Below are 57,336 nucleotides of genomic sequence, written 5' to 3'. Positions count from 1 at the left end.
CTGCCAAATGGACAGAACTGACACGCTTAACATGCCCCTCGGACGCACATGATAAAAACGAGCAAACATGCTCAATTCGTCCACGGGGGGTTTTTCCATTGGGTAAAAAAATGACGATCGCTAGCTTGATTCTTATGACAGCCGGCTTAACAGCATGCGGAGCAAACGATAATAATGCGATGAATGATACGCGCAATAACGGCAATACCCGTCCAATCGGATATTATACAAATGAAAACGATGCTGACAGACAGGGAGACGGAATCGACCACGATGGTCCTGTTTCTGAATTAATGGAGGATCAGAACGACGGTAACCGAAACACCACGAATGTAAATAACCGTGACCGTGTTACTGCCGACGATCGCGTTCCTCTGGCTACTGATGGAACATATAACAACACGAATAACCGAAACATGAATCGGAATGTGGCGTACAACGGGTATGACAACCAAGAAAACAGAAGACTGGCGGCCAAAATTGCCAACCGTGTGAAACAAGTGAAAAATGTCAATGACACACAAGTGATGGTATCGGATGACCGAGTAGTTGTCGCAGTCAGAAGCCACAGGGATTTCACAAAGTCTGACAGAGATAATGTCGCAAAAGCTGCTCGCAACTATGCGAATGGCCGTGACGTCCAAGTATCGACAGATAAAGGGCTGTTCAGAAGACTTCATAAAATGAACACCCGCTAAAGATGAAAGGCTGCCGGAAGATAGTGATATTCGGCAGCCTTTTTCTTTGCATCAGCGAACAATACCCATTAAAGTGTACATAGAAAAAGGAAAAGCAGGTGAAAACATGGCAGGCCATTCTAAGTGGAAAAACATACAAAAGAGAAAAAATGCACAGGATGCAAAGCGCGGGAAAATATTTATGAAGCTTGCGAAAGAAATCTATGTGGCAGCGAAAGAAAGCGGAGCGGATCCGGAAGCAAATTCAGCATTGCGTCTAGTTATCGAAAAAGCAAAAGGCGCCAATATGCCAAATGAAAATATAGACCGGGCCATTAAAAAAGCTGCGGGAGGCCAAGATGGAAGCAGCTATGAAGAAATCACCTACGAAGGCTACGGTCCTTCAGGGATTGCCGTCATGGTTGAATGCGTAACAGATAATAAAAACCGAACGGCGTCAAATGTGCGAACTGCCTTTAATAAAAATGGCGGAAGTCTGGGAGAGAGCGGATGTGTAGCCTTTTTATTTGAACGGAAGGGATTCATTACGATAGACCGGACTAAACAGCAAATAGAAGAAGATGAACTCATGCTTGATGTGCTGGAAGCAGGAGGAGAAGAGCTGCGGGCTGAAGAAGACTTGTATGAGGTTTTAACAGAGCCTGAGTCTTTTGAAGAGGTAAAAACAGCGCTCGAATCGAAATATCCAATTTCTTCAGCGGGGGTGTCCATGCTCCCCAAAACCTATGCAGATGCCGATGACCAGGCTGTTGAGAAACTGGAAACATTAATAGACATCCTTGAAGATGATGATGATGTTCAAGAAGTGTATACCAATTATCGCTCATAAAAAACCGGCACGATGTCATATCGGGCCGGTTTTTAGTTTGTTTAAGAGACACGTTCATTTTCGTTAGTGTATTCTTTCTCCCAGAAATCAGCGTTTTTGATACCCAGTGCTTTCGGATCAAAGACCGGGTCTAAGCCCTGCTTCTTTTGGCGTTCATAATCCTTTAAAGCGAGAAGCGCCGGTTTGGCAAGCAGCACAATGGCAATGACATTCAGCCATACCATAATGCCAAGCCCTGCATCGCCCAATGCCCAAGCAAGTGAAGCTGTTTTCACAGTCCCATAGAACGTGGCGGCTAAAATAATCAGTTTTAAGCCGAGCATTGCCCATTTGCTTTCTCTGCCCCGTGCTAAATAAGCAATATTTGTTTCTGCGATGTAGTAATACGCCATAATTGTTGTAAATGCGAAGAAGAATAAAGCGATGGCAACAAAGCCTGCACCAAATCCGGGGAGAACACTGTCAATTGCCGCTTGTGTGAAACCAGGTCCTGCTTCTACGCCTTTAAGGTGATGAACGATAAAGGAACCATTTGCAGCCTGGGTATTGTACATTCCGGTAAACAAGATCATGAAAGCTGTAGCGGAACATACAAACAAGGTGTCGATATAAACAGAAAATGCCTGAACCAGCCCCTGCTTGACCGGATGAGAAACTTCTGCAGCGGCTGCCGGATGCGGCCCTGTTCCCTGGCCGGCTTCGTTTGAGTAAATCCCACGTTTAACACCCCAGGAAATCGCCATGCCAATTAAGCCGCCAAAAGCGGAATCCAATGCAAAAGCGCTTTTGAATATCAGCGAGATCACAGCAGGCAATTCAGACACGTTCATGACAATAATAATCAAAGACAGCAGGATATATCCAAGGGCCATAAAAGGAACAATCATTTGCGCCGCATTAGCAATTCGTTTGACGCCGCCAAAAATAATAAACCCTAATAATAAAACGAGAGCACACCCTGTAATGAAAGGAGAGATGCCGAATGCATTTTTGACCCCGGCCGCAATGGAGTTGGACTGTACGCCCGGCATCAGAAGGGCCATTGCAATCAGGGCAGCAGCGGCAAATAAGACGGCAAACCACTTAATGCCTAAGCCTTTTTCTATATAATAAGCGGGGCCGCCCCGATATTGACCGTCTTGTTTCACTTTATAAATTTGGGCAAGCGTTGATTCAACAAAGGCACTCGCCGCCCCGATAAAGGCAATCGCCCACATCCAGAACACAGCGCCGGGTCCGCCAAATGCAATTGCTGTCGCCACTCCTGCGATGTTTCCTGTACCCACTCGGCCGGAAAGCGCAATTGATAATGCTTGAAAAGAAGAAACGCCAGCTTCAGAGCTCTTTCCTTTAAACATCTGAACAATCATTTCTTTCAAATGTCTGACTTGTAAAAAACGGGTCATAATTGAAAAGACCAATCCAATTCCCAATAAAATATAAATGACGGGGGTACTCCATAAGACCGCGTTTAAACTAGCAACAATATCTGCCATCAAGCTTCCTCCTCACTTCCATTTGAATACATGTATAAAAAGGATTTTGGGCTAATCGAACTATTTCTACAATCGATTTGTCACATTATATGACTGATAATTATCAATAAGAAGAGGAAGGAAAAAAGAAAAAACGCGGCGTATCGATTACGCTGCGTTTTTCTGCAGAGGCCGACTTAGGGCATTTGTTATAAAATTTTTGCAACAATTAGCCTAGTTCAGTCAATCCGTATATAAAAGAACAAGCGATCACAATTGCTTGTTCTTCTTATTCATGTATCGTCACCTCACTTGTGCCTGAGGCGGTTCTTCACGGATCCAATGATCATCTTTTCGCCAATCATACGTTTCATCAGTATCGAGGTGTAATGTCTGATTGCCGATTTTCACTGTGTTGTGATTGATCCACGTCACTGCTGGACGGCTGTCCGGATAATTCCAATAGATTGTTCTCTTAACAAGTGTTTTTTCATTTACAAGTTCACCTCTGGCCGCATCTAAGCTTAAGGTGTTTTCGGATACGTAAGTGTTTAACGTATAGCTGCCGTCAGGCGATTCAACCGATTGGACGAGGTTTCCTTTCGGAACGTTTTTTAGTGAAAATAACATCCAATAAACGGCGCCGCCGAAGAATACCAGCAGCATAAACATCAACGGGACTTTGCTGCGTGTCTTGATGTGACTCTCTCCCTTTTTTTCTCTCATTTTACCATATATCGGATTCATATGATCTTTACATTTCTTTAAAATTAACTCAATAAAGCATTGATATGATGAAATAAAACCAATCAGGGTGAGGGGAGACAGAAAATGAAGAAAACGTATTGTCATTCCGGAGAGAAGGACTCAGAAGCGGTTTACTTAACTGTGAGAGGCTATCGAATTAAGCTGTCGCCTGAACAAATGAAACTGATTTCTACCGTAAGATAGTAAACATCAGAACAAAGGCAGCCACACAAGCGGCTGCCTTTTTGATTTAAGAATACTTTCTTTTCCGCTGTGCGAAATGCCTTTGAAACCAATCTTTCTTATATAAAAATGCGATGATCTCCAGCCAAAAAACCGGAATCTTTTTGGGGAATATCGGTTTTTTGTAGAGTGAATGATATGCTGATTTTAAGTCGTCCCACTGCGTGCATGTTTTTGTCTGCTCAAATCTCGCAACATCAATCACCCGCACCGCTCTGGTTTCTGTCAAAATCAGATTCCGCAAATGAATGTCTGATGGGTTCAGTCCGGCTGCCCGGGCGTCAGAAAGTGCTTCTTCAACCTGCTGAATCATGTTATCACTGATTGCAATGCCTTTCTTCAGACAGTTATAAAAGGTTTCACCTTTAATATATTCCATGAGAATAAATGAATCGCCAGTTTCGTAAATGTCAGGATAGAATGCGGACCTGGCTAATTTTTCATAGATCGCGGCTTCTTTGACTGCTGTCGCTTGATACTCCGGAAAAAATACTTTCAGCGCCATTTTCCGGCCGCCTTCTGTTAAGGCAAACACATAGGCGCTTCTACCCTTGCCGATTAGTGTTAATTCCTCGGATTTCTCTTTGACTTTATCAAATCTGCTGTTTTTGCGGTATATGACTGAATGGGCCAGTTCCTCTGCTTTTGTCAGCATTTCATTCACCTTCTTTGCTCTATTTTATGCAGTCGTTTATAGGAAAATCATAAACTGTTCAGGAAAAAGAGCCTAATTCTAGTGTATCTGGTCTTGGAGAAGAAGGCTACTTATAAGCATAAATTGTGATAAAAGAGACATAGAGCGTTTATTTCCATTCTTGAAAAGCGCTTACAAATGGGATAGTATTAATTTTAAATAAAGCGCTTTCGTGAATATTCAAGGGGGAACATGCGATGACAAAACAGATTGTGACAGGGATTATCGGTGCAGGCCGCATCGGCAAACTTCATGTTCAAAATATAAGCCGGATTCCTCACATGAAATTAAAAGCAATCTCTGATATTCAGGCGAGCCGTATAAAAAGCTGGGCCGACAGTCATCAGATTGAATACATAACTTCTGATTATCGTGATTTATTACATGATCCTGAAATTGATGCTGTTTTTATTTGCTCACCTACAGCCGTACATGCACAGATGATCAGAGAAGCAGCCGAAGCGAAAAAGCATATTTTTTGTGAGAAGCCAGTTAGTTTCTCTCTAGATGAAACAAGAGAAGCGCTTGCGGCCGTCCGGAAACATGGAGTAACACTTCAAGTCGGTTTTAACCGCCGCTTTGATCCTCATTTTAAGAAAATCAAAACAGTTGTTGAAAATGGTGAAATCGGTACACCTCACTTATTAAAAATCACGTCTCGGGATCCAGAACCCCCGAATATAGATTATGTCCGCATGTCAGGCGGCTTGTTTATGGATATGTCAATCCATGATTTTGATATGGCCAGATATATTTTGGGAAGTGAAGTGACAGAAGTGTATGCAAAAGGGTCGGCTTTGGTGAATCCTTCTTTTGCGGAGCTTGGGGATATTGATACAGCTGTTATTACGCTGACTTTTGAAAACGGTGCCATGGCCGTGATTGATAACAGCCGCCAAGCAGTGTACGGATATGACCAGCGGGTAGAGGTTTTCGGGACGAAAGGCTCTGCAGCGGCGGACAATAGCAGGCCGACGACGGTTGAAGTGTCAACCGCTGATTTTGTGATGAAGGATAAACCGCATTTCTTTTTCCTTGAACGCTATAAGGATGCGTATGAGGAGGAGATTCTCCGTTTTGCAGAAGCGATCAGCACAAAGCAGGAGACTGCCTGCACCGGCAATGACGGTTTACAGGCCGAACGGATTGCCAGAGCAGCACAGCAATCGCTTGCTTTTGGCATGCCTGTCAGTATTGAGCACACTGAAAAAATCGCTTTTTAATCAAAAAGGATTACAATTCCGCAAGCTTGGGTATATACTCCATTGATACTTTAAGTAGGCGGTGGAGAAAATGAATACAGTACATGCTAAAGGAAATGTTTTGAACAAAATCGGAATTCCTTCTCACATGGTTTGGGGTTATATTGGCGTTGTCATCTTTATGGTTGGAGACGGCCTCGAACAAGGCTGGCTGTCTCCTTTTCTCGTGGATCATGGTCTCAGTATGCAGCAATCCGCATCGTTATTTACCATGTACGGCATTGCTGTCACCATCTCGGCTTGGCTTTCAGGAACGTTTGTGCAAACGTGGGGGCCGAGAAAAACGATGACGATCGGATTGCTTGCGTTTATCCTCGGTTCGGCCGCTTTTATCGGCTGGGCGATTCCTCATATGTATTATCCGGCTCTCTTAGGCAGCTATGCCCTTAGAGGCTTGGGATATCCGCTGTTTGCATACTCTTTTCTCGTGTGGGTATCATACAGCACCTCTCAAAAAATTCTCGGAAAAGCTGTCGGCTGGTTTTGGTTTATGTTTACGTGCGGCCTTAACGTACTCGGCCCGTTCTATTCCAGCTATGCGGTTCCTGCCTTTGGAGAAATCAATACGCTTTGGAGTGCATTGCTGTTTGTGGCGGCAGGCGGATTTCTAGCCTTATTTTTTAACAAAGATAAATTTACCCCAGCAAAAAAACAAGATCAGCCGAAATGGAAAGAACTGTCGAAGGCATTTACAATTATGTTTGAAAACCCTAAGGTCGGCATCGGCGGAGTGGTCAAAACGATTAATGCAATAGGACAATTTGGATTTGCCATCTTTCTTCCGACTTATTTAGCACATTACGGGTATTCGGTTTCGGAATGGCTGCAAATTTGGGGGACGCTGTTTTTTGTGAATATTGTGTTTAATCTTATTTTTGGCGCAGTTGGAGATAAACTTGGCTGGCGCAATACCGTCATGTGGTTTGGCGGTGTCGGATGCGGCATTTTTACGCTGGCGCTTTATTACACGCCTCAGCTGATCGGGCATCAGTATTGGGTGATGATGATGATCGCCTGCTGCTACGGCGCAGCATTAGCCGGCTACGTTCCATTAAGCGCTCTTTTGCCGACGCTTGCGTCTGATAATAAAGGCGCTGCCATGTCAGTGTTGAATTTGGGATCTGGTTTGTGTGCGTTTATCGCGCCGGGTATCGTGAGCCTTTTCATTGGACCGCTCGGTGCAGGCGGCGTAATTTGGATCTTTGCGGCATTGTATTTTTTCAGTGCTTTTCTGACGCAATTCTTGACAATTCCTGAGCAAGGAACAGAGGTGTATACGGAGGAACGGTTTATCAGGGAAAATGTGCAGACAAATTTTGATAAAACGGTTAAGCAGTAGCCTCTTTGGTCAAACTAATCATAAACGTGTGCAAAGAGGTGTAGAGGGTGAAACGATTCAGCATGGCGTATCTTTTGCTGGGCATTCTTTGCTCAGCCGCAGTATTTCAAATAGGCGCTCCTTCCCGCGCGCTTGGCGCGGAAGTGGAGCACTATGAACCGCTGCAGGTGCATGTGCAGCTTGAAAAGGTGTATTTGGATGGCGATGTCAGCATTGAGCATAAGCGTGAAAAAGTGCTTTCCATGGATGATTTTTGGGCGGCTTATGCCGGATGGACGCTTGTGGAACAAAAAAAGGGATATGTGCTCTTCCGGAAGCAAATGGACGATATTTCTCCGCTCAGCAAAGTGAACGGGTATATCGGTGTATCGGATAATGGAGTGATTTCCACTTTTCATGGGCGGCCTGAGCCAGCTTCCGAACCCATTCAGTCTTTTTTTCAAATTGATTTAGAAAGGCTGGAAAGCCACATGCAAAAAAATCTGTTGAAAGGCATTCCTTTTCGGACAAAAGCGGAGTTCGAGGATGTCATCGAACATATTAAGACATACAGCGGGTAACGTCATCTGATTGAAGACATGTATTCATGTCTTTTTTTTCGTGAAAGAATGAGAGAGAAGCGAACGTATGTTAACTTTTCTATAAGACTTTGGCTGTTTTTATGGTACAATGAAGAACAGTCAAAGAGGTGAATGTGCGTGATTGAATTTGTTAAAGGGACGATTGATTATGTATCTCCCCAATATATCGTCATAGAGAACGGAGGCATCGGCTATCAGATTTTCACGCCGAATCCGTTTATATATAAGGAGAGAAACCAAGAAACGATTTTTACATATCATCATATCAGAGAGGATGCTTTTTCGCTTTACGGTTTTTCAACGAGAGAAGAGAAGGCGCTCTTTACAAAGCTGTTAAACGTGACCGGAATTGGGCCGAAAGGAGCACTTGCCATCTTGGGCTCGGGTGATCCGGGAGCGGTCATCCAAGCAATTGAAAATGAGGATGAAGCTTTTTTGGTCAAGTTTCCTGGAGTAGGAAAGAAAACCGCACGCCAGATTATTCTAGATTTAAAAGGAAAGCTGGCAGATGTTGTGCCTGAAATGATTGAAAATCTGTTTAATCATGAAGAAAGGCTTGAAAAGCAAACAGCTGAAACGGCTCTCGAAGAAGCACTTGAAGCCCTCAGGGTTCTCGGATATGCTGAAAAAGAAATCAAAAAGGTGCTTCCTCACCTTAAAGAAGAAATTGGGCTGACAACAGACCAATATGTGAAAAAAGCATTACAAAAACTATTAAAGTAAGGTGATGTTCATGGATGAACGGCTCGTCTCAAGTGAAGCAGACAACCATGAATCAGTGATAGAGCAAAGCCTGAGGCCGCAAAATCTGGCACAGTATATCGGACAGCATAAAGTGAAAGAAAATTTACGCGTGTTTATAGATGCGGCGAAAATGAGACAGGAGACGCTGGATCATGTTCTTCTGTACGGACCGCCCGGACTTGGAAAAACAACGCTGGCTTCCATTGTTGCAAATGAAATGGGAGTGGAATTGCGGACGACATCAGGGCCTGCGATTGAAAGGCCTGGTGATTTGGCTGCTATATTAACGGCGCTTGAACCGGGAGATGTATTATTTATTGATGAAATACATAGGCTGCACAGATCGATTGAAGAGGTGCTTTATCCTGCAATGGAAGACTTTTGCCTGGATATTGTGATCGGCAAAGGCCCTTCTGCCCGCTCAGTGCGGCTTGACCTGCCGCCGTTTACGCTGGTGGGAGCTACGACGAGGGTAGGACTATTGACGGCTCCTTTAAGAGACAGATTCGGCGTCATGTCACGCCTTGAGTACTATACACAAGAAGAACTGGCCGATATTGTCACGAGAACTGCGGATGTATTTGAGGTTGAGATTGATAAACCGTCTGCTCTTGAAATTGCAAGGAGATCTAGAGGTACGCCGCGCGTGGCGAACCGCCTGCTGAGAAGGGTGCGCGATTTCGCCCAAGTCCTGGGTGACAGCCGGATTACGGAAGACATTTCTCAGGATGCGCTGGAGCGGCTTCAGGTTGACCGTCTCGGTTTGGATCATATTGATCATAAGCTGTTGATGGGCATGATCGAAAAATTTAACGGCGGGCCAGTGGGCCTTGATACGATTTCCGCTACGATCGGCGAGGAATCGCATACGATTGAAGACGTATATGAACCATATCTGCTGCAAATTGGATTTATCCAAAGAACGCCGCGTGGAAGGATCGTGACACCGGCCGTTTATCAACATTTCCAAATGGAGGCTCCCCGATATGACTGAGTTTCCTAAGATCATGATGATTCTTGGTGCTGTTTTGCTTATCATCGGAGCAGTTTTACATTTTGTCGGCAAGCTGCCGGGAGATATTTTTGTGAAAAAAGGAAATGTCACGTTTTTCTTCCCGGTTGTCACTTGTATTATCATAAGTGTGGTATTATCAATTTTGCTTAATCTTTTCGGCAGAATGAAATAACAAAAGACTAGAATAAAGGTGAAGTTATCATGAAAGTCGATTTATTTGATTTTGAACTACCGGAACGTTTAATTGCACAAGTACCGTTGGAGCAGCGCGATGCTTCAAGGCTGATGGTGCTTGATAAACATACAGGAGAGCTGACTGACAGCTCGTTTAAACACATTATCAGCTTTTTTAACGAAGGTGATTGTCTTGTGCTGAACAATACCCGTGTGCTGCCTGCGCGGTTATTCGGCACAAAAGAGGATACCGGTGCGAAAGTGGAGCTTCTTTTGTTGAAACAAGAAACCGGCGATAAATGGGAAACACTTGCGAAACCGGCGAAACGGGTGAAAAAAGGAACCGTTGTCACATTTGGAGACGGAAGATTGAAGGCAGTTTGCACGGAAGAGCTGGAGCACGGCGGCAGAAAAATGGAATTTCAATATGACGGTATTTTCTACGAGGTGCTGGAATCCCTTGGAGAGATGCCGCTTCCGCCATATATCAAAGAACAGCTTGATGACAAAGAGCGCTACCAGACCGTGTATTCAAAAGAAATCGGCTCTGCCGCTGCGCCTACAGCAGGCCTTCACTTCACGGAAGAAATTTTACAGCAGCTGAAAGATAAAGGTGTGCAAATTGAGTTCATCACACTCCACGTTGGCCTTGGAACATTTCGCCCTGTGAGTGCCGATGAAGTGGAAGAGCATAATATGCATGCAGAGTTTTATCAAATGTCGGAAGAAACGGCTGCGGCTTTAAACAAAGTAAGAGAAAATGGCGGCAGGATCATTTCTGTCGGCACGACCTCGACACGCACGCTTGAAACGATTGCTGGGGAACATGACGGGCAATTTAAAGCATCGAGCGGCTGGACATCTATTTTTATTTATCCAGGCTATGAATTTAAAGCCATTGACGGAATGATTACAAACTTCCATTTGCCGAAATCGTCATTGATTATGCTGGTCAGCGCGCTTGCTGGAAGAGAAAACATTCTGCGTGCCTATAACCATGCGGTGGAAGAGGAATACCGTTTCTTCAGCTTCGGAGACGCGATGCTGATTATCTAATTTGAGAACAGGAGGCCTCATTAAAAGTGGCTGAACAACCAATACGCTATGAATTTATAAAAGAATGCAAACAAACAGGAGCGCGGCTGGGCAAAGTGCATACGCCTCACGGCTCCTTTGAAACGCCGGTTTTTATGCCGGTCGGCACACTGGCGACAGTCAAAACAATGGCGCCTGAAGAGCTGAAAGCAATGGATGCGGGCATCATTTTAAGCAATACCTATCACCTATGGCTGCGACCGGGTCACGATATTGTCAAAGAAGCGGGCGGGCTTCATAAGTTTATGAACTGGGACCGCGCCATTTTAACAGATTCAGGCGGTTTTCAGGTCTTTTCTTTAAGCAAGTTTCGTAATATAGAGGAAGAGGGCGTCCATTTTCGCAACCACCTAAATGGGGACAAGCTGTTTTTATCTCCGGAAAAAGCGATGGAGATCCAAAACGCACTCGGCTCCGATATTATGATGGCGTTTGACGAATGCCCGCCATACCCGGCAGAGTACGATTACATGAAACGGTCAGTTGAGCGGACAAGCCGCTGGGCGGAACGCTGTCTGAATGCTCACAACCGTCAGGATGAACAAGGGCTGTTTGGTATTGTCCAAGGCGGAGAATATGAAGATCTGCGCACACAAAGTGCGAAGGACTTGATTTCCCTTGATTTTCCGGGATATGCTATAGGCGGATTGTCTGTCGGTGAACCGAAGGATGTGATGAACCGTGTACTCGAGTTTACAACACCGCTCTTGCCGAAGGATAAACCGAGATATTTGATGGGAGTCGGTTCTCCGGACGCGCTGATCGACGGAGCAATCCGCGGGGTCGATATGTTTGACTGTGTGCTGCCTACTCGGATTGCAAGAAATGGCACAGTGTTTACAGCTGAAGGACGACTCAATATGAAAAATGCGAAATTCGAAAGAGATTTCCGTCCGATTGATGAAGAGTGTGATTGCTATACATGTAAAAACTACACTCGCGCGTATATTAGGCACTTGATTCGCTGCAATGAAACATTTGGCCTTCGATTAACAACTTACCATAACCTTCATTTTCTGTTACACTTAATGGAGCAGGTAAGACAGGCCATTCGCGAGGATCGTCTGGGTGATTTCAGAGAAGAGTTCTTTGAGCGTTACGGCTATAACAAGCCAAATGCGAAAAGCTTCTAAATAAACAATAACAGGCTTACAGAAAGGGGTGAAAATGATGACTGGCACTTTAGGCACATTGGTTCCTATTATTTTAATGTTTGCGGTCCTTTACTTCTTGCTGATTCGTCCTCAGCAAAAGCAGCAAAAGGCTGTACGCCAAATGCAGGAGGAACTGAAAAAAGGCGATTCAGTAGTGACAATCGGGGGATTGCACGGTACTGTTGACTCTATCGATGAGAGCAAAGTCGTAATTAAGACTGGTGAAAACACACGTCTTACGTTCGACCGCCGCGCGATCAGAGAAGTTTCTGCTGCTGAATAACAGCAGGAGCTATACATAGCAAACAAAAAAAGAGCGGGTGAGCCCGCTCTTTTTTATGTGGAAGACCTGTTTCCCCTTATGTTTACGCCGAAAATCCCGCCCAGCATGCACACCCCTAAAAACCCCAGATGGAAGAGCAGCTGTTCTGCCGTAAATGTCTTTCCAAATCCTAAATACTGAAACAGTAAGATAATCAGAGAAAAACTTAAGGCGGTCAATGCGCCAATCATCCAGCCTCTTTCCTTGCCTTTCCCGCCTGAAATGAATCCGCCGATAAATAAAGAGAGAAATGAGATAGCGGTGATCAGCCAGTTAAATGATGACTCTTCCAGCGAGGTTGCGGTCAATAAAAGTGAAACCGCTAAACTTGTTAAGAGCATGGCTGAAAATATGGCGATTAAGCCGTAAAGAATGCCTTTTCCAACTTGTTTCGTTTCCTCCATGATTGTCTCCTCTCTGCCTGTATTAAAAGGCTTCTATTCTTTTTTTGTACAAAACCGTCAGACATGCTGATGGCTCGTCTTTGTAAAAATGTATTCCCTTAACCCTTGAATTAGACGTAAAAGCTTTATGAAATACAATCGGTTTTTCTTACATAAATTGTTCGTTTTGTTGCATCCTATGACGAGTCGGAGGTGCATGATGGAAGAGCTTCTCACTATTGCGTTTCGCACAATCGTATTGTATTTTGTGATACTGATCATTTTTCGTTTCATGGGCAAACGGGAGATCGGGGAGCTTAGCATTTTAGACCTCGTTGTCTTTGTTATGATGGCTGAAATTGCCGTTTTGGCCATAGAAAACGTAGAAGATCATTTGTTTCACACCATTTTGCCAATGCTTGTATTAATGGTTATTCAAGTGACATTCGCATACTTATCTTTAAAAAACCGAAAAGTCCGCCAGCTTCTTGACGGTAAGCCGACCATAATTATTAAATATGGGAAAATTGACGAAGACGCGATGAGATCACAGCGGTATAATTTTGATGATTTAATGGTTCAGCTCAGAGAAAATAGTATCGACAGAGTAGCTGATGTATCATTTGCGATTTTAGAACCGTCGGGCAAACTGACTATTGTAAAGAAAGAAAATAGCGGAGAGCATCGGCAGCTCGACTTGCCGCTCATCCTTGACGGCTCCATTCAAACCGAAAACCTGTCCAGAATCGGTAAAGATAAACAATGGCTGCTTGGAAATTTGCAAAAACACGGGTACACAGACCCTTTAGATATTTCATTTTGCTCGTTTACAGATGGAGAATTATTTATTGATGAAAAAGATGGGCACCGTACGTGACCATTATCGGATGATCAAACGTCCGATAATGGGAATGCGGCGAAGCTCATCTTTTTTAATTAAACGGAAAACGAGCAGGAGGGCAATGTAAATAGCGGCGCTCACCGCAATCCATCCAGCGAGATTCACAGCCTCAGATGCTCCAAAACGAATATATTGTTTGATGGCGGAGCTGATGAATCCGCTAATCACAATAACAGCGAAGCTGAGTGCGTATTCCTTAATTTTAATGCTGATCGGCAGCACTTTGCTTACGGTTGCTGCATGCAATAGCGTGACGAGCACCATGCCTGTAACAATGGCCAATGCCGCCCCCATAATGCCAAGAGACGGCCTTGTGGCTAGGACAAAAATAAGACCTGTTTTGACAAGCGCTCCGATTAAGCTGTTCATCATCGCAGCTCCTGCCAAATTAAGCGCCTGCAGCACAGCTTGAAGTGGGCCTTGGAAATAATAAAGCAGAAAAAACGGGGCCATCACTTTTATAAATACAGCTGCGCTTGAGGAACCGTACATCACTCTCATCAGCTCATCCGCAAATACAAATAAAATAACAACTGAAATGCCTCCGCTGAGTAGACAGAGACGCATCGCCTGTTCCAAGCGGTATTCCACCACCTGCAATTTTTTCTGTTCCATTCCTTCACTGATCGCAGGAACAAGCGCGGTCGACAAAGAATATGTAATAAAGCTGGGCAGAGTCAGCAGAGTCATGGCAAAGCCGGTCAGTTCACCGTATTGCTTTGTTGCGGAAATTGTCGCCACACCTGCAATGGCAAGGCTTTGAGCGACGACAATCGGCTCGAAAAACCAAGAGAGGTTTCCGATAAAGCGGCTCCCCGTAGTTGGAAGAGACACGCTCATTAATTGGGTAAAGGTTTGTTTTCCGTTTTTAATTGACTGGAAAAAATGCTTTCTGATTTTAATTGTTTTTTTATACTTAAAGCAAACGAATAAATAAAGAAGGGATGCCAGCTCACCTGCCACTGAGGATAGCATGGCCCCCGCTGCAGCATATTCAATTCCGTAAGGGAGAAAAATCGTCGTGCAGACAGCTACGAGTGAAATACGGACGACCTGTTCAAGGACTTGTGACATAGCGAGCGGGTTCATATTCTGTTTTCCTTGAAAGTACCCCCTCAGCACACTCGATATAGCAATAATCGGCACAACCGGCGTAATGGCCAGAAGCGGGTACAGTGTTCGCTTATCTGTCAGCATCGTTTCAGCCATAACCGGGGCGAAAAACAGAAACAGCGGTGTAAAGATGAGGCTGAGCACTCCCGTGATGGTCAGAGACATGACTAAAATGTTTTTCGTTTTTTGATGATCTCCGCGCGCGCTGGCTTCAGCGACAAGCTTGCTGATCGCGACCGGCAGACCGAATTGAGTTAATGTAGTGGCCAAGAAAAAGGTAGGCGCCGCCATCATGTAAAGCCCGACCCCTTCTTCACCGATAAAACGGGCGATTACCACCCGGTTGACAAACCCGAGCATTCTTGTAACCATTCCTGCTGCGATAAGAATAAGAGTGCCCTTTAAAAACGTCTGTTTCGCCATTTTTACCCCCTGCCTTCTCAAACTACCTGGAATCATATACAATAAAGATATGCGTATATATCGTCCAAGCATGACAAGTCTTCATGAAAAACAATAAAAAAGGAGCGTGGAATTCATGGAGAAGCATCCCGCCGATCTATATAAAGACCACGTCAGGCCGTTTCTTTACAGCAAACTGGAAGAGTTTAAGATTCTCGGGTATGATGATGTTGAACTTGAAAGTTTGTGGTCATACTTAACAAATAAGAAGTGGAAAAAGAAAACGGAACTGAGCATTTATGAACTGGCGAGTGATATTTTATCAGTGAAAATTGGCGAATTTATGAATTATGCAACCGTTGAGTCATTCAAAACGTCTAATTGGCTGGGCAGTGAAGAAGGACAGGAAGCATTGGAAGAACTGCTGAGATAGCAGATTGATTCGCACAGGTTTAAGGGAGGATATACATAATGAAAAAAGGACGCTTGATTGCGTTTTTCCTTTTCGTTTTATTGATCGGCACGGGCTTGGGCTACTTTACGAAGCCTGCCGCGAACAATATTACGTTAGGATTGGATTTGCAAGGCGGATTTGAGGTGCTGTATGATGTACAGCCTGTAAAAAAAGGTGACAAAATCACAAAAGACGTTCTGGTCAGCACAGTAGAGGCGTTGAACCGCCGGGCCAATGTTCTCGGTGTCAGCGAACCGAACATCCAAATTGAAGGAAATAACCGGATTCGCGTTCAGCTTGCTGGGGTGACAAACCAAAACAGAGCGCGTGAAATTCTGGCAACTGAAGCGCAGCTTTCTTTCAGAGATGCAAATGATAAGGAACTGTTAAACGGTGCTGATCTTGTTGAAAACGGAGCTAAACAAACATATGACAGCACAACAAACGAGCCGATTGTCACTATCAAACTGAAAGACGCTGATAAATTTGGTGAAGTGACCAAAAAGGTCATGAAAATGGCACCAAACAACCAGCTTGTCATTTGGCTGGATTATGATAAAGGCGATTCCTATAAGAAAGAAGTTCAAAAAGAGCATCCTAAATTTGTATCCGCTCCAAATGTAAGTCAGGAGCTAAATACAACTGATGTAAAAATTGAAGGGCATTTCACAGCTCAAGAAGCGAAAGATTTAGCCAGCATTTTAAACGCTGGTGCACTTCCTGTGAAACTGACTGAAAAGTATTCGACATCAGTAGGCGCACAATTTGGACAGCAGGCTCTCCATGATACGGTGTTTGCCGGTATTATCGGTATCGCAATTATTTTCTTATTTATGCTTTTCTATTACCGTCTGCCGGGATTTATCGCGGTGATTACGCTATCCGTTTATATCTACATTACACTCCAGGTCTTTGACTGGATGAATGCTGTACTTACGCTTCCGGGGATTGCCGCGCTCATTTTAGGGGTAGGGATGGCGGTTGACGCCAACATCATTACCTATGAGCGGATTAAAGAAGAGCTTAAGCTAGGCAAGTCAGTTCGCTCTGCCTTCCGTTCAGGAAACAGACGGTCATTTGCGACAATTTTTGACGCGAATATTACAACGATTATTGCCGCGGTTGTGCTCTTTATCTTTGGGACAAGCTCTGTTAAAGGGTTTGCGACAATGCTGATCCTATCGATTTTGACAAGCTTTATCACTGCCGTTTTCTTATCAAGATTTCTTCTCGCTCTCCTTGTGGAAAGCAGATGGCTTGATCGGAAAAAAGGCTGGTTTGGCGTTAATAAGAAGCATATTATGGATATTCAGGATACGGACGAAAATACAGAGCCGCATACGCCGTTCCAAAAATGGGATTTCACGAGCAAACGCAAATATTTCTTTATTTTCTCCAGTGCGGTCACGATTGCCGGGATTATTATCCTGCTTGTGTTCAAGCTGAATCTTGGCATTGACTTCGCAAGCGGTGCACGGATTGAAGTGCAAAGTGACCATAAGCTGACGACAGAGCAAGTTGAGAAGGATTTTGAATCTCTGGGTATGGACCCTGATACTGTTGTTCTGTCAGGCGAAAAGAGCAATGTCGGTGTTGCTCGTTTTGTTGGAGTGCCTGATAAAGAAACGATTGCCAAAGTAAAAACGTACTTTAAAGACAAATACGGGACAGAGCCGAATGTCAGCACAGTTTCACCGACAGTCGGCAAAGAGCTGGCAAGAAATGCGCTGTACGCAGTTGCTATAGCTTCTATTGGCATCATCATTTACGTTTCAATCCGATTCGAATACAAAATGGCGATTGCCGCAATCGCTTCACTGCTATATGACGCATTCTTTATCGTCACGTTCTTCAGTATTACAAGGCTGGAGGTAGATGTTACGTTCATTGCAGCCGTCTTGACGATTATCGGGTATTCGATTAACGATACAATTGTTACATTTGACAGGATTCGCGAGCATATGAAAAAGCGCAAGCCGAAAACATTTGCCGACCTGAACCATATTGTAAACCTAAGCCTGCAGCAAACCTTTACACGTTCAATCAACACGGTATTAACTGTTTTGATTGTTGTTGTGGCATTGCTGATCTTTGGAGCATCTTCTATTTCTAACTTTTCAATTGCTTTATTGATCGGGCTGTTAACAGGCGTTTATTCCTCTCTCTACATTGCCGCGCAGATTTGGCTTGTATGGAAAGGAAAAGAATTGAAAAAAGATCCGGCACAATAAAAAAACAGGCTGTCCTCTGCGGGACAGCCTGTTTTTTGAAGTTTCATTGAACTTAAAATAGACATTTGCTATAATGACATACGCTTACATTTAAACATATATATGGTGTTAAACGTGTTTGTGACTGGTTTTCAGATATGTAGGAGGGTTTATATATGAGGGTTCGCGAATCAGAGCTGCCGGGCATAGGACAAAAAGTTGAAATGGTTACTAGAAACCGTGATAAAATTTCAATTATCATTCATCATGACGGACGGAGAGAGCTTTACTATTTTGACGAAAACGACCATGAAGAATGTGTTGCCTCCATGCAGTTTGATGACGCTGAAGCAAGGCAGATTTCTGCAATTCTTGGCGGAATGGCATATAAACCGAAAGCAATAGAACAGGTTGAGTCAGCCCTTGATGATTTTATGATAGAGTGGTGTAAAGCAGAAGCGGGAGCGCCTGCCATTCATCAGACGATTGGTGATTTGGATGTGGGGCAGGAATATCATGTGACGGTCATTGCAATGATTAAGAAGAATCAGGATAAACCACTAAATCCGAGCTCTGAAACAATCATTGATGAAGGCGATACACTTGTCATGTCCGGTGAGGGAAGCGGACTGAAGAGGCTGATCCGGGAAAAATTGACCGCAAACATGGCTTAACACTAGGTTAAGCCATGTTTAAAACCAGTCTTGATAGGGAAAGTTACCTCAATAAAAAGTTTGGGGGAAAGAGAATGAATAAACAATGGACCATTATTTTCGCACTTATTTTTACCTTAATTGTCGCTATTTTTGCAGTCATTAATGTTCGATCCGTAGAAGTTGATTACCTGTTTGGCAGGTCAGAATGGCCGCTTATTCTTGTTATTTTAGGCTCGGTTTTAATGGGAGCGCTCATCGTATTTTCTGTCGGCATTTTTCAGGTAATGAAATTAAAGCGGGAAATCAAAACGCTGCGGAAAGAAAATAGAACTGCAATACATAAACAAGAGGATACCCAGCTTGCTGATCAGACCGACACACAGGATGCTTCAGCCATGATTGAGAAAAAAGACTAGTTTTCGAATATTATTTGAAACCCTTCAGCCTGCTCTAGTATAATAGGGTGGTTGAGGGGTGAATTTATGTTAGCGTCAAAAATGCGATGGGAAATCCAGCGACCAGATCAGGATAAGGTCAAATCACTCACAGAACAATTGCATATAACACCTCTTGTTGCGTCCCTGCTTGTAAAAAGAGGCTTTGATACGGCAGAAAGCGCTAGGCTGTTTTTACATACAAAGGATGCCGATTTTTATGATCCTTTTGAAATGAAAGGCATGAAAGAAGCGGCAGATCGAATAAAACAGGCGATTTCACAACAAGAACAGATTATGATATATGGCGATTATGACGCCGATGGGGTTACCAGTACGACAGTGATGCTTCACACGCTGCAAAAACTATCGGCTCAAGTTGATTTTTATATACCTGACCGTTTTAAAGAAGGATATGGACCTAATGAACAGGCGTTTCGTTCGATTAAAGAACGGGGCTTTTCCTTGATCATTACGGTTGATACAGGAATTGCCGCTGTGCATGAAGCGAAGGTGGCAAAAGAACTCGGACTGGATGTCATCATTACAGATCATCACGAACCGGGACCGGAGCTTCCGGATGTCCATGCGATCGTCCACCCGAAGCAGCCGGGCTGCTCTTACCCGTTTAAAGAGCTTGCAGGGGTCGGAGTCGCGTTTAAGCTGGCCCATGCTTTATTGGGTGAACTTCCGGATGAACTGCTTGACCTGGCGGCAATCGGCACCATTGCTGACCTTGTCCCGCTGCATGACGAAAACAGATTAATTGCAACACTAGGACTTGAAAGGCTTCGGCGGACAAACAGGCTCGGCTTAAAAGAACTGATTAAGCTGTCAGGCGGAGACATCGGAGAAGCGAACGAAGAAACTGTCGGATTTCAGCTCGCTCCAAGGCTGAATGCCGTCGGAAGAATCGAACAGGCGGACCCAGCTGTTCATTTGCTCATGTCAGAGGATTCGTTTGAAGCGGAAGAGCTTGCCGCAGAAATTGACCAGCTGAACAAAGAGCGCCAAAAAATGGTCAGCAAAATGACGGATGAAGCGATTGAAATGGTTGAACGGCAAGGGCTCGATCAAACTGCAATTGTCGTGGCAAAAGCCGGATGGAACCCGGGAGTCGTCGGGATTGTGGCCTCAAAGCTTGTGGACCGTTTCTATCGCCCTGCTATTGTGCTTGGCATTGATGAAGAAAAGGGGATCGCTAAAGGTTCGGCCCGAAGCATCAGGGGATTTAATTTATTTGAGAGCCTTTCTGAATGCAGAGATATTCTTCCTCATTTCGGCGGCCATCCAATGGCGGCGGGGATGACGCTGAAAGCCGAAGATGTGCCGGATTTGCGAAGCAGGCTGAATGAAATAGCGGACAATACGCTTACGGAAGAGGATTTTGTTCCTGTACAGGAAGTCGACCTTGTCTGCAGCGTCGAGGACATTACAGTTGAAAGCATCACTGAAATGAACATGCTTTCTCCTTTTGGCATGCTGAACCCGAAACCGCACGTTCTCGTAGAAAACGCAGTACTGGAAGATGTCCGCAAGATAGGGGCAAATAAAACTCATGTCAAAATGACGATCAAAAATGAGTCGTCTCAGCTTGATTGCGTCGGTTTTAATAAAGGTGAGCTCGAAGAAGGCATCGTACCGGGATCAAGAATTTCCATTGTCGGTGAGATGTCAATCAACGAATGGAACAATCGGAAAAAACTGCAGCTTATGATAAAGGATGCCGCTGTTTCTGAATGGCAGCTGTTTGATTTAAGGGGAAAACGGACGTGGGAAGATACAGTTTCCGCCCTTCCATCTGCTAAACGGGCCATTGTCTCTTTCAAAGAAGACTCAACAACACTTCTTCAAACTGAAGGCCTTCGTCAAGAAGTGCAGGTCATCAGCTCAGAAGATCAAGCAAAGGCGTTTGACCTCGATGGTGCATATATTGTATTGCTGGATCCGCCGCCTTCGTTGGACATGCTCGCACGTTTGCTGGAAGGAAAGGCGCCTGAGCGGATATATTTTATTTTTCTCAATCATGAGGACCACTTTTTATCGACTTTTCCCGCAAGAGACCACTTTAAATGGTATTATGCGTTCTTGCTGAAAAGAGGCGCTTTTGATGTGAAAAAACACGGTTCAGAGCTTGCAAAACATAAAGGCTGGTCCGTTGAAACAATCAATTTCATGACAAAGGTGTTTTTTGATCTCGGTTTTGTTAAAATAGAGAATGGTGTGCTGTCTGTTGTGAGCGGAGCAAAGAAACGTGACTTAACAGACTCACAAACATATCAGGCGAAACAGCAGCTGATGGAACTAGATCAAAAGCTGAATTATTCTTCTGCTGAAGAGCTGAAGGAATGGCTGAATAAGCTGATGAAACAAGATTCAGAGGCTTATGAAAGTACGAGGAGGACATAAAACAGATGGATTTAAAACAATACGTAACAATTGTACCGGATTACCCGAAAGAGGGCGTGCAATTTAAAGATATTACAACACTGATGGATAAAGGCGATGTATACCGCTATGCCACAGATCAAATTGTTGAATATGCGAAAGAAAAGCAAATCGATTTGGTCGTTGGCCCTGAAGCGCGCGGCTTTATTATCGGCTGTCCCGTTGCTTACGCGCTTGGCGTAGGTTTTGCGCCGGTCCGCAAAGAAGGCAAATTGCCTCGTGAAGTAATCAAAGTGGATTATGGCTTGGAATACGGAAAAGACGTATTAACGATCCACAAAGATGCGATTAAGCCTGGTCAGCGTGTGCTTATTACAGATGACCTGCTTGCGACAGGCGGCACAATTGAAGCGACAATCAAACTTGTTGAAGAACTTGGCGGCGTTGTTGCTGGTATCGCTTTCTTAATCGAGCTTTCTTACCTTGACGGCAGAGATAAGCTGGAAGATTATGATATCTTAACATTAATGAAATACTAAGGATAATCGCATAACGAAAAAAGCACTCCATGTCAGGGTGCTTTTTTCCTATTGTTTTGCATTTATTTTATATAATATTTGGCTATTTGAACTTCTGCTCTTTACATCTTTCGTTTTTTTCTTGATAATAAACTACAATACAGTTTACATTTTAAAAAAGGTGATTCCATGGCGAACGAACAAGTATTGACTGCCGAGCAAGTTATTGATAAAGCGCGCAGCTATCTATCTGATGAGCATATCGCATTTGTCGAAAAAGCATATCTGTACGCTGAAGATGCTCACCGCGAGCAATACCGCAAATCGGGCGAGCCATATATTATTCATCCGATTCAGGTTGCGGGGATTCTCGTCGATCTTGAAATGGACCCTTCCACAATTGCGGGCGGATTTTTGCACGATGTCGTGGAAGATACAGATGTGACGCTCGATGACCTGAAAGAAGCATTTTCCGAAGAAGTGGCAATGCTTGTAGACGGCGTAACAAAACTCGGCAAAATTAAATATAAATCTCAAGAGGAACAGCAGGCGGAAAATCATCGCAAAATGTTTGTCGCTATGGCTCAAGATATCAGGGTCATATTGATCAAGCTGGCGGATCGTCTTCACAATATGCGGACATTGAAACATCTGCCTCAAGAAAAACAGCGAAGAATCTCCAATGAAACACTGGAAATTTTTGCTCCTTTGGCGCATCGTCTCGGGATTTCAAAAATTAAATGGGAATTGGAAGATACGGCGCTCCGTTATTTGAATCCTCAGCAATATTACAGAATTGTCAACCTGATGAAGAAGAAACGCGCAGAACGTGAGCTTTATGTCGATGAGGTTGTCAATGAAGTGAAGAAACGTGTCGAAGAAGTGAATATCAAGGCTGACTTCTCGGGACGTCCGAAACATATTTACAGCATTTATCGAAAAATGGTGCTGCAAAATAAGCAATTTAATGAAATTTACGATTTGCTGGCTGTCCGTATTCTTGTGAATAGCATAAAGGACTGCTACGCGGTGCTCGGCATCATTCACACATGCTGGAAACCGATGCCCGGCAGATTCAAAGATTATATCGCAATGCCGAAGCCGAATATGTATCAATCGCTTCATACAACGGTTATCGGGCCTAAAGGCGATCCGCTGGAAGTGCAGATCCGCACCTTCGAAATGCATGAAATAGCGGAATACGGGGTTGCGGCTCACTGGGCTTATAAAGAAGGGAAAGCAGCCAATGAAGGCGCAACTTTTGAGAAAAAGCTTTCTTGGTTCCGTGAAATTTTAGAATTTCAAAATGAATCGACAGATGCAGAAGAATTTATGGAATCGCTCAAAATTGATTTGTTCTCTGACATGGTGTATGTCTTTACGCCAAAAGGAGATGTAATCGAGCTTCCGTCCGGTTCTGTTCCGATTGATTTTTCTTACCGGATTCACTCTGAAATCGGCAATAAAACAATCGGTGCCAAAGTGAACGGAAAAATGGTTACGCTTGACCATAAGCTTCGGACGGGTGATATCGTTGAAATTCTCACTTCTAAGCATTCCTATGGTCCGAGCCAGGATTGGGTGAAGCTTGCCCAAACATCCCAAGCGAAGCATAAGATCCGTCAATTCTTTAAGAAACAGCGACGTGAAGAAAATGTCGAAAAAGGCCGTGAACTGGTCGAAAAAGAAATAAAAAACCTGGATTTTGAATTGAAGGATGTCTTAACACCGGAGAATATTCAAAAGGTTGCTGACAAATTTAATTTCTCAAATGAAGAAGATATGTACGCAGCGGTCGGCTACAACGGCATTACAGCTCTGCAGGTGGCAAACCGCCTAACAGAAAAAGAGAGAAAACAGCGCGATCAGGAAGAGCAGGAAAAGATCGTTCAGGAAGTCACTGGGGAACCTAAGCCATACCCTCAAGGAAGAAAACGGGAAGCTGGTGTTCGCGTCAAGGGCATCGACAACCTCCTTGTCCGTTTATCAAAATGCTGCAATCCTGTGCCGGGTGATGATATTGTCGGCTTTATCACAAAAGGCAGAGGGGTTTCGGTCCATCGCGAAGATTGTCCGAATGTCAAAACGAATGAAGCCCAAGAGCGGCTGATCCCGGTAGAGTGGGAACATGAGTCACAGGTTCAAAAGCGCAAGGAATACAATGTTGAGATAGAGATTCTTGGGTACGACCGTCGCGGATTGCTGAACGAGGTGCTTCAGGCAGTGAACGAAACAAAAACAAATATTTCATCTGTCTCTGGCAAATCGGATCGCAATAAAGTGGCAACCATTCATATGGCGATTTTTATTCAGAACATCAATCACTTGCACAAAGTCGTCGAGCGTATTAAACAGATTAGAGATATCTACTCTGTGCGCCGCGTCATGAACTAAAGGGGTTAGAAAATGAGATTAGTTGTTCAGCGAGTAACAGAAGCAAGCGTTACAGTGGACGAAGAGGTCGTCGGCAAAATTGGACAAGGCCTCATGGTGCTGGTCGGCATCACTCACGATGACACAGAAGAGGATGCAGTTTATTTAGCCGATAAAGTTGTCAATCTCCGTATTTTCGATGACAGTGAAGGAAAAATGAATCTGTCTCTTTTAGATATAGGAGGAGAAATTTTATCTGTCTCACAATTTACGCTTTATGGAGATACGAAAAAAGGGCGCCGGCCGAACTACATGAATGCGGCCAAACCTGATAAAGCTTTAGGTCTTTATGAAAAATGGAATGACCTGCTTCGTGAAAAAGGAATCAAAGTAGAGACCGGAACGTTTGGAGCCATGATGGATGTTCAGCTTACAAACTCCGGACCGGTCACGCTTATAATGGATTCAAAATAAAAAAAGCTGCCAAGAGGCAGCTTTTTTTATTGGAAGTACTTCTCTAATCCGCTTTCGATCCCATCTGTTACTTTTTCTTGGTATGAATTGCTATGTACAATGGCTTCTTCCTGCGGATGGCTTACATATCCCAGCTCATACAGCATAGCGGGCTGTCTGTTTTCCCGGAGCACATAATAATCCCCGAATAACACGCCGCGATCTGGAATGGAAGACCGCTTCACCACTTCAGAGTGTACATCTGATGCGAGTTCCTGATCTTTGGCAGGGCTGTAGTAGTAAGCAGTACTGCCTCTTGTAGAGGTATCCGCATAGCTGTCATAGTGAATGCTGATAAAGGCGTCAGCGTTGCGATAGTGAGACGTGGAGACCCGTGACTGCAGGCTGACAAAGGTATCATCCTGGCGTGTCACATATACATCGGCTCCAGCCGATCTAAGTTTGCTGGCGAGCAGTTTTGCCGTTTTGATCGTCAGGTTTTTCTCGAATTTCCCCGAATACCCGATTGTTCCGCTGTCTTTTCCGCCGTGTCCTGGGTCAACAATAATCGTTTTATTGTTGAGAGAGCCGTTTCCAGACGGGGAATCAGAGACTGGCGGTTCACCTGCTTCTTCTGCGCTTTTAGATGTTTGGACCACCCAATTGGCTACATAAGCAGTCTGCCCGTTATCAAGCTTGATTTCATACCAGCTTCCTTTTGAACCGGTAATGGCGTATGAATCTCCTTTGGCAGCACGCTCAACGATCGAAGCTGATGTTGACGCATCGCTTCTTAAATTCGTTCCTCCGTACATAATATAGGCTTTTTTAGCGGGGGACGAACTGCCTGCATTTGCCGAATTCTCAGCTGGATCAGAATTAGTCAAAAGGTAATGGCTTGCAACCCAGCCTTTCAGCCCATTCACCTCAATGTGAGCCCAGCCATTTTTCTCGTTGAGAACCGTCAGTTTCGTTCCGCGGTCAAGTTTTGTTATAATTGCCGCGTCATGTGAGGCGGAGGCTCTTACATTTAGTGAAGAAACACCGACTGTTCCCGTCGTTGACGCACCGGAATCCTCGGCTTGGTCACTCTCATTAGATGCTGAACTGCTGCCTCCTGACGTGACATACTCAGATGACACCCATCCGGTGGCATTTTGATAGGAAATCTTGATCCAGCCAGAATCTTTATCAATGACAGATGCTTGGCTGCCTTGCGGGAATTTGCCGATAACTTCGTATGAAGTACCCGGGCCGGTTCTCATCCGCAGATCGGGGTCTGTTGATGTCACAGTGTCACTGCTTCCTGAAGAGCTTGTGCTGGCCTGATCTTCCTTTGTAATAAGCCAGGAGACTACCCAGCCTTTTTCTCCGGAACCAAGCTGGATCTGCACCCAGTCTCCATCTTCCTTTAAAATGGGATAGCGTTCTCCCTTTTTTACTTCCGCTGTAATGCCGTAGCTAAGCCCCGGGCCGCTTCTGACATTCATTTCATCTGTTGCGATGACTGCTTCTCCTTGAGCGGCTGTAACGGATGAAAAAGTCGGGATAAGCGCTCCGGTGAAAATAATACATACAATAAGGACAAAGTATTTCTTGCTCATTGTGTCCTCCTTTCAGATGATCATTAAAAAAGCATTCTTGTTTAATATCGTAAAGTCCTTTCTGATTTTTAAATAAAAATAAAATGATTTGTTTATACTAAGCGTAAATACAATCAAAAAGGTGTGCAAATCATGAAATATCATCCAAAAATGGGACGGGCATTTCAAGACGGTGAAGCAAATCTGCATTACAGCGATCACGCAGATCCCGATACGACTGGTTATCTAACGGAAACAGCATCTGAATTTGGTCTTATGTCCAAAGAAGCAGCGCTGAGGAAAAACAACCGGAATAAAGCTTGACAGAGAACCCCAATCCCATTATTATAATAGAAATTGAGTACATAGCAAATGATGAAAGATTTGAACCAATAATGGAGAAGAGTAGGTCAGATTGCATGGCTAGAGAGGAACCCGCCCCAGGCTGAAAGCGGATCCCATTGCGTCTTTCTCGAAACAACACTCCGGAGGTTTCCTGCTGAACGCGTGAATAACGTCATTAGGCAGTGAACGTGAACCTGCGTTAAAGGATCGAGCGGGAATATGAACATATTCCAACTAGGGTGGCACCACGGGTATAACTCTCGTCCCTACTATCATGTATAGTAGGGGCGGGAGTTTTTTTCATTTTCATCATGAACGACAATTGTATATTTTAAAAGGAATACATAAGGAGGTCTACTTATGGGATATAACATTCCAAGAGGAACACAGGATATTCTGCCTGGAGAATCAGATCGCTGGCAGTTTGTTGAACAAATTATGAGAGACACTTGCCGCACTTATCAATATAAAGAAATCCGCACACCGATTTTTGAGCATACAGAACTGTTTGCCAGAGGCGTCGGAGAATCAACAGATATCGTACAAAAAGAAATGTATACCTTCGAGGACCGCAAAGGCAGAAGCCTGACGCTTCGTCCGGAGGGAACAGCTGCTGCGGTTCGCGCTTTTAATGAAAACAAGCTGTTCGCGAATCCTGTACAGCCGACAAAGCTTTATTATGTAGGGCCGATGTTCCGTTATGAACGTCCTCAGACGGGCCGTTACCGCCAGTTTTATCAGTTTGGAATTGAAGCGATTGGCTCGAAAGACCCAGCAATAGACGCTGAAGTGATGGCGCTTGCGATGAGTATTTATGAAAAAGCAGGTTTAGAAAACGTTAAGCTTGTCATAAACAGCCTCGGCGATCAAGCTAGCCGCAAAAGCTACAGAGAAGCGCTCGTGAAACACTTCGAGCCTCGCATCGAAGAATTTTGTTCAGACTGCCAGTCACGGCTGCACACAAATCCGCTTAGAATTTTGGACTGCAAAAAAGACCGTGATCATGAGCTGATGAAATCGGCACCTTCGATTTTGACATATTTAAATGAAGAATCAGCCGCTTATTTTGAGAAAGTGAAACAATACTTAAACGATCTTGGCATTTCGTATGAAATTGATCCGAACCTTGTGAGGGGGCTGGATTATTACAACCACACCGCATTTGAAATTATGAGCAATGCGGAGGGCTTCGGCGCGATTACGACACTTGCCGGCGGCGGACGCTACGACGGACTTGTCGAACAGATCGGCGGACCTGAAGCACCGGGCATCGGATTTGCGATGAGCATCGAACGCCTGCTTGCCGCAATTGATGCTGAAAAAAGAGAGCTGCCTGTTGATAAGGGGATCGACTGCTATATCGTCACACTCGGCGAAAAAGCAAAGGATTATTCTGTTTCATTGGTGTACAAACTGAGAGAAGCAGGCATTTCCAGTGAAATCGATTATGAAAATAAGAAAATGAAAGGCCAGTTTAAGACAGCTGACCGCTTGAATGCGAGATTTATTGCGATTTTGGGTGAAGATGAGCTGGCCCAAAACAAAATCAATGTAAAGGATGCACAGACGGGCGAACAGATTGAAGTGGCACTTGATGAATTTATACATGTAATGAAGGCAAACCAAAAGGGATAAGGAGTGGAACACATTGTTTGGTAGAACATATTATTGCGGTGAAATAACTGAACAAGCAATCGGTGAATCTGTAACGCTGAAAGGCTGGGTCCAAAAAAGACGGGACCTCGGCGGATTGATTTTTATTGACTTGCGTGACCGTACGGGAATTGTTCAAGTCGTTTTTAACCCTGATGTGTCAAAAGAAGCGCTTGCTATTGCGGAAGGCATCAGAAATGAATACGTGCTTGATATTCAAGGGAAAGTGGTGGCGCGTGAAGAGGGGACAGTTAATCCGAATTTGAAAACAGGCGCGATCGAAATACATGCTGATGGAGTGAACGTATTAAATGCTGCAAAGACACCTCCATTTGCGATTTCTGATCAAGCAGAAGAGGTATCAGAGGACGTTCGTTTAAAACACCGTTACTTAGATTTGCGCAGACCGGCTATGTTCCAGACGATGCAGCTGCGCCATAACGTGACGAAAGCTGTTCGCAGCTTTTTAGATGAAAACGGGTTTCTTGATATTGAAACGCCGATTTTAACAGGAAGCACTCCTGAAGGCGCACGTGACTACTTGGTGCCGAGCCGTGTGCATGAAGGTGAGTTCTACGCGCTGCCGCAGTCCCCGCAGCTATTTAAACAGCTTCTGATGGTATCAGGCATTGAACGATATTATCAAATTGCCCGCTGTTTCCGCGATGAAGACTTGCGTGCGGACCGCCAGCCTGAGTTTACGCAAATTGATATTGAAATGTCCTTTATGAGCCAGGAAGACATTATGTCATTGGCTGAGGAGATGATGGCAAAGGTTATGCGTGAAACAAAAGGTGCGGAACTTAAGCTTCCTCTTCCTCGAATGACGTATGACGAAGCAATGAACAAGTACGGTTCTGATAAACCGGATACGCGTTTTGACATGCTTTTGACGGATGTGTCTGACACTGTAAAGGATACGGAATTTAAAGTGTTCTCATCAGCTGTAGCAAACGGCGGCGTGGTCAAAGCCATCAACGTAAAAGGCGGTGCCGGCGACTACTCCAGAAAAGACATCGACGCTCTTGGCGCTTTTGCTGCAAACTACGGGGCAAAAGGGCTTGCCTGGGTGAAAGTTGAGGCAGACGGAGTGAAAGGCCCGATCGCTAAATTCTTTGATGAAGAAAAGCAGTCTAAGCTGATTGAAGCACTTGATGCTGCTGAAGGTGATTTGCTGCTGTTCGGAGCGGATCAATTCGAAGTTGTAGCCGCATCACTCGGCGCCCTGCGCTTAAAGCTTGGGAAGGAACGCGGACTGATTGATGAAAAATTGTTCAATTTCTTATGGGTCATCGACTGGCCGCTATTAGAGCATGATCCGGAAGAAGGCCGTTTTTACGCAGCGCACCATCCGTTCACAATGCCTGTCCGCGAAGACCTTGAGCTGATTGAAACAGCGCCTGAAGACATGAAAGCACAAGCCTATGACCTCGTTTTAAACGGCTATGAGCTTGGCGGCGGTTCAATCCGTATTTTCGAAAAGGATATTCAGGAAAAAATGTTTGCGCTTCTCGGCTTCTCACCAGGAGAAGCGGCTGAACAGTTCGGATTCCTGCTGGAAGCATTTGAATACGGCGCTCCTCCGCACGGCGGAATCGCACTCGGCTTAGACCGTCTCGTTATGCTTCTAGCTGGACGTACGAACCTGAGAGATACGATTGCATTTCCGAAAACGGCAAGCGCAAGCTGCTTGATGACAGAAGCGCCAGGCGAAGTAAGCGATGCTCAGCTTGATGAGCTTCATCTTTCTATCAAGAAAAAAGTTAAGAACTGAATGTGCAGTTCGATTCTTGAAAATCAAAATCGTCTGTGATATGATTTTGACAAGTTAAATAAAGTCCTGATGTGTTAGTTGTACACCTAGTTTTGACCGAACATTTTTTTGATTTGGGAGCCCGCATTTTTAAATGGCGTACATGCCTCTTTTCATTCGGTAAAGAGGACTTACAAGATTTAAAAGAGGGCACCCACCTGCTGAGAGCGGGTTCAAAACAAAGGAAAGCTGCAACGGCACTATTGGGACTTTATTTTTTGTGCGCAGAAAAACGGCTGCTCATGAATCAGCCATTTTATAGATGAAACCAGAATACGAATGTGGAGTGAGGTTCTTGTTACACCAGTTTTCACGCAATGAATTAGCTATCGGAAAAGAAGGCCTTGAAACGCTGAAAAACAGCACGGTGGCTGTGCTTGGGGTTGGCGGAGTAGGGTCGTTCGCGGCGGAAGCTCTCGCGCGGTCAGGCGTCGGCCGCATTCTGCTTGTCGACAAAGATGATGTGGACATTACAAATGTAAACCGACAGCTTCACGCGCTGCTTTCAACTGTCGGACAGCCGAAAGTTGATTTAATGAAGGAGCGGATCGCTGACATTAATCCGGAGTGCGAAGTGATCTCGTTAAAAATGTTCTATACGGAAGAAACGTATGAGCAATTTTTTGACTATAATCTCGACTATGTCATTGACGCGTCAGACACGATTCATTATAAAATCCATTTAATGAAAGAATGTCTGAAACGGGATATTCCGCTCATTTCCAGCATGGGTGCCGCGAACAAAACGGACCCGACACGCTTTCAAATCGCAGATATTTCAAAAACGCACACTGATCCAATTGCGAAGGTCGTCCGTACGAGATTACGCAAAGAGGGCATCAAAAAAGGCGTTCAAGTGATTTTCTCTGACGAAAGCCCGATTGTCATTCGGGAAGATGTCAGAAAAGAAGTGGGAAATGACGAAGCGAAAATCCGTAAAGCAAAAATGCCGCCATCCTCTAATGCGTTTGTGCCGTCAGTCGCAGGTTTGATTATGGGCGGACATGTTGTCATGGATCTTTTAAAAGACATTGAAATCAAACGCGTAAAAGATAAATAACGCATTAAAAACAGCCTTGAAGAGCAAGGCTGTTTTTGTTTTATTTTCTTTTCATTAATTTGTCGTACACCTGCTTTAAGGCGGATTCGAACTTTCCTGTCTGTTTCGGCTTGTAGTATTGCTTATTCTTTAAAGGATCAGGGAGATATTGCTGTTCGACCCATCCATTGTCGTAATTGTGCGGGTATTTATAGTCGATTCCTCTTCCTAATTCCTGAGCTCCTTTATAATGCGCGTCCTTTAAATGCTTCGGTACATCACCGATTTTTCCGGCTCTGATATCAGCCAGAGCCTCATCAATTGCCAGAATGGCTGAGTTTGATTTCGGTGAGAGGCAAAGCTCAATGACTGCGTTGGCCAGCGGGATTCGCGCTTCGGGAAAACCGACTCGCTCAGCGGTCTGAATAGCGTGTAGCACTCTAGGACCGGCTTGCGGACTTGCTAAGCCGATATCTTCATAGGCGATGACGAGGAGGCGTCTTGCGATGCTCTCCAGATCACCGGCTTCAATTAATCTTGCCAAATAGTGAAGAGCAGCGTTGGCATCAGAGCCGCGGATCGATTTTTGAAAAGCGGACAGCACATCATAATGCGCATCACCATCTTTATCGTGAGAAAAGCTCTTTTTCTGCAGACATTCTTCCGCGGTTTCTAATGTAATATGAATCACACCGTCTGCTGACTCCTTCGTTGACAACACGGCCAGCTCAAGTGCATTTAAAGCGGAGCGGACATCTCCTCCGCATCCGTGAGCAAAATGCTCCATCGCCTGATCATCAATGGATACAGAATATGTGCCGAGGCCTCGATGTTCATCATGAAGGGCCCTTTCCAGCGCTTGTTTGATCAGTTCAGGTGTTAACGGCTCAAGCTCAAAAATCTGGGTCCGGCTTCTGATCGCCGGATTAATGGCATGATACGGGTTAGCCGTGGTTGCTCCGATCAAAATGATCATCCCATTTTCTAAATAGGGCAATAGAAAATCTTGTTTTCCTTTATCCAGCCTGTGGACTTCATCCAGAATCAAAATCACCTGGCCTGACATTTTGGCTTCTTGGGCGACGATTTCCATATCTTTTTTATTGTTAATGACAGCATTCAGCTTTCGAAAAGCAATACTTGTCGAACCGGCGATTGCTGTGGCGATTGATGTTTTTCCAATTCCGGGAGGCCCGTACAAAATCATGGATGACAAATGTTTTGCCTGGACCATTCTGCCGATAATTTTATCTTCAGCCACCAGATGCTGCTGGCCGATAATATCCTCTATTTTTGTCGGACGCATCCGATATGCCAATGGCTTCATCTATCATCTCTCCTTACTTAATTACAGGGTAACGGAAAACCGTACATTAGAAAAGGGGAAAGGCCCGTTTCCTTTTGCCTCAATGAAAATTCGCTGAAGGTATGTTATAATAACAGTTGGTCTATTAGATAATAAACGGACGAAACATATAGAAATTACCATTATAAATGTGAAAAATCATGAAATAACAGAGGTGTTCATGTTGAAAATATCAACTAAGGGAAGATACGGGCTCACCATTATGATCGAGCTTGCAAAAAAGCATGGTGAAGGCCCGACTTCATTAAAAAGCATCGCACAGACGAATAATTTGTCCGAGCATTATTTGGAGCAGCTGGTATCGCCGCTCCGTAATGCCGGTTTAGTGAAAAGCATCAGAGGCGCATATGGCGGATATGTATTAGGCAGTGAGCCGGATGCCATTACGGCGGGAGATATTATCCGTGTGCTAGAGGGGCCGATCAGCCCTGTTGAAGTGCTGGAAGATGAGGAGCCTGCCAAGCGTGAACTTTGGATTCGCATCCGAGACGCTGTAAAAGAGGTTTTAGACAGTACAACATTAGAGGATCTTGCCAGCTATACAGACGGAGAGCAAGAAGCTTATATGTTCTATATTTAGATCAGAGGTGTAAACATTATGGAACGGATTTATTTAGATCATGCCGCAACATCTCCGATGGATGAGCGCGTGCTGGAAAAAATGATACCGCATTTTTCAGGAAGTTTCGGTAATCCATCCAGTATTCACTCATTTGGCAGAGAATCTCGAAAATGGGTGGATGAAGCAAGAGTGCAGATCGCAGCAGAAATCGGAGCGGCAGAGCAGGAGATCATTTTTACAAGCGGGGGCACGGAAGCTGATAACTTGGCGATTATGGGAACCGCGCTTGCACGTAAAGATCTGGGCAGACATATCATCACGACAAAAATTGAACATCATGCTGTGCTTCACACATGTGAAAAACTTGAGGAAGACGGATTTGACATAACGTATCTGGACGTTGACCAAAATGGAAGAGTCAGTGCAAAACAGGTGAAAGAAGCACTGCGTGATGATACAATCCTTGTGACAGTGATGTATGGAAATAATGAAGTCGGAACAGTGCAGCCGATCGATGAAATCGGTGAGCTGCTGAAGGAACACAAAGCGTATTTTCATACCGATGCTGTTCAGGCGTTCGGGTTGCTGCCAATTGATGTGAAAAACAGCCATATTGATCTTCTGTCTGTTTCTGGGCACAAGCTCAACGGGCCAAAAGGGACAGGCTTTTTATATGCGAGTAAAGATGTGAAGCTTTCACCGCTATTATTCGGAGGAGAGCAAGAAAGAAAACGCCGTGCCGGAACAGAAAATGTTCCGGGCATTGTCGGGCTGAAAGAAGCGATTAAGCTGTCAAGTGAAGAACGGGACGAAAAAAACGAGAAGTATCAATCGTTTAAAGCAATCTTTGCCGACACGCTTAAAGATGCAGGTGTGGCATTCGAAATCAACGGGGACAAAGAGCATAGTCTGCCCCATGTTCTGAATCTTTATTTCCCCGGTGTGTCAGTGGAAGCGCTGCTGGTCAATCTTGATATGGCGGGTGTCGCTGTCTCAAGCGGTTCAGCGTGCACGGCCGGTTCAGTCCTGCCGTCACATGTTCTGACTGCTATGTTCGGAGAAGAGAGTGACAGGCTGACGTCCTCTATTCGAATCAGCTTCGGCCTCGGCAATACGGCTGAGCAAGTGAAAACTGCTGCCAAACATGTGGCCGACGTTGTCAAACGACTGACACAATAAGGCGGCTTAGTTATTGGAGTGAATGAAATGGAAAAACGGCCGGAGGATACAAGAGTCGTCGTCGGCATGTCCGGCGGAGTAGACTCATCTGTGGCGGCCCTGCTGTTAAAAGAACAGGGCTATGATGTAATCGGAATCTTTATGAAAAACTGGGATGACACGGACGAAAACGGTTTTTGCACGGCGACAGAGGATTATGAAGATGTGATCCGCGTCTGCAACCAAATCGGAATCCCGTATTATGCCGTAAACTTTGAAAAGCAATATTATGAGAAGGTATTCCAATACTTCCTTGATGAATATAAAGCAGGCAGAACACCAAACCCGGATGTACTGTGCAACAAAGAAATTAAATTCAAGGCCTTTTTGGAGCATGCATTGTCACTTGGCGCTGACTATTTAGCGACTGGCCACTATGCAAGAGTAGACAGAAGCGGCGGAAAAGTCAGAATGCTGCGCGGCATTGATGAAAACAAGGATCAAACGTACTTTTTGAATCAGCTGACAGAAGATACGCTGAGCAAAGTCATGTTCCCGATCGGCGAACTTCAAAAAAGCCGTGTGCGTGAAATCGCCAAAGAAGCAGAACTTGCAACGGCGACGAAAAAAGACAGTACAGGCATCTGCTTTATCGGCGAGCGTAACTTTAAAACGTTTCTCAGCCAATATCTCCCTGCACAGCCGGGCGATATGATGACGATGGACGGCGAAGTTAAAGGCCGCCATGACGGGTTGATGTACTACACGATCGGACAGCGTCACGGCCTTGGCATCGGCGGAAGCGGCGAGCCGTGGTTTGCGGTAGGGAAAGATCTTGAAAAGAACATCCTCTACGTAGATCAAGGGTTCCATAACCCGCTTTTATATTCCGACAAAATCACAGCAACAAATATCAGCTGGGTACGTTCGGATATCATGAAGGGCGAAGAGATTTCCTGCACGGCTAAATTCCGTTACCGCCAAGAAGATCATAAAGTGACGGTGCGCATGACTGGTGAAGGTGAAGCGGAAGTCATCTTTGATGAACAAGTCAGAGCTGTAACGCCGGGACAAGCCGTTGTCTTCTATGACGGTGAAGAATGCCTTGGCGGCGGGACAATTGATGATGTGTACAAAGACGGAACAAAATTGTGGTACGTATAAAAGATGAAAAACCTCAACACTGAGTTGGGGTTTTTTAGTGAAAGGAAGATGATCGGTGGATTATAATCAACTCGGTATAGAGGCGATGCAGGAAGGCGATTACGAGAAAGCGGCAGAGGCATTTACAAAAGCGATTGAAGAAAATAAAGAAGACGCGATTCCGTATATCAATTTTGCCAACCTGCTTTCATCCGTAAACGAGCTGGAACGTGCGCTTGCGTTTTATGATAAAGCGCTTGAATTAGACAATAGCGCAGCCACTGCTTATTATGGAGCAGGAAATGTTTATGTTGTAAAAGAAATGTACAAAGAAGCGAAAGACATGTTTGAAAAAGCGCTTCGTGCGGGGATGGAAAACGGCGACCTGTTTTACATGCTCGGAACGGTTCTTGTCAAGCTCGAACAGCCTAAGCTTGCACTGCCATATTTACAAAGAGCGGTTGAGCTGAATGAAAACGATACGGAAGCACGCTTTCAATTCGGGATGTGCTTAGCCAATGAGGGCATGCTGGACGAAGCGCTCAGCCAGTTCGCAGCTGTAACAGAGCAAGACCCCGGGCATGCAGATGCATTTTATAATGCCGGTGTCGCTTATGCTTATAAAGAAAACCGAGAAAAAGCGCTGGAAATGCTGGACAAGGCGATCGATATCCAGCCAGATCATATGCTTGCGCTTCATGCTAAAAAACTGATCGACCCATCATAACAGGCACAGGAGGAGGGACAGCTCGTGCAGCAGCATCCGGATCAGCTTAAACTGGAGGAAGAGCCCTATTTAAAAGGGACAGTTAACACAGTCATCTATCATAATGACACCAATTTATATACGGTTCTGAAAGTGAAAGTAACAGAGACCTCCGAAGCCATAGAAGATAAAGCCGTATCCGTGACGGGCTACTTCCCTGCGCTTCAAGAAGAAGAGACCTACACGTTTTACGGAAAGATCGTAACACACCCGAAATTCGGGCTCCAATTTCAAGCGGAGCATTTTAAAAAAGAGATACCGACGACTAAGGAAGGCATCATACAATATTTATCGAGTGATTTATTCGAGGGAATCGGCAAAAAAACAGCTGAAGAAATTGTGAAAAAGCTGGGCGACAGCGCCATTAACAAAATATTGGCTGACGCTTCAGTGCTTTATGATGTTCCGAGGCTCTCAAAAAAGAAAGCAGACACGCTGGCCGGTGCCTTGCAGCGGCATCAGGGGCTGGAGCAAATCATGATTTCCCTGAACCAGTTTGGCTTTGGCCCGCAGCTGTCCATGAAAATCTATCAAGCCTATGAATCCGAGACGCTTGAAAAGATTCAAGAAAATCCTTATCAGCTTGTGAAGGACGTAGAAGGCATCGGGTTTGGAAAAGCGGATGAGCTGGGCAGCAGAATGGGTCTTTCGGGTAACCATCCTGAGCGGGTAAAAGCTGCGATTCTGTACACGCTTGAAACGACTTGTCTGTCAGAGGGGCACACGTACATAGAAACGGAGCAGCTGATCATCGATACCCAGTCACTGTTAAACCAGTCAGCAAGAGAAGATCAGCGCATCACAGAAATGGATGCCGCTAACGCGATTATTGCTCTTGGAGAAAATAAAGACATTGTCATAGAAGATGGACGCTGTTATTTCCCATCGCTGTTTTACGCAGAACAAAACGTTGCTAAGCGAGTGAAACATATCGCAAGCCAAACTGAATATGATGACCAGTTTCCCGAATCAGAATTTCTGCTCGCTTTGGGGGAATTGGAAGAACGGATGAACGTTCAGTATGCTCCCAGCCAGAAGGAAGCGATTCAAAAAGCCCTTTCCTCGCCGATGCTTCTTTTAACAGGCGGCCCGGGAACAGGGAAAACGACGGTTATCAGAGGGATTGTCGAGCTCTACGGAGAGCTTCACGGTGTGTCACTAGACCCGTCAGCTTATAAAAAGGATGAGGCTTTTCCGATTGTTTTGGCCGCTCCGACAGGGAGAGCAGCAAAACGAATGAGTGAATCAACGGGACTTCCTGCAGTCACGATACACAGGCTGCTTGGCTGGAACGGCGCTGAAGGCTTTTCCCATACAGAGGATGAGCCGATTGAAGGGAAGCTGTTAATAATTGATGAAGCCAGCATGCTTGATATATGGCTGGCGAACCATCTATTCAAGGCGATCCCTGATCATATCCAAATCATCATTGTCGGAGACGAAGACCAGCTGCCTTCTGTAGGTCCGGGCCAAGTGCTGAGAGACCTACTGGCATCCCAGGTGATTCCCACGGTGAGACTGACAGACATCTACCGCCAGGCTGAGGGGTCATCAATCGTCGAGCTTGCCCACCAGATGAAAAATGGATTGCTGCCGAACAATTTGACTGCCCCCACAAAGGACCGATCCTTTATTCGCTGCGGAGGCTCGCAAATTAAAGAAGTTGTTGAAAAGGTTGTCGCCAATGCATTGAAAAAAGGCTATACGGCAAAGGACATTCAGGTCCTCGCTCCGATGTACAGAGGAAAAGCCGGCATCAATGAGTTGAATGTGATGCTGCAGGACATTTTAAATCCTCCGAAAGAAAAACGGAGAGAATTGAAGTTCGGGGATGTTGTCTACAGAACCGGAGATAAAATTTTGCAGCTTGTCAATCAGCCGGAAAACAATGTATTCAACGGAGATATTGGCGAAATTACGTCGATATTTTATGCAAAGGAAAATACAGAAAAAGAAGACATGGCCGTCGTTTCTTTTGATGGCAATGAAATGACGTTTACGAAAAAAGATTTTAATCAATTTACCCATGCGTATTGCTGTTCTATTCATAAATCGCAGGGAAGTGAATTTCCGATTGTGGTTTTGCCTGTTGTGAAAGGCTACTATAGAATGCTCAGAAGAAACCTTCTTTATACCGCGATTACAAGAGCGAAGAAATTTCTCATTTTATGCGGGGAAGAGGAGGCGCTGGATTGGGGCGTTAAAAATAATGATGCAACTGTCAGACAGACCTCCTTAAAAAACAGGCTGTCCGTACAGGTTGAGGAAATGGATGCCGAGCTTGAGGCTCTCCAAAAAGAGCTCCCATTCAGCGTACACGACGCCAATATTGGCATGGAAGGCATTACACCATTTGATTTTATGAAAGAAGAACAGCTATAAACATGCTCCCGTGTAAGCGGGAGTTTTTTTCATTTGCAGTGGAATTGATTTCATCGTATGAGTCTAAGGCGCAAAGCAAAACCTAAGCCTGTTCAACAAAAGGTGGTTGATCACACTTTGAGAACATGCCATGAAGTAGAAGGATTCCCAGTATACTCAGAACGAACTTCTTGTTATCTCGGGGCAATTTCTGATATTTGTTTTTCTCTGCAGGGAGATTGTCTCGGGTTTATTCTTGCACAAAAACGGTTTTTGCATCATCATCATGCGCTATTACGGGCGTGTGATATCTCTTCCGTTCTTGATGACCGCATATTGGCTTCGGTCAGTTCAGAACAGCTTCTGCCTCTTCCGAAATCATGCTTCACATACGAACAGATGAAAATGAAGCTTGTGAAATCGCAAGAGGGGGATATATTGGGGATGCTGGAAGATGTATACTTTTGTTTGGACAGGGGCATAATCGTAGCATATGAACTCTCGGACGGTTTCTTTTCTGACCTGGCGGGAAGCAAGCGCCAGATCCAAAGAGCGGATTCGCTTGTCGAGGTGCGGAAAGACGAGATCGTTCTGAACGGATAGAGGTGTGAGATATGCTTATATGCCCGAATTGCAAAAGTAAGGATATCGGGAAAATCGGCGTGAACCAATATTATTGCTGGGGCTGTTTTATTGAGCTGACAGTGGCGAAAGGGAAAATTGCAACTCATCAGGTGGAAGAAGACGGAACGTTAAGCAGCTTGGATGATTTGTTTTCTGAGGATGAACGCAGCATCAATTTTTAATCATGAAAGGAGATGCGCAGGATGAATCGGACGATGACTTCTCTTTTGGCAATGGGAGCCGGAGCTCTCGTGTACCGAATGGCGACTCAATCTGACATGCTGAATAATCGAAGCATGAAGCGGATGAGAAGAAGAATGATGAAAATGTTTTAATGCAAAAAGGATACTCTCTAAAGAGTATCCTTTTCTATATTTGCCGGACAGAAAGGAAGTAATTGACTGCCACATACATAAATGCCGTAAGTAAAAAGATCGAAAAAAATAACCGCCGTCTGATCAGTTCGGGCAGAGCAATCACAACAGCAAGCGATGTATCTAATGGGCGGAACCATGCAGCGGAGCGCTTGCGGCATGAAAAGAACAAAGTCAGTGTAGCTCATCCTGGTGGAGCACGACGCTTCTATCAGCCGCTTCAGGTAATTTCAAATAGCATAGCGGATTTAAAAACACACTAAACGATCTGAAAAAATGTCCACGACTTATGACTGGCTGAAAACATAAAAGAATAATTCTGTGTAAACCTCAAAAGATATAGGTGAGGTGAAAGCAGATGCTTCAAAAACCGGTGCAGCTTTTGTTATGGGTGGCCATTTGTTTGCTGGTTCTGTTAACAGTCTACGTCTTTTTTATGCTTGATATGTTATGGACACCCTTTTGGTACGTCATAAAAACGATCTTTATTCCTTTGATTATTTCCATTTTTATATCTTATTTATTGCTTCCGGTCACGGAATGGCTGCATGGCAAAGGATTGCCTAGGACTTTGAGCATCTTGGTGATTTATGTTCTTTTTTTTGGCGGGATTGGCTGGGCGCTGTATAAGGGGGTGCCTGTTCTCATCGTGCAGCTGACGGAGTTGTCAGAAAATATACCGATGTTTGCCGAAACGTATAACGGGCTCCTTCTTCATGTGCATAATCATACGGATGATTGGCCTGATGGTATGCATCACCGTATAGATAAAATGATCAGCCAGACGGAGGCGTTTTTTGCTGGAACGATCGAGGGTGCGATCAGCGGAATCCGAAACGTGCTTGATTATTTCTTAATTGCGGCAACGATCCCTTTTCTTGTGTTTTATATGGTAAAGGACATTGAGCTAATGAAAAAGACGGTATGGTACCTGACTCCGAAGTCGTGGAGAAAGCGAGGCAGCGCCTTTTTGCGCGATGTGGATGACTCTCTTGGAGATTACATCCGCGGGCAGCTTTTGGTCTGCTTGATTCTCGGCGTGATTGCCGGCTTTACGTTCTGGGTATTTGGGCTTCCGTATCCGCTGATACTCGGCCTTATCTCTGGGATCACGAATGTCATTCCGTATTTTGGGCCTTTCATTGGAGCTGTTCCTGCATTGTTAATTGCGATGACGATCTCAGTGAAGGCGGTTCTTGTTGTGGTGATTACGGTGTTTATTCTGCAGTTTATGGAAGGCAATATCCTTAGTCCGTTCATTGTCGGCAGAAGCCTTAAAATGCATCCGGTCGTAATCATGCTTGCGCTCCTCGCCGGAGGGGAGCTTGCGGGAATCGTCGGGATGATTCTGGCTGTTCCTGCGACGGCTGTTTTAAAAGTGATGATGATCCATTTTTTGCGGATGAGGACAGAGCATTGACATTGGCGTGCCGCTTGTCTATAATTTCTCGTAGAATACATACGAATCTCGAGTGACGGATCTGAGTACGCCGAAGCCCTGTTAAAGAGAGAAGCTCCATAAGCTGAAAGGAGCTTTAGCAGAAGATCGGAGGAAGCTAATCCTGAGTGCAGTTAATCACTGCCGCACATCCTGCGTTACAGGGTTTAAGGTGACGGGCGAATGAAGCCCGTAATCAGGGTGGTACCGCGAGACAGCTCTCGTCCCTGTGTAAACGTTGGTTTGCATAGGGGGAGGGCTTTTTTGCTGTCACTGAAGAGAATTTCGATTTTTATAGAGGAGGAAATACAATGAAACACTTAACTTCTGCGGAAGTGCGTCAAATGTTTTTGGATTTCTTTAAAGAAAAAGGGCATGCGGTAGAGCCAAGCGCGTCATTAGTGCCTCATGAGGATCCTTCACTGCTTTGGATCAACAGCGGTGTTGCGACGCTGAAAAAATATTTTGACGGCCGTGTCGTGCCGGAAAATCCAAGAATCGTAAACGCTCAAAAAGCGATCAGAACAAACGATATAGAAAATGTAGGTAAAACTGCGCGCCATCACACTTTCTTTGAAATGCTCGGAAACTTTTCCATCGGCGATTATTTTAAAGAAGAAGCCATTACATGGGCTTGGGAGTTTTTAACGAGCGATAAGTGGATCGGCTTCGACAAAGAGCTTCTCTCAGTTACGGTTCACCCTGAGGATGAAGAAGCGTATGAGTTTTGGGCGAAAAAAATCGGTATTCCTGAAGAAAGAATCATCCGTCTGGAAGGGAACTTCTGGGATATCGGTGAAGGGCCGAGCGGACCGAACACGGAGATTTTCTACGACCGCGGTGAAGCATATGGTAATGATCCAGAAGATCCGGAGCTTTACCCAGGCGGAGAAAACGACCGTTACTTAGAAGTATGGAACCTTGTGTTCTCAGAGTTCAACCATAACCCTGACGGCACGTACACACCGCTTCCGAAGAAGAACATTGATACAGGCATGGGACTTGAAAGAATGGTATCTGTCATCCAGAATGTTCCGACAAACTTTGATACCGATTTGTTTGTTCCGATCATCAAAGCAACAGAATCGATTTCTGGTGAAACATACGGCAAAGACAATGTGAAGGACACTGCGTTTAAAGTGATTGCCGACCATATCAGAACAGTTGCCTTTGCTGTCAGTGACGGGGCGCTGCCGTCAAATGAAGGCCGCGGCTATGTATTAAGACGCTTATTGCGACGTGCCGTCCGTTATGCCAAAACGATCAACATCCACCGTCCGTTCATGTTTGATTTAGTGCCGGTTGTCGCAGAAATCATGGCTGATTTCTATCCTGAAGTGAAAGAAAAAGCGGATTTCATCGCAAAAGTCATTAAAACCGAGGAAGAACGGTTCCATGAGACCCTTAATGAAGGGCTTGCGATCCTGTCAGAAATGATCAAAAAAGAAAAAGACAAGGGCAGCAGCGTCATCTCAGGTGCTGATGTGTTTAAACTGTATGATACGTATGGATTCCCGGTTGAACTGACTGAAGAATACGCTGAAGACGAGAACATGACGGTTGACCATGAAGGCTTTGAGGAAGAAATGAACCAGCAGCGTGAACGGGCAAGAAACGCCCGCCAGGATGTCGGCAGCATGCAGGTGCAGGGCGGCGCATTGCGCGACGTGACCGATGAAAGTACATTTGTCGGCTATTCTCAAACCAAAGCTGATGCCAATGTCATTGTGCTTCTTCAGGACGGCCAATTAATCGAAGAGGCTCATGAAGGCGAAAGCATTCAATTCATTCTTGATGAAACACCGTTCTATGCAGAAAGCGGAGGTCAAATCGGCGACAAAGGCTATCTCCGCAGCGAGCAGGCAGTTGTGAGAATTAAAGATGTCCAAAAAGCGCCGAACGGCCAGCATGTGCATGAAGGTGTTGTGGAGAGCGGTACTGTTCAAAAAGGCTTGCATGTTACTGCTGAAGTTGAAGACCATATGAGAAGCGGCGTCATTAAAAACCACACGGCAACGCATTTATTGCATCAGGCTCTAAAAGATGTTCTTGGAACTCATGTCAATCAGGCGGGCTCTCTTGTAACTGAAAACCGTCTTCGTTTTGACTTCTCACACTTTGGCCAAGTGACAAAAGAAGAGCTTGACCAAATTGAAAGAATCGTAAACGAAAAAATTTGGGCGAGCATCCCGGTCAATATTGATTTGAAACCGATCGCTGAGGCAAAAGAAATGGGTGCGATGGCTCTGTTCGGCGAAAAATATGGCGATATTGTCCGTGTCGTTCAAGTTGGGGATTACAGTTTAGAGCTGTGCGGCGGCTGCCATGTCAGAAATACAGCAGAAATCGGCTTGTTTAAAATCGTTTCTGAATCTGGAATCGGGGCAGGCACAAGACGGATTGAAGCTGTAACGGGGCAAGGCGCTTACGTTGAAATGAACAGCCAGATTTCTGTATTGAAGCAGACTGCTGACGAGCTGAAAACAAATATCAAAGAGGTGCCGAAACGGGTCGCGGCTTTGCAGGCAGAACTGAAGGAAGCACAAAGAGAAAATGAATCTCTTCTTGCGAAACTAGGCAACGTGGAAGCAGGAGCGATCCTGTCGAAAGTAAAAGAAGTTGGCGGCGTAAACGTGCTTGCGGAAAAAGTTAATGCAAAAGACATGAACCATCTCCGCACAATGGTTGATGAACTCAAAGCAAAGATTGGCTCTGCGGTGATTGTGCTTGGTGCGGTACAAAACGATAAAGTAAATATTTCTGCCGGAGTCACAAAGGACCTTATTGAGAAAGGCCTTCATGCCGGCAAGCTGGTTAAACAAGCTGCGGAAGTTTGCGGCGGAGGCGGCGGAGGCCGTCCGGACATGGCGCAGGCAGGCGGAAAACAGCCGGAAAAACTAGAGGAAGCTTTGGCTTCTGTAGAAGATTGGGTGAAATCCGTTTTATAATTCGCCCATGTAGTGTAGAATGATGGTAAGATTAGGACCCCAGGCTGAACTTTGCCTGCGAATTTGGGAAAGAGGTGCAAAACGGTGAGCTCGTTTGATAAAACGATGAAATTTAATTTCTCCGATGATTCTGCTGAGACTAACGTAAATGAGGTGCTGATTACTGTGTATGACGCGCTTCAGGAAAAGGGCTACAATCCAATCAACCAGATTGTCGGATACTTGCTGTCAGGTGATCCCGCTTATATTCCTAGGCATCGTGACGCTCGCAATTTAATTCGCAAACTTGAAAGAGACGAATTAATCGAGGAATTGGTGAAGTCTTATTTAGAACAGCATAAAGAGGCGTAAATAAAGAATGAGAATATTAGGACTCGATTTAGGAACCAAAACACTCGGTGTAGCTCTGAGCGATGAAATGGGCTGGACTGCTCAAGGCATTGAGACCATAAAGATAAATGAAGCGGAAGGCGATTATGGTTTATCTCGTTTATCTGAACTGATAAAGGACTATACTATAGATAAAATCGTGCTCGGCTTTCCTAAGAACATGAACGGAACAGTCGGCCCGAGAGGCGAAGCCAGCCAAACATTTGCTAAAGTGCTTGAAACAACGTACAATGTTCCTGTTGTGCTGTGGGACGAGCGTCTTACCACAATGGCGGCTGAAAAAATGCTGATTGCAGCTGACGTAAGCAGGCAAAAACGAAAAAAAGTCATTGATAAGATGGCGGCTGTCATGATTTTACAAGGATATCTCGACAGCTTAAATTAAAGCCAGAGGTGAAAAAAATGGAACACGGCGAAAAAAATATTACAATTGTTGACGAGCAAGGAAATGAACAGCTTTGTGAAGTGCTGTTTACATTTGAAAACGAAGAGTTTGGCAAGTCTTATGTATTGTACTACCCAATCGAATCAAAAGATGACGAAGAAGTAGAAATTCTTGCTTCCAGCTTCACGCCAAACGAAGACGGTGAAAACGGTGAGCTATTCCCGATTGAAACTGACGAAGAATGGGATATGATCGAAGAAACACTAAACACATTCCTAGCGGACGAAGACGAAGAATAAGTCATCGTGCCAAACCAAAGCCGGAGCTATACTGCTCCGGTTTTTTTCTGCTTGTTGCAGGCCTCTTTCGCCCTTATTTTGTAATAAATTGCCGAAATACAATGAATCATGTAGTATAAGAGCTGATGGGAGGAGACCTAATGTATATCAATCAGCAAAAAAAATCGTTTTTTAATAAAAAAAGAATCATACTGTCTTCCATTGTTGTGCTGTTTCTCATCATTGGCGGGGCATTTTTATATGGGAAATCATTGCTTGAACCTGTTGAAAAAGACAGTAAAACGACAGTGAATATTAACATTCCGAGCGGTTCGTCTGTTTCAGCCATCGCATCGATATTAAAGAAAAATGATGTCATAAAAAGCGAGAAGGCATTTCAGTACTATGTGAAATATAAAGGTGCTTCCGGGTTTCAGGCCGGATTCTATCATCTGAATAAAGGAATGGATTTAGATGCCATTATTCAGAAGCTGACAAGCGGGGCTACAGGCTACGCTTTTCAAATCACAGTGACTGAGGGAGCACAGCTGACCCAAATCGCGGCTGCTATTGCTGATGAAACGAAATACTCGAAAAAACAAGTCATAGCGAAGCTGGACGATGAAACATTTATCAATCAGCTGAAGAAAGAATTCCCGGACACTGTGACAAACGATGTTTTCAATCAAAACATTAAGCACCCGCTTGAAGGGTACCTATTCCCGGCTACATACCCTTTTAACGATCCGGACACATCACTTGAAGACATTATCAAGGCAATGATCAAGCAGACAAATTCTTATGTGGAAACATATAAATCAGAAATGAAGAAAAACAAACTTTCTGTGCATAAGCTGCTGACGATGGCTTCTTTAATTGAAGAAGAAGCGACAGAAAAAGCCGACCGCCATAAAATTGCGAGCGTCTTTTATAACCGCCTGAAAAAGAAAATGCCGCTCCAAACAGATCCGACCGTCCTGTACGCGGCAGGCAAGCATAAAGATCGGGTTCTTTATAAGGATCTGGAAATCGATTCACCATACAATACGTATAAAAACACAGGACTGACGCCAGGACCGATCGCCAATGCCGGCATGTCGTCATGGGAAGCGGCGCTGCATCCGGATAAAACGGACTATCTGTACTTCTTGGCCAAATCAAATGGTGAGGTCGTATTTACAAAAACACTAAAAGAGCATAATAAAGCAAAAGAAAAATACATTTCCTCAAAAAATGAGAAATAAAAGGAGAGCAAAAAGCTCTCCTTTTGTTCGCTTTCCGCAAGGTTTTATGATAAAATATATCGGGTTGTTTACCGATGTATCATGATGTATTCAGAGAGTGTCCTGTGCATAAGACTGGGGCACTCCTTTTTAGAACGGGAGGCTGTTTGTAGTGACTGACCGATATGAACAAATAAATGACTATATAGAAGCATTATTAAAGCCTCGGCCAGATAACGTGAAGAAGCTTGAAGCATATGCAGAAGAACATCATGTCCCGATCATGGAAAAAGCGGGCATGGAGGTGCTGCTTCAAATTTTGTCTCTGAAACAGCCGAAAAAAATACTAGAAATCGGAACGGCCATTGGTTATTCTGCCATTCGAATGGCGCTGGAGCTGCCGTCTGCTGAAATATATACAATTGAACGCAATGAGAAACGGCACGAAGAAGCGGTAAACAATATCAAGGAATTTCAGCTTGATGACCGGATTCATGTTTTTTACGGAGATGCGCTTGAATTAGCTGACGCCGTTCATGTAACTGCGCCTTACGATGTCATTTTTATTGACGCTGCAAAAGGTCAGTATCAAAACTTTTTTCATTTATATGAACCGATGCTTTCACCGGACGGGGTGATTTTAACGGACAACGTGCTGTTTAAAGGTCTGGTGGCAGAGGATTACAGCAAAATAGAACCGAAGAGAAGGCGCAGGCTTATAACAAAAATTGATGAATATAATCATTGGCTGATGAATCATCCGGATTACCAAACTGCGATTGTTCCTGTCGGGGACGGACTTGCGATTAGTAAAAAGAAGAGGTGAACGTCATGAAAAAACCAGAGCTCTTAGTGACGCCGACAAGTACGGCTGACATTTTACCGCTCATACAGGCGGGAGCAACTGCGTTTTTAGTTGGGGAACAGAGATACGGCTTGAGATTGGCCGGAGAGTTTTCTCGTGAAGATGTAACGAAAGCCGTAGAGATTGCCCACAAAGAAGGGGCAAAAGTATACGTTGCTGTAAATGCAATTTTCCATAACGATAAAGTGGGTGAGCTTGGCGAATATCTGGCTTTCTTAGCGGAAGCCGGTGTCGATGCAGCGGTATTCGGCGATCCTGCCGTGCTGATGGCTGCCCGTGAATCTGCGCCTGATCTGAAGCTTCATTGGAGTACAGAAACAACAGGCACCAACTACTATACATGCAACTACTGGGGACGCAAGGGCGCGGCGCGTTCTGTGCTTGCCAGAGAATTAAACATGGATAGCATTGTCGAAATGAAAGAAAATGCTGAAGTCGAAATTGAAATCCAGGTGCATGGAATGACGTGCATGTTCCAATCGAAGCGTTCTTTGATTGGAAACTATTTTGAATATCAAGGCAAAGTCATGGACATTGAAAGAAAGAAAAAAGAATCTGGCATGTTTTTGCACGATAAAGAACGTGATAATAAATATCCGATTTTCGAAGATGAAAACGGCACTCATATTATGAGCCCGAACGATGTGTGCATCATTGATGAGCTCGAGGAATTGATAGATGCCGGAATTGATTCCTTCAAAATTGACGGTGTCCTGAAAACGCCTGAATACTTAATAGAAGTCACCAAAATGTACAGAGAAGCAATTGATTTGTGCGTGGAAGACCGTGACGAATACGAAGCGAAAAAAGAAGACTGGATTGAACGCATTGAAAGCATCCAGCCAGTGAACAGAAAAATCGATACCGGATTCTTCTTCAAGGAAACGGTTTATTAATCAAAAGGAGGTTAAGCTATGACTGCCGTAAATGATAAAATATCCACAATCGTCAATGGTAAGCGTGTGATTACGAAAAAGCCGGAGCTTCTCGCACCTGCGGGTAATCTTGAAAAGCTGAAAATCGCTGTTCATTACGGAGCGGACGCGGTCTTTATCGGAGGACAGGAATATGGGCTGCGCTCGAATGCCGATAACTTTACGATCGAAGAAATCGCAGAAGGCGTTGAATTCGCGAAGAAATATGGCGCGAAGATTTATGTAACAACGAATATTTTCGCTCATAATGAAAACATGGACGGGCTTGAAGACTATCTAAAAGCGCTTGGAGATGCCAACGTTGCCGGCATCATTGTGGCGGATCCGCTTATTATCGAAACATGCCGCAGAGTGGCGCCGAATGTTGAGGTTCACTTGAGCACACAGCAGTCTCTTTCAAACTGGAAGGCTGTCCAGTTCTGGAAGGAAGAAGGTCTTGATCGCGTCGTGCTGGCACGTGAAACAAGCGCTCTTGAAATCAGAGAAATGAAAGAAAAGGTAGATATCGAAATCGAATCCTTCATTCACGGCGCAATGTGTATTGCATATTCCGGACGCTGCGTGCTGAGCAATCACATGACAGCGCGGGATTCCAACCGCGGAGGCTGCTGCCAGTCATGCCGCTGGGATTATGATCTCTACCAAACAGACGGTGCCAACGCCGTTGCTTTGTATGGTGAAGAAGATGCACCATTTGCGATGAGCCCGAAAGATTTGAAGCTGATTGAATCCATTCCGAAAATGATCGAAATGGGAATAGACAGCTTAAAGATTGAAGGTCGCATGAAATCCATTCACTATGTAGCAACTGTTGTCAGCGTATACCGCAAAGTAATTGATGCTTATTGCGCTGATCCAGAAAACTTTGTGATTCAAAAAGAATGGCTTGAAGAGCTCGATAAGTGCGCCAACCGGGACACTGCGACAGCTTTCTTTGAAGGAACGCCAGGCTATGAAGAGCAAATGTTCGGCGAGCATGCCAAAAAAACGACATATGATTTTGTCGGCTTAGTGCTGAATTATGATGAAGACACACAAATGGTCACGCTTCAGCAGCGCAATTTCTTCAAAAAAGGCGACGAAGTGGAATTTTTCGGTCCGGAAATCGAAAACTTTACACATACGATTGAAACCATTTGGGACGAAGACGGAAATGAGCTAGATGCTGCCCGCCATCCCCTGCAAATTGTCAAATTCAAACTAGACAAAAAGATTTATCCGAGCAACATGATGAGAAAGGGGAAGTAACAGCCCATGGGTAAGAATCCAGTAGTCATTGGAATCGCAGGAGGTTCCGGTTCAGGAAAAACGAGTGTCACACGGTCCATTTATGAACAATTTAAAGGACACTCGATTTTAATGATCCAGCAGGACCTTTATTATAAAGACCAAAGCCATCTTCCGTTTGAAGAAAGGCTGAACACAAACTATGATCATCCGCTTGCGTTTGATAATGACTATTTAATCGAGCATATTCAGGATCTATTGAATTATCGCCCGATTGAAAAGCCGATCTATGATTATAAGCTGCACACCCGTTCAGAAGAAACGGTTCACGTAGAGCCAAAGGATGTTATTATCCTTGAAGGCATTCTTGTTCTTGAAGACAAAAGGCTTCGTGATCTGATGGATATCAAGCTTTACGTTGATACGGACGCTGACTTGCGTATCATCAGACGGATTATGAGAGATATTAATGAGCGCGGACGCTCTATTGATTCTGTCATTGAACAATATGTGTCAGTGGTCCGCCCGATGCATAATCAATTCGTCGAGCCGACGAAACGATACGCTGATATTATTATCCCGGAAGGCGGTCAGAATCACGTCGCAATTGATCTGATGGTCACAAAAATTCAAACCATTCTTGAACAAAACGCGATTTTGTAATACCATAGCATAGACATAAATAACTCTGACCATATTATGTATAGGCAGGAAGGGAATGTGCGAATTCCCTTCTTTCCCTGTTTATAAACGCGAAATATTTGCAGAACGACAAGATTCAGTTTAAGATAAACAGTACCTATATGGGAGAGAAGAACGAGGACTGCCCTGTGTTCTCATTCTTGTATTTTTTAGTTTATGCTCTCATACATAATCGAAGATGTTGAGGGACAACCAGAAGGAGTGAAGGGACATGGCACAAGAGAAAGTTTTTCCTATGACTGCAGAAGGAAAACAGAAACTTGAACAAGAATTAGAATATTTGAAAACGGTTAAACGAAAAGAAGTAGTAGAGCGCATCAAAATTGCGAGAAGCTTCGGAGACCTTTCCGAGAACTCTGAATACGATTCAGCGAAAGAAGAGCAGGCATTTGTAGAAGGCCGCGTGACGACTCTTGAAAATATGATTCGCAATGCGAAAATCATTGAAGATGACGGCGGATCTAACGTAGTCGGCTTGGGTAAAACCGTCACTTTCGTCGAACTGCCTGACGGCGACGAAGAATCATATACGATCGTCGGAAGCGCTGAAGCTGATCCGTTTGAAGGGAAAATCTCAAACGATTCACCGATCGCAAAAAGCCTTTTAGGCAAAAAAGTAGACGAAGAAGTCACAGTTCAAACACCGGGCGGAGAAATGCTCGTGAAAATTGTGAAAATTTCATAATATCTGTTTAGCAGCGAAACACCTCGTCCACAATGTGGGTGAGGTGTTTTTTTATGATGATATCGAAACGAATGAAGCTGGCAGTCATCGCTTTTTTGATTGTATTTTTTCTGCTTCTGCTGAGGCTTGCGGAAATCCAGCTGTTCTTCACAGAATCATTTTCTAAAAAGAAAATCAATTTGATCCAAGAAAGTGTGAAACAACGAACGGAGGAAGTGCTCATTTCTGATGGAAGAGGCTCTTTTTTAGATCGGAACGGGCGGGCGCTGACAGGCCAAAGCGAGCCTGCGGTTGTTTTGTTCCCTTTTCTGCTGACACAGGATTGGCCGATCAAAAAAGTTGCGGACATCCTCGGCATGTCTGAAGACGATTTGCGCCAGACACTAGGTAAGGCAAAAAAACCGGTCATTTTGCAGCAAAAGAAAATCAAAACACTTTCAAAACAATCTATCACAAAAATCAATTCTTTGAAATATCCCGGCATTTACGGCGTATATATGGAGAATGAAGACAAGCCAAGCCTTGCTTCACATACGATAGGGAGCACGAATCAAGATCCGGCACTGCTCCGAAAGAAATATCCTGACAAGGAGAACCTTCCGATTACGACAGAAATCGGAACAACCGGTTTAGAACGGACATTTGATGAATTTTTGCTTCCGGAACAAGACACAAAGCTTTTATATCATGTGGACGGAAAGGGAAACCCTTTGTTTGGCATGGACGTCAAATATACAGCTGAAGCCAATACATTTTATCCGCTCCAGGTCAAAACAACGATCGATCAAAGCATTCAAAAAGCGATGGAGGAGGTATTGAATGAACAGGGGCTGAAAAAAGGAGGAGCTGTGCTGCTGGACATCGAAAATAGCAGCGTTTTGGGTATTGTAAGCAAACCTAATGCGGATGTGTCCCGGCAAAACACACTTCAAAATTATATGCTGACGCCAATCTATCCCGGATCAGTTTTTAAAACAGTTATTGCAGCGGCAGCAATCGAAAATAATACGGTGAAGCCGAGCCAAACCTTTAATTGCAATTTAAACCTGTACGGGGAACCGGGGGACGACAAAGGAACCTTGTCTTTTGATGAAAGTTTTGCCCAAAGCTGCAATTACACATTTACGAGTCTTGCAGAACAATTAATGAAAAAAGACAGCTCGGTTATTGAAGATATGTCTGAGAAGCTGGCTCTCACTGATCGGGCAGGCTGGGAGGGAAAGCTGTACCACGAAACCGATTTCCGTCAGCTGTATAACGAAAAAAGCGGCGTGATATGGGGGGATGAAAAAGACAAATCAGTCAAAAAAGCCATTGCGCAAACAGCGATTGGGCAGAAAAATGTAAAGGTAACGCCGCTCGAGGTAGCCAATATGATGGCGACAATCGCCCGCGGCGGAGAAAAACGGCAGGTGAAAATTGCCGAACAAATTGAGTATAAGAATGGCACAACGCTCGTTATGTTTAAAGATCAGAAGCTTAAAGGAGAAACGATAGACAAATATACGTCACAGCAGCTTCAAAAAATGCTGCGGCGGGTGGTAGAATCTCCTTCCGGAACGGGCAGAAGGTTTCAAGATCTTCCGTATACTGTAGCAGGGAAGTCGGGCACAGCCCAGACAGGCAAGCTTTCAAAAGAGAAAGAAACGCTTTATGAAAAATGGTTTGCCGGATACTTTCCCGCGGATAAGCCGAAATACGCTCTTGTTGTTTTACACATGGATACACCGGGAGATAAGGCTCTGACAAATTCAGTGTTTTATGATATTGTTAAAAAAGTACACGAAATTGAAATCAATCAGAAATAGAACAACTTCTCAGCACATGTTAAAATATATGCTGAGCCAAGAGGGATAAAGGAGTGCAGAATTATTGAGCAATAATCAATCTCGTTATGAAAACCGTGATAAGCGCAGGAAAGCCAATTTAGTGCTTAACATTTTAATCGCAATCGTATCCATACTAATTGTCGTAGTAGCAGCGAATCTCTTCATTAACAGTCCTTCTAGCAAAGATGTCAGCAAGGATTCTGAAACGACACAAAAACAAGAATCTCCGGCTTCGGGAAAGACGGAAAAGAAATCGGATGAGGATATAAAAGACAGCAAGAAAGATACTTCTGACAGCAAAAAGGATTCTGAGAAGTCTTCAGATTCTGATTCAGATTCAAAAAAAGATGATTCTTCTTCTAAAAAAGATGACTCTGACTCAGATTCAGCAGGTGACGGGCTTAAAGATGCAAAAGTTACAGAAGGCGGCTCATCAAGCGATGTGGAAAAAACGTATGAAAATTCTGACTGGAAAGCAGTCGGAACTGAGCAGACAGGCGAGCATGCCGCTACTTATGATTCAAGCTCACAAGACTGGGCTGAGATGCTAAAAGCCATTTCATATGCAACAGGTGTCTCAACAGATAACATGACGGTGCTCTGGCTCGGAAATAACGGCAGCCCTCAGGACGCCAAAGGCAAGATTTTAGACAAGGCGACTGGGAATAAATATCAAGTCACGATTACATGGGTTGATAAAAAAGGCTGGAAGCCGACAAAAGTAGAAAAGCTAAAATAAACAAAAGCAGCCGGGCTACAACCGGCTGCTTTTGTTTTAGGATTCTGCTGCGAAATGAACCACCGCGCTATAAAATATTCTTCCTTCTGCCACAGCAGTTTGGTGTGAAACAGATTTCACCCGGAGCATGATGGCTTTATTGTTTTCAATTTGTGTATTGATTTTCTTTTCAAGCTCCTGCAATGAAGCCGCTTCAAAAAATTCCACTTTGTCTTTAATCAGATCTAATTGAAAATTCATGTCTTGACCCTCCAGCTTTCACAAGTCATATGAAGTATAAGCTTTTTTGCAGTCAATGCGCAATATGAGATGGCATAAAATACACAAAGTGTTTTAGTACCTGCTTTTCAGAAGATGTGGTATGATAGGAACTGTTCCATCGTTAATTCATAGTATACTTATAGGAATTATTAAATATGGAGTGTGACAAATATGGGACGTGAATTTATCCCTCTCTTTGAAGATTGGGCAGCAACTTATGATCAAACAGTACAAGGCTTTGATATTCAGTATAAAGAAGCGTTCAGAGGCTACGATCATATCCTTGATGCCATCGTCAGCAAATCTGGAATGCACGTGTTAGAATTTGGCCCGGGGACCGGGAATTTGACAGCAAAGCTGCTTGATGCGGGCAAAACTGTATTTGGAATCGAACCTTCTCCAGCAATGCGTAAACTGGCTTCTGACAAACTTTCAGGCAGAACGGAAATCGTAGACGGAGACTTCTTGACATTCCCTAAGCCGCCATTTCAGGCTGATACCATTGTCAGTTCATACGCTTTTCATCATTTAACCGACGAAGAAAAGCGGGCCGCCATAAAGCAATATGGCAAATACCTTCATTTGCATGATAAAATAGTGTTTGCCGATACCGTCTTTGAAGATGCGCAAGCGTATCAACAGGCTATCGATAAAGCCCGTTCACAAGGCTTCTATCAGCTTGCAAATGATTTAGAGACAGAACATTATCCTACATTGGATGCGTTGAAAGAGATGTTTACAGCTGAAAGTTTTGCAGTCCAATTCACTCAGCAAAACGACTTCGTGTGGATAATGGAGGCGATCAAACGGTAAAATGAAGGGAATGTGAATAGATGAAACTAGCAGTCATCGGAGCAATGGAAGAGGAAGTTACCATCCTAAGAAACAAACTTGAAAATGCAAAAACAGAAACAATCGCACACTGTGAATTTACAACTGGCGAATATGAAGGAACTGAAGTGATTCTTCTAAAATCAGGAATTGGAAAAGTGAATGCTGCTATCAGCACGACGCTTTTGCTTGACCGTTACAAGCCTGATTATGTGATTAACACAGGCTCAGCGGGCGGATTTCATCATACATTGAATGTAGGAGATGTCGTCATTTCCACTGACGTTCGCCACCATGATGTAGACGTAACGGCTTTTGACTATGAATACGGGCAAGTGCCAGGTCTTCCGGCTGCTTATCCGGCGGATGAAAAGCTGATCAGCATCACGGAAGAAGCGGTTTCCGAACTCGACGGCATTCAGGTTGCAAAAGGAACGATTGCAACAGGCGATTCTTTTATGAACGATCCGAAGCGGGTTGAAGAGGTGCGTGCGAGATTTTCTGATCTATACGCGGTTGAAATGGAGGCTGCGGCAGTGGCTCAGGTGTGCCATCAATTTAAAACGCCGTTTGTCGTCATCAGAGCGTTATCAGATATCGCAGGAAAAGAATCACATGTTTCATTTGACCAATTTTTAGAGCAGGCGGCTGTCAATTCAACAGAGCTTGTGTTAAAGGTGATCAAACGCATTCATTAAAACGGAGGCATGTTCTCCTCCGTTTTTTCTAAAAACAACCTCTAATAAGGAGGAGGACATACATGACAGTGATTACGGACATTACCGAGCTGATTGGGAATACACCGCTTCTCCGCTTAAAGAACTTTGATGTTCCAGAAGGAGTCGCGGTGTATGCCAAGCTTGAAATGATGAATCCCGGCGGAAGCATCAAAGACAGACTGGGAGATATGCTGATTCGTGACGCGCTCGATTCAGGCAAGGTAAAGCCCGGCGGAGTGATTATAGAAGCGACGGCAGGCAATACAGGGATCGGCCTTGCGCTAAGTGCCAGAAAATATGGGTTGAAAGCGATTTTCTGTGTCCCGGAACATTTCAGCACAGAGAAGCAGCAAATTATGCAGGCGCTTGGAGCATCAATCATTCATACCCCGCGTGAGGACGGAATGCAGGGCGCAATTCAAAAAGCCATGCAGCTGGAGACTGAGATTGAAAATTCTTATTGTGTTTTGCAATTTAAAAACCGAGTAAATCCATCGACTTACTATAAGACGCTTGGACCTGAAATATGGGAAGCGCTTGACGGGAATATTCATACGTTTGTCGCCGGGGCAGGATCAGGGGGCACGTTTGCAGGAACAGCTTCCTACTTGAAAGAAAAAAATCCAGCAGTCAAAACGGTGATTGTTGAACCGGAGGGTTCGATTTTAAACGGAGGAGAGCCTCATGCTCATAAAACCGAGGGCATCGGCATGGAGTTCATTCCCGATTATATGAATAAGAATCACTTTGACGAGATCTACACCGTAACAGATGAGAATGCGTTTAGACTTGTGAAAGAAGCGGCAGAAAAAGAAGGCCTGCTGATCGGAAGCTCTTCAGGTGCTGCGCTTTATGCAGCATTGGAGGAAGCGAAAAAAGCATCCGCGGGAACTAACATTGTTACTGTATTTCCTGACAGCAGCGATCGATATATCAGCAAACAAATATACGAAGGGGGCATCTGATATGAAGAAAAAAACAATGATGATACATGGCGGAATCACAGGTGATGAGAAAACAGGCGCAGTTTCCGTGCCCATTTATCAAGTAAGCACGTACAAACAGCCGAAAGCAGGGCAGCATACAGGCTACGAGTATTCAAGAACGGCCAATCCGACTCGAACCGCTCTCGAATCACTTGTGACAGAACTGGAAGACGGGGAAGCAGGTTATGCGTTCAGCTCAGGAATGGCTGCCATTACAGCAGTTATGATGCTGTTTAACAGCGGAGATCATGTCGTGTTGACTGATGATGTGTACGGCGGAACATACCGCGTGATGACAAAGGTGCTTAACCGTCTTGGCATTGAATCAACATTTGTCGATACGAGCAGCAGAAAAGAAGTTGAAAAAGCAATTCGTCCTAACACAAGAGCCATTTATATTGAGACACCGACAAACCCGTTGCTCAAAATCACCGACTTGACGCTCATGGCGGATATCGCAAAAAAATCAGGAGTACTGCTTATCGTAGACAATACCTTTAACACGCCTTATTTTCAGCAGCCGCTTACTTTAGGCGCTGATATCGTGCTTCATAGTGCGACAAAATATCTTGGCGGACACAGTGATGTCGTCGGAGGTTTAGTTGTAACAGCCTCGAAAGAGCTTGGAGAAGAGCTGCATTTTGTGCAAAACTCCACAGGCGGTGTGCTCGGCCCTCAAGATTCCTGGCTTTTGATGAGAGGAATCAAAACGTTGGGACTCAGAATGGAAGCGATCGATCAAAATGCGCGGAAAATCGCAAGCTTTCTTGAGAATCACCCTGCTGTCCAAACGTTATATTATCCCGGTTCTTCAAATCATCCCGGACATGAGCTTGCAAAAACGCAAGGATCTGGCTTCGGCGGCATGATCTCCTTTGATATCGGCAGTGAAGAACGGGTAGATGCGTTTTTAGGAAATCTGAAACTGTTTACCATTGCTGAAAGCTTGGGGGCGGTTGAAAGCTTAATTTCTGTTCCGGCTAGAATGACACACGCCTCTATTCCGAGAGAACGCCGGCTTGAGCTCGGCATTACGGACGGCTTGATCAGAATTTCTGTGGGAATTGAAGATGCGGAAGATTTGCTGGAAGATATCGGCCGAGCGCTTGAAAATATATAACAAATGGATAGAATTACTTTCTCTGTAAGCCGCCGGATTATATTATAATAGTCGTATACTATGAATCTGGCAGGTGATTCTTTTGAATAAAAATAGAATGAAAACTTTAAAAGAAGACTACAAGCATTTTGCTTTTACATTGCTTGCAGTCAGCACTTTTTTATATATAGGCGCAGTTCTCCCTGATCAAGGCTTAACATTAGGCCAGAAATCGACTATGTTTTTAGCGGATTGCGTATTTTTAGCCGGTGCCTTCTTTTGCGCTGACCGTTCACTTATTTACAAGAAGCGTTTGGAAGAAGCTGACGAATAAAAAACAGCCATCATCGCG

General features: G+C 44.5%; 59 protein-coding genes, 1 other RNA gene, 1 pseudogene and 1 other annotated feature. Of the genes and pseudogenes, 52 read left to right on the top strand and 9 right to left on the bottom strand.

The genetic code is table 11. The annotated features are described in order from the left end of the window. Positions 1 to 98: 98 nt before the first annotated feature. Both sgpA and ACQXR1_RS10865 read left to right on the top strand, forming a co-directional pair. A complete protein-coding gene (gene sgpA / locus ACQXR1_RS10870; protein ID WP_040082279.1) occupies positions 99 to 698 on the top strand; it encodes a spore germination protein SgpA in 600 nt (199 codons plus the stop codon). 106 nt (positions 699 to 804) lie between these two features. Next, the gene (locus tag ACQXR1_RS10865) at positions 805 to 1,527 is read left to right on the top strand and encodes a YebC/PmpR family DNA-binding transcriptional regulator (RefSeq protein WP_227099011.1); all 723 of its coding nucleotides are present in this window, start codon (positions 805 to 807) and stop codon (positions 1,525 to 1,527) included. Between the two features lie 41 nt (positions 1,528 to 1,568). Here ACQXR1_RS10865 and ACQXR1_RS10860 read toward each other — a convergent pair whose 3' ends face one another. Continuing rightward, positions 1,569 to 3,023 (bottom strand): alanine/glycine:cation symporter family protein, encoded by a 1,455-nt coding sequence (locus tag ACQXR1_RS10860; protein WP_430772105.1) that lies wholly within the window; start codon positions 3,021 to 3,023, stop codon positions 1,569 to 1,571. 282 nt (positions 3,024 to 3,305) lie between these two features. Further along, entirely contained in the window at positions 3,306 to 3,632 is a 327-nt protein-coding gene (locus ACQXR1_RS10855; protein WP_231560773.1) for a DUF5412 family protein, read from the bottom strand. A gap of 201 nt (positions 3,633 to 3,833) precedes the next feature. On the opposite strand from ACQXR1_RS10855, the gene ACQXR1_RS10850 reads away from it, so the two are divergent. After that, positions 3,834 to 3,953, top strand: coding sequence for a hypothetical protein (locus ACQXR1_RS10850; RefSeq protein ID WP_014664829.1), 120 nt, complete (start codon positions 3,834 to 3,836; stop codon positions 3,951 to 3,953). Between the two features lie 46 nt (positions 3,954 to 3,999). Here the strand turns inward: ACQXR1_RS10850 and ACQXR1_RS10845 are convergent, their stop codons facing one another. Beyond that, a complete protein-coding gene (locus tag ACQXR1_RS10845; RefSeq protein ID WP_430772104.1) occupies positions 4,000 to 4,647 on the bottom strand; it encodes a phosphotransferase in 648 nt (215 codons plus the stop codon). A 236-nt stretch (positions 4,648 to 4,883) separates the two neighbouring features. On the opposite strand from ACQXR1_RS10845, the gene iolG reads away from it, so the two are divergent. From iolG to yajC, 9 genes are all read left to right on the top strand, one after another. Next, a complete protein-coding gene (gene iolG, locus ACQXR1_RS10840; RefSeq protein WP_306645148.1) occupies positions 4,884 to 5,909 on the top strand; it encodes an inositol 2-dehydrogenase in 1,026 nt (341 codons plus the stop codon). 70 nt (positions 5,910 to 5,979) lie between these two features. After that, a complete protein-coding gene (locus ACQXR1_RS10835) occupies positions 5,980 to 7,287 on the top strand; it encodes an MFS transporter (protein WP_306645146.1) in 1,308 nt (435 codons plus the stop codon). 47 nt (positions 7,288 to 7,334) lie between these two features. Then, positions 7,335 to 7,847, top strand: a complete 513-nt coding sequence (gene bofC, locus ACQXR1_RS10830; RefSeq protein WP_306645144.1) for a sporulation cell-cell signaling protein BofC — start codon at positions 7,335 to 7,337, stop codon at positions 7,845 to 7,847. A gap of 138 nt (positions 7,848 to 7,985) precedes the next feature. Then, entirely contained in the window at positions 7,986 to 8,591 is a 606-nt protein-coding gene (ruvA, locus tag ACQXR1_RS10825; RefSeq protein ID WP_014664824.1) for a Holliday junction branch migration protein RuvA, read from the top strand. A 10-nt stretch (positions 8,592 to 8,601) separates the two neighbouring features. Next, the gene (gene ruvB / locus ACQXR1_RS10820; protein ID WP_040082286.1) at positions 8,602 to 9,606 is read left to right on the top strand and encodes a Holliday junction branch migration DNA helicase RuvB; all 1,005 of its coding nucleotides are present in this window, start codon (positions 8,602 to 8,604) and stop codon (positions 9,604 to 9,606) included. Continuing rightward, complete coding sequence (locus tag ACQXR1_RS10815; protein WP_014664822.1) at positions 9,599 to 9,799, top strand: DUF2905 domain-containing protein; 201 nt, start codon at positions 9,599 to 9,601, stop codon at positions 9,797 to 9,799. Before ruvB ends, ACQXR1_RS10815 begins: the two co-directional genes overlap by 8 nt. A gap of 29 nt (positions 9,800 to 9,828) precedes the next feature. Then, the gene (queA, locus tag ACQXR1_RS10810; RefSeq protein ID WP_014664821.1) at positions 9,829 to 10,857 is read left to right on the top strand and encodes a tRNA preQ1(34) S-adenosylmethionine ribosyltransferase-isomerase QueA; all 1,029 of its coding nucleotides are present in this window, start codon (positions 9,829 to 9,831) and stop codon (positions 10,855 to 10,857) included. Between the two features lie 26 nt (positions 10,858 to 10,883). Then, complete coding sequence (gene tgt / locus ACQXR1_RS10805; protein ID WP_014664820.1) at positions 10,884 to 12,029, top strand: tRNA guanosine(34) transglycosylase Tgt; 1,146 nt, start codon at positions 10,884 to 10,886, stop codon at positions 12,027 to 12,029. Between the two features lie 37 nt (positions 12,030 to 12,066). Further along, positions 12,067 to 12,333, top strand: a complete 267-nt coding sequence (gene yajC / locus ACQXR1_RS10800) for a preprotein translocase subunit YajC (protein ID WP_003237527.1) — start codon at positions 12,067 to 12,069, stop codon at positions 12,331 to 12,333. 53 nt (positions 12,334 to 12,386) lie between these two features. Here yajC and ACQXR1_RS10795 read toward each other — a convergent pair whose 3' ends face one another. Further along, a complete protein-coding gene (locus ACQXR1_RS10795) occupies positions 12,387 to 12,776 on the bottom strand; it encodes a TIGR04086 family membrane protein (protein ID WP_032728255.1) in 390 nt (129 codons plus the stop codon). Positions 12,777 to 12,975: 199 nt separating this feature from the next. Here ACQXR1_RS10795 and ACQXR1_RS10790 point away from each other — a divergent pair, with 199 nt between their 5' ends. Then, on the top strand, positions 12,976 to 13,632 hold the full coding sequence (locus ACQXR1_RS10790; RefSeq protein WP_069839607.1) for a DUF421 domain-containing protein: 657 nt from the start codon (positions 12,976 to 12,978) through the stop codon (positions 13,630 to 13,632). A 3-nt stretch (positions 13,633 to 13,635) separates the two neighbouring features. On the opposite strand, the gene spoVB is transcribed toward ACQXR1_RS10790, so the two are convergent. Continuing rightward, on the bottom strand, positions 13,636 to 15,192 hold the full coding sequence (spoVB, locus tag ACQXR1_RS10785; RefSeq protein ID WP_040082292.1) for a stage V sporulation protein B: 1,557 nt from the start codon (positions 15,190 to 15,192) through the stop codon (positions 13,636 to 13,638). 115 nt (positions 15,193 to 15,307) lie between these two features. Between spoVB and comN the strand changes: the two genes are divergently transcribed. From comN to dtd, 8 genes are all read left to right on the top strand, one after another. Continuing rightward, a complete protein-coding gene (comN, locus tag ACQXR1_RS10780) occupies positions 15,308 to 15,604 on the top strand; it encodes a post-transcriptional regulator ComN (RefSeq protein WP_040082293.1) in 297 nt (98 codons plus the stop codon). A 38-nt stretch (positions 15,605 to 15,642) separates the two neighbouring features. Continuing rightward, positions 15,643 to 17,856, top strand: coding sequence for a protein translocase subunit SecDF (gene secDF, locus ACQXR1_RS10775; protein ID WP_430772102.1), 2,214 nt, complete (start codon positions 15,643 to 15,645; stop codon positions 17,854 to 17,856). 155 nt (positions 17,857 to 18,011) lie between these two features. Further along, on the top strand, positions 18,012 to 18,509 hold the full coding sequence (locus ACQXR1_RS10770) for a cation:proton antiporter regulatory subunit (protein ID WP_430772100.1): 498 nt from the start codon (positions 18,012 to 18,014) through the stop codon (positions 18,507 to 18,509). 74 nt (positions 18,510 to 18,583) lie between these two features. After that, on the top strand, positions 18,584 to 18,907 hold the full coding sequence (locus tag ACQXR1_RS10765; RefSeq protein ID WP_040082297.1) for a LapA family protein: 324 nt from the start codon (positions 18,584 to 18,586) through the stop codon (positions 18,905 to 18,907). A gap of 66 nt (positions 18,908 to 18,973) precedes the next feature. Next, the gene (gene recJ / locus ACQXR1_RS10760) at positions 18,974 to 21,334 is read left to right on the top strand and encodes a single-stranded-DNA-specific exonuclease RecJ (protein ID WP_430772098.1); all 2,361 of its coding nucleotides are present in this window, start codon (positions 18,974 to 18,976) and stop codon (positions 21,332 to 21,334) included. A 5-nt stretch (positions 21,335 to 21,339) separates the two neighbouring features. After that, complete coding sequence (locus ACQXR1_RS10755) at positions 21,340 to 21,852, top strand: adenine phosphoribosyltransferase (protein WP_014477521.1); 513 nt, start codon at positions 21,340 to 21,342, stop codon at positions 21,850 to 21,852. A 168-nt stretch (positions 21,853 to 22,020) separates the two neighbouring features. Then, positions 22,021 to 24,225 carry a GTP diphosphokinase gene (relA, locus tag ACQXR1_RS10750; protein ID WP_003229747.1) on the top strand — a complete coding sequence of 735 codons (2,205 nt, stop codon included), beginning with the start codon at positions 22,021 to 22,023 and terminating at the stop codon, positions 24,223 to 24,225. 12 nt (positions 24,226 to 24,237) lie between these two features. Further along, the gene (gene dtd / locus ACQXR1_RS10745; protein WP_103030742.1) at positions 24,238 to 24,678 is read left to right on the top strand and encodes a D-aminoacyl-tRNA deacylase; all 441 of its coding nucleotides are present in this window, start codon (positions 24,238 to 24,240) and stop codon (positions 24,676 to 24,678) included. 26 nt (positions 24,679 to 24,704) lie between these two features. On the opposite strand, the gene ACQXR1_RS10740 is transcribed toward dtd, so the two are convergent. Further along, positions 24,705 to 26,261 carry an SH3 domain-containing protein gene (locus tag ACQXR1_RS10740; RefSeq protein WP_227098870.1) on the bottom strand — a complete coding sequence of 519 codons (1,557 nt, stop codon included), beginning with the start codon at positions 26,259 to 26,261 and terminating at the stop codon, positions 24,705 to 24,707. A gap of 132 nt (positions 26,262 to 26,393) precedes the next feature. Here ACQXR1_RS10740 and ACQXR1_RS10735 point away from each other — a divergent pair, with 132 nt between their 5' ends. The 5 genes from ACQXR1_RS10735 to ACQXR1_RS10715 all read left to right on the top strand — a co-directional run bounded on the left by ACQXR1_RS10735 (position 26,394) and on the right by ACQXR1_RS10715 (position 31,111). Then, a complete protein-coding gene (locus ACQXR1_RS10735) occupies positions 26,394 to 26,564 on the top strand; it encodes a YrzK family protein (protein WP_014664807.1) in 171 nt (56 codons plus the stop codon). A gap of 59 nt (positions 26,565 to 26,623) precedes the next feature. After that, positions 26,624 to 26,856: a binding site (T-box leader), on the top strand. An 89-nt stretch (positions 26,857 to 26,945) separates the two neighbouring features. Then, positions 26,946 to 28,220: a histidine--tRNA ligase gene (hisS, locus tag ACQXR1_RS10730; RefSeq protein WP_071581517.1), complete on the top strand. Its 1,275-nt coding sequence runs from the start codon at positions 26,946 to 26,948 to the stop codon at positions 28,218 to 28,220. 13 nt (positions 28,221 to 28,233) lie between these two features. Next, positions 28,234 to 30,012, top strand: coding sequence for an aspartate--tRNA ligase (gene aspS, locus ACQXR1_RS10725; protein WP_430772097.1), 1,779 nt, complete (start codon positions 28,234 to 28,236; stop codon positions 30,010 to 30,012). 60 nt (positions 30,013 to 30,072) lie between these two features. After that, positions 30,073 to 30,265: non-coding RNA, 6S RNA (ssrS, locus tag ACQXR1_RS10720), on the top strand. Between the two features lie 81 nt (positions 30,266 to 30,346). After that, positions 30,347 to 31,111 carry a tRNA threonylcarbamoyladenosine dehydratase gene (locus tag ACQXR1_RS10715; RefSeq protein ID WP_134975265.1) on the top strand — a complete coding sequence of 255 codons (765 nt, stop codon included), beginning with the start codon at positions 30,347 to 30,349 and terminating at the stop codon, positions 31,109 to 31,111. Between the two features lie 40 nt (positions 31,112 to 31,151). On the opposite strand, the gene ACQXR1_RS10710 is transcribed toward ACQXR1_RS10715, so the two are convergent. Continuing rightward, positions 31,152 to 32,417, bottom strand: a complete 1,266-nt coding sequence (locus ACQXR1_RS10710) for a replication-associated recombination protein A (protein ID WP_071581515.1) — start codon at positions 32,415 to 32,417, stop codon at positions 31,152 to 31,154. Positions 32,418 to 32,619: 202 nt separating this feature from the next. Here ACQXR1_RS10710 and cymR point away from each other — a divergent pair, with 202 nt between their 5' ends. The 8 genes from cymR to ACQXR1_RS10670 all read left to right on the top strand — a co-directional run bounded on the left by cymR (position 32,620) and on the right by ACQXR1_RS10670 (position 39,405). Then, on the top strand, positions 32,620 to 33,036 hold the full coding sequence (gene cymR, locus ACQXR1_RS10705; RefSeq protein WP_003225879.1) for a cysteine metabolism transcriptional regulator CymR: 417 nt from the start codon (positions 32,620 to 32,622) through the stop codon (positions 33,034 to 33,036). 18 nt (positions 33,037 to 33,054) lie between these two features. Further along, entirely contained in the window at positions 33,055 to 34,197 is a 1,143-nt protein-coding gene (locus ACQXR1_RS10700; RefSeq protein ID WP_071581514.1) for a cysteine desulfurase family protein, read from the top strand. A gap of 27 nt (positions 34,198 to 34,224) precedes the next feature. Then, positions 34,225 to 35,340, top strand: coding sequence for a tRNA 2-thiouridine(34) synthase MnmA (mnmA, locus tag ACQXR1_RS10695; protein ID WP_004398509.1), 1,116 nt, complete (start codon positions 34,225 to 34,227; stop codon positions 35,338 to 35,340). A gap of 85 nt (positions 35,341 to 35,425) precedes the next feature. After that, positions 35,426 to 36,046 (top strand): tetratricopeptide repeat protein, encoded by a 621-nt coding sequence (locus ACQXR1_RS10690; protein ID WP_202926392.1) that lies wholly within the window; start codon positions 35,426 to 35,428, stop codon positions 36,044 to 36,046. A 24-nt stretch (positions 36,047 to 36,070) separates the two neighbouring features. Then, entirely contained in the window at positions 36,071 to 38,467 is a 2,397-nt protein-coding gene (gene recD2, locus ACQXR1_RS10685; RefSeq protein WP_430772096.1) for an SF1B family DNA helicase RecD2, read from the top strand. A 57-nt stretch (positions 38,468 to 38,524) separates the two neighbouring features. Then, positions 38,525 to 39,049 (top strand): hypothetical protein, encoded by a 525-nt coding sequence (locus ACQXR1_RS10680; RefSeq protein ID WP_082032957.1) that lies wholly within the window; start codon positions 38,525 to 38,527, stop codon positions 39,047 to 39,049. Between the two features lie 11 nt (positions 39,050 to 39,060). After that, on the top strand, positions 39,061 to 39,252 hold the full coding sequence (locus ACQXR1_RS10675; protein ID WP_003225893.1) for a hypothetical protein: 192 nt from the start codon (positions 39,061 to 39,063) through the stop codon (positions 39,250 to 39,252). Positions 39,253 to 39,273: 21 nt separating this feature from the next. After that, positions 39,274 to 39,405: a DUF3918 family protein gene (locus ACQXR1_RS10670; RefSeq protein ID WP_014664797.1), complete on the top strand. Its 132-nt coding sequence runs from the start codon at positions 39,274 to 39,276 to the stop codon at positions 39,403 to 39,405. A 34-nt stretch (positions 39,406 to 39,439) separates the two neighbouring features. On the opposite strand, the pseudogene ACQXR1_RS10665 reads toward ACQXR1_RS10670, so the two are convergent. Next, positions 39,440 to 39,665 (bottom strand): annotated as a pseudogene (locus tag ACQXR1_RS10665) (amino acid ABC transporter permease); the annotation flags it as partial. Positions 39,666 to 39,802: 137 nt separating this feature from the next. Between ACQXR1_RS10665 and ACQXR1_RS10660 the strand changes: the two are divergent. The 13 genes from ACQXR1_RS10660 (at position 39,803) to ACQXR1_RS10600 (ending at position 53,088) form a co-directional block, all read left to right on the top strand. Further along, positions 39,803 to 40,864 (top strand): AI-2E family transporter, encoded by a 1,062-nt coding sequence (locus tag ACQXR1_RS10660; RefSeq protein ID WP_040082305.1) that lies wholly within the window; start codon positions 39,803 to 39,805, stop codon positions 40,862 to 40,864. Between the two features lie 329 nt (positions 40,865 to 41,193). Then, positions 41,194 to 43,830 (top strand): alanine--tRNA ligase, encoded by a 2,637-nt coding sequence (alaS, locus tag ACQXR1_RS10655; protein WP_040082306.1) that lies wholly within the window; start codon positions 41,194 to 41,196, stop codon positions 43,828 to 43,830. 84 nt (positions 43,831 to 43,914) lie between these two features. Further along, complete coding sequence (locus tag ACQXR1_RS10650) at positions 43,915 to 44,181, top strand: IreB family regulatory phosphoprotein (RefSeq protein ID WP_003225903.1); 267 nt, start codon at positions 43,915 to 43,917, stop codon at positions 44,179 to 44,181. 7 nt (positions 44,182 to 44,188) lie between these two features. Then, positions 44,189 to 44,605 carry a Holliday junction resolvase RuvX gene (gene ruvX / locus ACQXR1_RS10645; protein WP_003229795.1) on the top strand — a complete coding sequence of 139 codons (417 nt, stop codon included), beginning with the start codon at positions 44,189 to 44,191 and terminating at the stop codon, positions 44,603 to 44,605. Between the two features lie 17 nt (positions 44,606 to 44,622). Beyond that, positions 44,623 to 44,904, top strand: a complete 282-nt coding sequence (locus ACQXR1_RS10640) for a DUF1292 domain-containing protein (RefSeq protein ID WP_014664792.1) — start codon at positions 44,623 to 44,625, stop codon at positions 44,902 to 44,904. 140 nt (positions 44,905 to 45,044) lie between these two features. Then, positions 45,045 to 46,127 carry an endolytic transglycosylase MltG gene (gene mltG / locus ACQXR1_RS10635; protein ID WP_148343590.1) on the top strand — a complete coding sequence of 361 codons (1,083 nt, stop codon included), beginning with the start codon at positions 45,045 to 45,047 and terminating at the stop codon, positions 46,125 to 46,127. Between the two features lie 151 nt (positions 46,128 to 46,278). Next, entirely contained in the window at positions 46,279 to 46,932 is a 654-nt protein-coding gene (locus tag ACQXR1_RS10630) for an O-methyltransferase (protein ID WP_014664790.1), read from the top strand. A gap of 5 nt (positions 46,933 to 46,937) precedes the next feature. Continuing rightward, the gene (locus ACQXR1_RS10625; RefSeq protein WP_040082309.1) at positions 46,938 to 47,867 is read left to right on the top strand and encodes a peptidase U32 family protein; all 930 of its coding nucleotides are present in this window, start codon (positions 46,938 to 46,940) and stop codon (positions 47,865 to 47,867) included. A gap of 18 nt (positions 47,868 to 47,885) precedes the next feature. Beyond that, the gene (locus ACQXR1_RS10620; protein ID WP_003229802.1) at positions 47,886 to 49,154 is read left to right on the top strand and encodes a peptidase U32 family protein; all 1,269 of its coding nucleotides are present in this window, start codon (positions 47,886 to 47,888) and stop codon (positions 49,152 to 49,154) included. A 6-nt stretch (positions 49,155 to 49,160) separates the two neighbouring features. After that, complete coding sequence (gene udk, locus ACQXR1_RS10615) at positions 49,161 to 49,796, top strand: uridine kinase (protein WP_003225916.1); 636 nt, start codon at positions 49,161 to 49,163, stop codon at positions 49,794 to 49,796. Positions 49,797 to 50,046: 250 nt separating this feature from the next. After that, entirely contained in the window at positions 50,047 to 50,520 is a 474-nt protein-coding gene (gene greA, locus ACQXR1_RS10610) for a transcription elongation factor GreA (protein ID WP_004399078.1), read from the top strand. A gap of 53 nt (positions 50,521 to 50,573) precedes the next feature. Continuing rightward, a complete protein-coding gene (locus ACQXR1_RS10605) occupies positions 50,574 to 52,328 on the top strand; it encodes a peptidoglycan D,D-transpeptidase FtsI family protein (RefSeq protein ID WP_430772095.1) in 1,755 nt (584 codons plus the stop codon). 64 nt (positions 52,329 to 52,392) lie between these two features. Next, a complete protein-coding gene (locus ACQXR1_RS10600; RefSeq protein WP_430772093.1) occupies positions 52,393 to 53,088 on the top strand; it encodes a YrrS family protein in 696 nt (231 codons plus the stop codon). 36 nt (positions 53,089 to 53,124) lie between these two features. On the opposite strand, the gene ACQXR1_RS10595 is transcribed toward ACQXR1_RS10600, so the two are convergent. Next, positions 53,125 to 53,328, bottom strand: a complete 204-nt coding sequence (locus ACQXR1_RS10595) for a YrzA family protein (RefSeq protein WP_227098862.1) — start codon at positions 53,326 to 53,328, stop codon at positions 53,125 to 53,127. Between the two features lie 192 nt (positions 53,329 to 53,520). On the opposite strand from ACQXR1_RS10595, the gene ACQXR1_RS10590 reads away from it, so the two are divergent. The 5 genes from ACQXR1_RS10590 (at position 53,521) to ACQXR1_RS10570 (ending at position 57,318) form a co-directional block, all read left to right on the top strand. Continuing rightward, on the top strand, positions 53,521 to 54,162 hold the full coding sequence (locus tag ACQXR1_RS10590) for a class I SAM-dependent DNA methyltransferase (protein WP_014664786.1): 642 nt from the start codon (positions 53,521 to 53,523) through the stop codon (positions 54,160 to 54,162). Between the two features lie 20 nt (positions 54,163 to 54,182). After that, on the top strand, positions 54,183 to 54,878 hold the full coding sequence (gene mtnN / locus ACQXR1_RS10585) for a 5'-methylthioadenosine/S-adenosylhomocysteine nucleosidase (RefSeq protein WP_014664785.1): 696 nt from the start codon (positions 54,183 to 54,185) through the stop codon (positions 54,876 to 54,878). Positions 54,879 to 54,940: 62 nt separating this feature from the next. Continuing rightward, positions 54,941 to 55,864: an O-acetylserine dependent cystathionine beta-synthase gene (locus ACQXR1_RS10580; protein WP_014664784.1), complete on the top strand. Its 924-nt coding sequence runs from the start codon at positions 54,941 to 54,943 to the stop codon at positions 55,862 to 55,864. 1 nt (position 55,865) lies between these two features. After that, complete coding sequence (locus ACQXR1_RS10575) at positions 55,866 to 57,005, top strand: bifunctional cystathionine gamma-lyase/homocysteine desulfhydrase (RefSeq protein WP_430772091.1); 1,140 nt, start codon at positions 55,866 to 55,868, stop codon at positions 57,003 to 57,005. Between the two features lie 82 nt (positions 57,006 to 57,087). Further along, positions 57,088 to 57,318, top strand: a complete 231-nt coding sequence (locus ACQXR1_RS10570) for a YrhC family protein (RefSeq protein ID WP_430772089.1) — start codon at positions 57,088 to 57,090, stop codon at positions 57,316 to 57,318. Positions 57,319 to 57,336 lie beyond the last annotated feature (18 nt).

It is taken from the genome of Bacillus sp. ATD (genome assembly GCF_050585765.1).
In the GTDB taxonomy this organism is placed as follows: Bacteria; Bacillota; Bacilli; order Bacillales; family Bacillaceae; genus Bacillus; species Bacillus stercoris.
Note: the sequence above shows the minus strand (reverse complement) of the source record. Positions and strands in the feature narration are given on the sequence as shown.

Excerpts from the sequence above, each read along its gene's own strand:
- ACQXR1_RS10595 (WP_227098862.1), bottom strand. The coding sequence starts at position 53,328 with ATGAATTTTCAATTAGATCTGATTAAAGACAAAGTGGAATTTTTTGAA.
- ACQXR1_RS10865 (WP_227099011.1), top strand. The coding sequence starts at position 805 with ATGGCAGGCCATTCTAAGTGGAAAAACATACAAAAGAGAAAAAATGCA.
- relA (WP_003229747.1), top strand. The coding sequence starts at position 22,021 with ATGGCGAACGAACAAGTATTGACTGCCGAGCAAGTTATTGATAAAGCG.
- greA (WP_004399078.1), top strand. The coding sequence starts at position 50,047 with ATGGCACAAGAGAAAGTTTTTCCTATGACTGCAGAAGGAAAACAGAAA.
- ACQXR1_RS10770 (WP_430772100.1), top strand. The coding sequence starts at position 18,012 with ATGAGGGTTCGCGAATCAGAGCTGCCGGGCATAGGACAAAAAGTTGAA.
- ACQXR1_RS10765 (WP_040082297.1), top strand. The coding sequence starts at position 18,584 with ATGAATAAACAATGGACCATTATTTTCGCACTTATTTTTACCTTAATT.
- ACQXR1_RS10710 (WP_071581515.1), bottom strand. The coding sequence starts at position 32,417 with ATGAAGCCATTGGCATATCGGATGCGTCCGACAAAAATAGAGGATATT.
- ACQXR1_RS10590 (WP_014664786.1), top strand. The coding sequence starts at position 53,521 with ATGGGACGTGAATTTATCCCTCTCTTTGAAGATTGGGCAGCAACTTAT.
- ACQXR1_RS10700 (WP_071581514.1), top strand. The coding sequence starts at position 33,055 with ATGGAACGGATTTATTTAGATCATGCCGCAACATCTCCGATGGATGAG.
- ACQXR1_RS10605 (WP_430772095.1), top strand. The coding sequence starts at position 50,574 with ATGATGATATCGAAACGAATGAAGCTGGCAGTCATCGCTTTTTTGATT.
- spoVB (WP_040082292.1), bottom strand. The coding sequence starts at position 15,192 with ATGGCGAAACAGACGTTTTTAAAGGGCACTCTTATTCTTATCGCAGCA.
- ACQXR1_RS10845 (WP_430772104.1), bottom strand. The coding sequence starts at position 4,647 with ATGCTGACAAAAGCAGAGGAACTGGCCCATTCAGTCATATACCGCAAA.
- ACQXR1_RS10575 (WP_430772091.1), top strand. The coding sequence starts at position 55,866 with ATGAAGAAAAAAACAATGATGATACATGGCGGAATCACAGGTGATGAG.
- ACQXR1_RS10680 (WP_082032957.1), top strand. The coding sequence starts at position 38,525 with ATGAGTCTAAGGCGCAAAGCAAAACCTAAGCCTGTTCAACAAAAGGTG.
- recJ (WP_430772098.1), top strand. The coding sequence starts at position 18,974 with ATGTTAGCGTCAAAAATGCGATGGGAAATCCAGCGACCAGATCAGGAT.
- queA (WP_014664821.1), top strand. The coding sequence starts at position 9,829 with ATGAAAGTCGATTTATTTGATTTTGAACTACCGGAACGTTTAATTGCA.
- ACQXR1_RS10740 (WP_227098870.1), bottom strand. The coding sequence starts at position 26,261 with ATGAGCAAGAAATACTTTGTCCTTATTGTATGTATTATTTTCACCGGA.
- ACQXR1_RS10735 (WP_014664807.1), top strand. The coding sequence starts at position 26,394 with ATGAAATATCATCCAAAAATGGGACGGGCATTTCAAGACGGTGAAGCA.
- iolG (WP_306645148.1), top strand. The coding sequence starts at position 4,884 with ATGACAAAACAGATTGTGACAGGGATTATCGGTGCAGGCCGCATCGGC.
- ACQXR1_RS10580 (WP_014664784.1), top strand. The coding sequence starts at position 54,941 with ATGACAGTGATTACGGACATTACCGAGCTGATTGGGAATACACCGCTT.
- ACQXR1_RS10675 (WP_003225893.1), top strand. The coding sequence starts at position 39,061 with ATGCTTATATGCCCGAATTGCAAAAGTAAGGATATCGGGAAAATCGGC.
- ACQXR1_RS10795 (WP_032728255.1), bottom strand. The coding sequence starts at position 12,776 with ATGGAGGAAACGAAACAAGTTGGAAAAGGCATTCTTTACGGCTTAATC.
- ACQXR1_RS10755 (WP_014477521.1), top strand. The coding sequence starts at position 21,340 with ATGGATTTAAAACAATACGTAACAATTGTACCGGATTACCCGAAAGAG.
- udk (WP_003225916.1), top strand. The coding sequence starts at position 49,161 with ATGGGTAAGAATCCAGTAGTCATTGGAATCGCAGGAGGTTCCGGTTCA.
- ACQXR1_RS10670 (WP_014664797.1), top strand. The coding sequence starts at position 39,274 with ATGAATCGGACGATGACTTCTCTTTTGGCAATGGGAGCCGGAGCTCTC.
- ruvB (WP_040082286.1), top strand. The coding sequence starts at position 8,602 with ATGGATGAACGGCTCGTCTCAAGTGAAGCAGACAACCATGAATCAGTG.
- yajC (WP_003237527.1), top strand. The coding sequence starts at position 12,067 with ATGACTGGCACTTTAGGCACATTGGTTCCTATTATTTTAATGTTTGCG.
- ACQXR1_RS10790 (WP_069839607.1), top strand. The coding sequence starts at position 12,976 with ATGGAAGAGCTTCTCACTATTGCGTTTCGCACAATCGTATTGTATTTT.
- comN (WP_040082293.1), top strand. The coding sequence starts at position 15,308 with ATGGAGAAGCATCCCGCCGATCTATATAAAGACCACGTCAGGCCGTTT.
- ACQXR1_RS10625 (WP_040082309.1), top strand. The coding sequence starts at position 46,938 with ATGAAAAAACCAGAGCTCTTAGTGACGCCGACAAGTACGGCTGACATT.
- ACQXR1_RS10815 (WP_014664822.1), top strand. The coding sequence starts at position 9,599 with ATGACTGAGTTTCCTAAGATCATGATGATTCTTGGTGCTGTTTTGCTT.
- mnmA (WP_004398509.1), top strand. The coding sequence starts at position 34,225 with ATGGAAAAACGGCCGGAGGATACAAGAGTCGTCGTCGGCATGTCCGGC.
- ACQXR1_RS10860 (WP_430772105.1), bottom strand. The coding sequence starts at position 3,023 with ATGGCAGATATTGTTGCTAGTTTAAACGCGGTCTTATGGAGTACCCCC.
- hisS (WP_071581517.1), top strand. The coding sequence starts at position 26,946 with ATGGGATATAACATTCCAAGAGGAACACAGGATATTCTGCCTGGAGAA.
- ACQXR1_RS10640 (WP_014664792.1), top strand. The coding sequence starts at position 44,623 with ATGGAACACGGCGAAAAAAATATTACAATTGTTGACGAGCAAGGAAAT.
- dtd (WP_103030742.1), top strand. The coding sequence starts at position 24,238 with ATGAGATTAGTTGTTCAGCGAGTAACAGAAGCAAGCGTTACAGTGGAC.
- alaS (WP_040082306.1), top strand. The coding sequence starts at position 41,194 with ATGAAACACTTAACTTCTGCGGAAGTGCGTCAAATGTTTTTGGATTTC.
- ACQXR1_RS10620 (WP_003229802.1), top strand. The coding sequence starts at position 47,886 with ATGACTGCCGTAAATGATAAAATATCCACAATCGTCAATGGTAAGCGT.
- ACQXR1_RS10855 (WP_231560773.1), bottom strand. The coding sequence starts at position 3,632 with ATGTTATTTTCACTAAAAAACGTTCCGAAAGGAAACCTCGTCCAATCG.
- ruvX (WP_003229795.1), top strand. The coding sequence starts at position 44,189 with ATGAGAATATTAGGACTCGATTTAGGAACCAAAACACTCGGTGTAGCT.
- ACQXR1_RS10660 (WP_040082305.1), top strand. The coding sequence starts at position 39,803 with ATGCTTCAAAAACCGGTGCAGCTTTTGTTATGGGTGGCCATTTGTTTG.
- mtnN (WP_014664785.1), top strand. The coding sequence starts at position 54,183 with ATGAAACTAGCAGTCATCGGAGCAATGGAAGAGGAAGTTACCATCCTA.
- secDF (WP_430772102.1), top strand. The coding sequence starts at position 15,643 with ATGAAAAAAGGACGCTTGATTGCGTTTTTCCTTTTCGTTTTATTGATC.
- mltG (WP_148343590.1), top strand. The coding sequence starts at position 45,045 with ATGTATATCAATCAGCAAAAAAAATCGTTTTTTAATAAAAAAAGAATC.
- ACQXR1_RS10850 (WP_014664829.1), top strand. The coding sequence starts at position 3,834 with ATGAAGAAAACGTATTGTCATTCCGGAGAGAAGGACTCAGAAGCGGTT.
- ACQXR1_RS10835 (WP_306645146.1), top strand. The coding sequence starts at position 5,980 with ATGAATACAGTACATGCTAAAGGAAATGTTTTGAACAAAATCGGAATT.
- ACQXR1_RS10690 (WP_202926392.1), top strand. The coding sequence starts at position 35,426 with ATGCAGGAAGGCGATTACGAGAAAGCGGCAGAGGCATTTACAAAAGCG.